Here is a 53,451-nt window from a genome sequence, read left to right as displayed (position 1 = left end):
CTAGGAGCAATGATGAAACTAATTTCCCACCTTTTTTTGTAATACTCCTTTTCGAACTTGCTTAAAATATAATCTGAACTAATAAAAAAAGCCTTACTCTCCAGAAATTTTGTTTTCTTATGATTCAATGAGCGAACTTCTCTAAGAACTTCAATATCATGCTTAAAACCCTGATAAGATTTCGGTTTTCTATGGCGAATGGCTTCATAAAAAGATTGATATTTTGCGATATCCTCCTCTAGATCAGCCGATTCATAAATTGATGATTTTGTTACATTATGTTCAATTAAGCCTAGATCTTTTATTATTAGGTCAACATGATCATACTTATCTAAAAATACGTCTGGATCAATACTTTGATTAACATTCTCTTTATGATAAAGTTCTTCTAATGGACTTAAACCATCTACTTCTAATGCTAGTCGACTAGTTTCCCGACTCCATTTAGTAGATTTTATGAAAAGTGCTTTTGCATCAAACGCTCTTTTGAATTCGGATAAAGTTTCGGGATGATAAGTAAGTTTGAATGGAAATTTGTTTTTCTTTATTTCCGAAAGAATTTCCCTCGCGGATGCGTCTTCAGTATTTTTATGTAGATCAAGAATTCCAAAAATGAAATTAGTATCTAAGAATAATACCAAGTTTTGAAGTCGATTATTTAAAAAATTAACCGTATCAGAATCAGAAGTCAATGCAAAACTTGTAAATGTTGCATCTACAAGTTGTGATATATATGTTGTACGTTCTTCATCCGCTTTTAAAATAAACTGATTGATAGCGATTACCAACGTTTCTTTTTCAAACTCATTTTTGTTCTCGGCGATAACTTTATCTAAAATTACTAAAAGACTTTTTTGATCGTCTGTTGAAACGTTATTTGATGGATTTAAGAGCGTCAAGGTTTCAATCCCATGTTGCTCAAAGACGTTGAACAAGTAGTCTGTAAGATTTTTCCACAATGCATCATATTTTATTGGTTCTATCGAACTCAAAACCTGGGAGATCTCCAAAAGCCATTTACCACGTACTTTGCTTTCAAGGTTATTACTGTCGGAAATTCTTTTTGCTATCTTTTCAATCACGGCGGCTGATAGCTCTATCTTTTTTGTAGTTCTATCTTTAGTAACTGAGCCGTTACTAAGTAATTTATCAACATTAGATTGAATGATGTGTAATCTTATAGAGATACCATAAATAGACTCTATGGCCTCAGAAACATCATTTTCCGATTGCAGTGGACTTGTGGAATTAAAAATTGCATAGGTTATTAAATTTTGTACTACTTGTTCGAACTTCTGGTCGTGAGATAGCGCTTTTATATGGCTAAGTTTTGAGAATACTTTTTTAAAGTCTATTTGCGTCATTTATTATGCTTTATTTTTTTAAAATTAAAAAAATATTTCAATGTGGGCTTCTAATTTGGTTTTCTTTAAGCACAAAAACAAAGTGTTTCTAGTTTTGATTACAAATTTACTGTGTAATTTTTATTTCTGCCACTCATACTTAAGGCTTCCACATCGGCATTTAACTTCTTTACTGTCCTCTGCATAGTAATTTACACTAATGAATCTATCACAGTCACCACATTTAAATAAAGCCTCAATATCTTTCACGTCTTTCCAAAATCCTTTACAATCTCCAAGACTCATTACATATTCATTATCATGCGAGTCCTTGTTTCCAATAAAATTTGAAGAGAGAGTACGGGTAATTAATGCGTCTGACTTTTTTAATAATCCATTATCTCCTTTACTTGATTTAGATAGTCTCACTTTAATTTCATTTAAAAGTTCTGGGGTCATCCGTTCTTCATTACGATCATTAAATCTAAAACTTACCTTGGCATCTACATTATTTGCTATATCTTTTAATAGATGCTCTAGAAAAATCCTGATATCACTACCAAGCTTTTCATCATCGCCATCAGCAAATTTCTTATTAATCCTCTCAAGGATTGTTTTCTTTGGCTCTGCGATATATGTGCCCTGTTCTTTACTATATTTGAAAGTATCAACTAACCATCCTTTAGCCTTAGCGACTGTTCTTGCATATTCAAAAAAATGGTGTTCATGAGTCAAAAGAAGAATTTGATAGCTAGAAAATTTTTCAGCAAGTAAATCCAAAAATCTCTTTCGATGGTTTGAATCAAAACTTGAAATTACATCATCTAATACAAAAAAACTGTTAACCTTATTAAAAGCAATTACAGAAGCTAAGAAAAAAGAAATGCCCAAGCAGTTTAAGTGAGATTCACTTAAATACTTATGTGGCGGAGATACTGAGTTATTGAAAAATTCATATTGGATTGTTAGTCCTTTTATTTCGTCCTCTGATTCTATTGGCATTAACTTAATGTTTTCAACAGATTCATCAGGATTCATATATACATAGTATTCATTGATATTACTAGAAAATAGTTTAAAGAACAAATCGAGCGCCTCCTTTTGCTTTTTCGAAAATGCGTTGCATAATATTTCGAATGTGTTTTTTTGCTGCTCAATCTTTTTTAAAGTACTTTTTTGTTTTTCGATTTCATTATAAGCATTCAGTGAAGCTTGTAACTTGACAATTAGCTCAGTATCGGAATCCTTTGGCAATAAATCTTTAATTCCCTTCATCTTTGCCTTTATATCCAACTGAAGTTGGATATAACTATTTTGTGCCTTATATGGAATTGCTGCAATGATTTTATTAGTAAAATTAGCGGCCTCTATCTGGTCAGTTAATGCCTTTAGATCCAATCCGATATTGATACAGCCTTGCTTTATTTCACTAAAATCCGCTTCTTTTAATATAGCATTAGTTAATGGAACTTTTAAATTTTGCCGTTCATCAGAACTTCTTTGTATTAAATTTTTTATTCCGCCCTCTAGAGTAGTCTTTTTTTTCTTAATCTCTGTTAGTGCATTTAATCTTTTTTGGACTTTTTCAAGTAGATTTCTTCCTCTTGCATCTGATTCACATAAAGGACAGCTAAATATATCTTCCGTATCAATCGATAGTACTGTTTCACCCGCAGAAAGTAAGTCGGTAAGCTTTAGATTGTTTATGGCGATAGTATCTTCCACTAAATCATTATATTTTAAAGCAAATTTTTCAAAATCCTGATTAATTTGTCCAAAACTAGCTTCAAAGCTTATTAACACATTAATTAATTGCTCCAATAAAGTTAGTATAGCCAATCTCTTTTGATCAGCAGGTTTTTTAAATTTGTTTATAAGCTTAGGGATATCATCCAAAGAGGTTACGATGTCTTTATATTTATATTCAATGACTAAATCATTGATTGCGGTTACAAACTGCTGTTCATTTACAATATTTTGATTTAGGTTTGTTATTAGTACCTGCTGATTATTTTGAATTATTTTCTCAGAACCAGAACTTTTAATTTCACGATCTAGTTTGTTATATACTTTATTAAATAACTTCTTCGTCTCAGTAACTTCGGAAAAACCGATAATCTCAGATAGCTGTGTCAGTCGTTCACCTTGTGTTGCCACAACAAAATTAGAAAGTTCTTTATACCTTATTAAGAGCTTTTCCTTAGAAGATTCTGCTAGATAGGCCCGGAATTTTTGATTGTCATTTGAGATATCACTTACAAAAGAATCTTTTTTTAGATATAAGTTTTTTTGACAGTCGAAAGCAGAATGTTTAAATTTAATTTCAAAGTTTCCTTCTTCTACTTCTGAAAGCGAAGTATGGCGCATTGCATCAATGCCGTTTCTACCAATTTCAATATCACTTAGATGGTTTACTCGATTAGTGTAAAACCATTCAATAATATCTGCAATACTACTCTTCCCTGTGCCGTTGTCACCGTATAAAACAATCGTCTTTTCTTCCAAAGGCAGCACAATTTCATTTTTAAAGCCTCTTAAGCCTTTCGCTTTAAATTCTTTGATTTTAATGTTTTTCATGAAGTCGTTCTGAGGTCGTTAAGAGCGTTAATGATATTCTTTTCAGATAGTTTATTGTCAATATAAAGGGCTTTTAGTGAATTAGCAACGCTTTCATCTACACCTTCAATAGTTTCTAAGTCTGCAAAGAATTCATCCATGATCTCTTTACCACTTTTTAGTTTGTTCTCCATATTTAGTTAAAATAATCCCATTGTATATCAATGCCCCTATTCAATATTAGATTTCGTATTTCAAAACCCGTTTTATTGTTACAGATTGGGTACACACCAAAGTGTTTAACAAAGTCTAAAAGAAAGTAACTTTCTAAATCTTCAACCCTAAACGCCCAAATATGGCTTAGCATTTCTATATTTAGGTACGTAAACCAAATTTTGTCTACTTGCTTATAATTTAGTATTCCTACATTTTTAGATTTCCCATCTAAATGACCAGATAATCTTACGCCAATACTATTGGTTATCTTTTCGCTCATTCCAATATAAATCAATTTCGATTGCCTAAAGGGATAATTAATAGTAATCGAATTCGAAAAAATAAAATAAAGACCAACAATGCCAGATAAAGGCTTCACATTTTTTAATTCAAATGCTTTTGGCTCGTCAAAATATATTTTAATATTATTCATTACGGCAAGTTACTGGAATTAATTGAATGTAAAACGCCAATAATTCCATCTTAAAACTTTGTCTTTCTGACAAAACATCATAAGAATCTTTACAGATAACTAGAATTGATCAGCTTTAAATTTAAAAGATTACAAGCAAAAAAATAAAGAAATTTTAAAACTACCAGAATTTAAATTTAGGTAGTACCCATCTAGTACCCATTTCTTTAAACATCATCAGCCGAGCTTTGCTAAAATAAATTTATCACTACTAGAGATGAACGCAAAATTAATACGTGGTAATTGCCCATGTAAAACTCTAAATCATAAAAATATGGCAGTAAGTAACAAGTAGATTATAGCGAAATACAGGAAGTCCAATTTTATTAAAAAAATTGAGCAAGCCGAAGTTGGGCAGAGCCCTACTTTCTTGCCCCTAAGCTTATCACCAAAGAGGTTTACCGTATACTCTGGGTATGTAGTGAGTCAGGCGAAGCCTTGCCAGTACCGTATTGAATATATAGTGTATATAGCAAACAGGTTATGCCTGAACATATAAGTTAACCAAGCTGTGACAGGCTGATCTATATCAAAAAAAAACCAATCTTTTATAGTATCGGCTACATTGGATTACGCAAAACACCTTTATAAAAGAGTGTCTGATAGCCTATGCAGCCTGGGATGAGATAATTACCTGCCTTAATAGCTTTTTGCAGTAATCCCAATTAGAACTGAACTCATTGCAGCAGACTTTGAACCATTCTTTATCCAGGAGATTTTAACTAGCTTTAAGTAATCATAATTTATAAGCCTATGATACCAGACGCTTTTAAGGAGACACTACTCCGTAAAATAGATTTGACTGAACTTGTTTCGGAATATGTTGACCTATATCCAATTGGAGGTCAAATGCGCGGCCTATGCCCTTTTCACACAGACAGCAAACCAACATTTAACGTTTCGACAGATAAACAAATCTTCAAGTGTTTTAAATGCGGAAAAGGCGGAAATTCAATTGGTTTTATAATGGAAATCAAGCAGCTCAATTACCCGCAGGCAATTAGACTTTTAGCGGACAAACTTGGATTGGAAGTTCCACAGGAGCCGGAATAAGCTTTCCTGAATGATTTATATCACCTTCTATTACAACGTTAATGAATTTAGTTGAAAATAGATTAATCAACTATTCACTCGTTATTCGCATCTTAACAAACGCCTAATGCCCGTTAGGGCCGTCCGCTTTTTTATGGACAACCCTACTGGCTAAATAAAGACATTACAAACAGCTTAAGAATAAATCCCCTGCTTATCCTTCCTCGCTATTAGGATTTAAATTAATGCCAATAACCTGAAGATTCCGGTCATTGATCACACGCCTGCAATACTCGCACCTGTATAAATACTCCCATTCGTTTCCCGGTTCGATCAGGTCACCATCTTCATCACAGGCATAAAAACCATTATAATTGGGCATATTACCACAAAGACACACCCAAGCCTCCCTGTCCTGCTGCTCATGAGTGATGTATTCGCCAGTTACAGGTTTAAAAATAGAGGGCAAAATACCATTTTTTCCCTCCACTCCTTTTAACAATTCCAACAGATCAATTAACCCAAAAAAGTTAATTTCCAGATCAGAAATACAACTCCGCAAGAATTTTTCCGACGCATCAGCAAATGACGTGTCCAAAATAATTTCAGCATTTTCATCCAGTCGTATAGCATCCATGTAAAAAATAACCTCATCGCAAAAAGGGCTATATTTTAGTTCTAGGAATTTAACTGTCCTGCCAATACGCTGTAATTCGCAGGTTAGGCTATATAAGATTTCTTCGGTAAAGTCCAAAAGCTTCGCTTTCAGTACATTGATTCCTTTAATCCTCTTCATACCGTTATTAAACTTCAATCAATAGCTTTACCGTTTCTGCAAACTTAGGAGAACAGTTTTCTGTCTCCGCATACCGCAATAAAGTATAAACGGTAAACAGACATACACTTCCTTTGAAAAGCTGTTTTGTAAATAATTTCCGGCAATAAAAGAAACTCTCACCATATTGTTTGATACGGTCAAAGGTTTTCATAGCAAGTAAAACCCAATAATCCTGCTGAACGACATTTAAACCCCATGTTTCGGCTGCTTTTTCTCTTTCGTCTATAGTTTCAATTGCACAGGCTTTTAAATAATCGGTAAATTCAACAATAGAGGCAGGATATAACTTATAAAGGATTTTGATTTTTTGATGTAGTTTTAATTTATGTATAGGTTTCATGATCATAATATTAAAGGGCAAAAATTGCCCTTGATTAACATTTAAGAATTAAAAACATTTATGAAAAACATAGGAACGGCCAGTTTAAACCTTTGGTTATAGCTTTCCGTCTCGGCGTATTTGGTTAACTGGTTCACGGTTATGGTTGCATAATCCAGGAAAAACAAATGGTTTGCAAATGCTTCCGCACTGGATTCCAGTTTTGAACGCTTACTTTCTAAAAGTTGCAGGATATAACCCGAAGTCACCCACCATCTTTCAAAATGCATCAACCGGGGATTCCATAATTTCTCATAACCTTCCTGCCGCTGGTGCAAGTGCTTACAGAATTTTTGCAGATGGTTTAAAAACTCCGGTATTTCATTTGGAAAAAGTACATGTAACAATTTGGCCTTTTCTTTAGTATTGAGTTTTGGTATTGGCTTCATCATTCTAAGAATTTAGGGGCGGAAGCCCGCCCCCGGTAAATGGATAACTATTTAATTAACTGGATTTTTATCAGCATCCTGTTTGAGTATTACCAGTTTGCTATATACATCCTTCCAGTAGCTTAAACGTTTTTGATGAAATGCTTCCTCCTCCCTTGTAGGATTCTTGATTTCGTAGCGGAGGTATATGGCCACCTGAAAAATTGCCACTTTTAAATCTGTAACTTCTAGCAGATTCCCCTCATTATCGACTATATATCTAATCATGATTCAAAATTTAGGGGGGATTACCCCCCATTAAATAATCGGGTTAATTCAAGGCGCTTGCCCCTGTTTTGGTAAAGTCCATGCACAAATCAAATGCAGTTTGTGTACGGGTTAATCCAGTACCCCACATAATAGATTTAAACTTGCTTTCGTCATCCTTGTAATTGCGCACATTCTGAAAATACCGTAGGATAAGTACCTGACGCCTTGCCAATATTGCTATCGGTAGGTTTTCCTGAACTCTCCCCCGAACCGTACGTACACCTCTCAATGTATACGGCTCTCCACTAATATTTGCAGTCTTACTTTCCATTGTGAATATTTCTATGGCAACCGTGACATATCGCCAAGGTCTTTCTTCTCCTTGCCATCATTATTAACTCCCAAGGTTGTTTCCCTTTGACATCCTTCATTTTTCTAACATGGTGCATTTCCAATTGCTCGGTTGCGCCACATAATTCGCATTTTTCAGCTTTCAGTCTGTCAATCAAACTGGTTATAGACCTTGTGTAATAGATGTCAGGAAGCTTGTCCATTGAATAACTTTCGATGGTTGCCTGGTTTCGTTTAAAGCCTTGATTATAAAGGACTGCTTTACGGGCTTGCCCTTTTTTGTTTTTATAGAATACAGTGAAATCCTTATTAGACATGTATTTGTCAAGGATTTTGGATACCGTCGATTTGTATTTTGCAGCAAACGTCTTGTACATGCTGTACTCCATGATGTAAGCAAAAGCCCCAATTGCACCGCAATTATTTGCTATTGAGTAATAGTTATAGAAGCCTCTTATTTCCAAGTTATGCCGACTCAATATTTCAAGGTCATCGTTATTGATGAGTTGTGGTCGTCGTTTGGGTTTCCATCGTTCTTTTCCATTGTGATATTTTACCTCTACCGTACGGTAATCCAGTAATTTTTTCAGAATGGTTGCACGGGACACCTTTAGCATCACTCTTTTGTTGAAGGCTCTTTTCAGGAAACCATTTTTATCTCGTCTGCGAAGGTTAGAGCTTTGTACAGTGATTTGATACCCGAGGAATGATGCGGATTTCTTTGTGTGGGTTATCAGTGTTTTTTCATCCGAAAGAGTTAGTTTAAGCGTGTCATTAAGGAAGTTTTTAATGTCTTCCTTGATTTGCTTGCTTTCCTCTTTACTACCGATAATCCCTATTAAGAAGTCGTCCGCATACCTGACATATTTTAATCGCCTGTAATTGGCATCCATTTCATCGCATCGTACGATTGATAACCTGTCCATCTCAACGGCTCTGATTTGCTGTTTTAGTGCAGTTCGTTGCTGTTCATCTTTTTCAAGTCTTAACTTTCCAAGCAAGTAGGATTTCCGATGTTCATTGCTTCGGGCTTCTTTCGTGATACTTCTTTTTACCCCTTTGTCAAATTTAGAAGTGTATTCCTGCATATATTTATCCAGCTTATCCAAATAGATGTTAGCCAATATAGGACTGACAATCCCACCTTGTGGTGTTCCACTGTATGTTCTGCGAAATGCCCAATCTTCAATATATCCAGCATTCAAAAACTTCCTAATCAATCGGATAAACCGTTCATCGGCTATCTTTTCTTTTAGTATGTTTATCATTACTTCATGATTGATATTATCGAAAAAGCCTTTAATGTCTCCTTCAATAAACCATGTCGTACCACTGAATGACTTTTTGATTTCAAGTAATGCGGTATGGCAACTTCGGTGAGGTCTGAAACCGTGAGAGCTGTCCTCGAACTGCTTCTCGAATATGGCTTCAAGTATCATTCTGATTACTTCCTGCAATAATTTGTCATCAAAAGAAGGAATACCCAAAGGGCGTTTCAAGCCGTTTTTCTTTGGGATATATACCCTTCTCGATGGATTGGGTTGATACGTTTCATTTTTAAGCGCATCAATTAACTTTTCAATCCGGGGTAGGCTCATTTCGTCGATGGTTGTACCATCTGAACCTTTGGTCATGTTACCTGCTTTCGCATAAATGCTTTGATAAGCGGTGTAATACATTTCCTCGTTAAAAAGCACTCGGTAAAGCCTTTCAAATTTGTAACCTGAAACTCTACTATGCTTCGATAGACTGTTTAATACACATGCTGGATTTCTCATAATGTCTCCCACATTTTCCGTTATAAGTATTAAAAATATTAGCTGCCTCCCTTCGCCATGTACAAGGCTTTCCCTTGCTCCGACTACTACGAAGGCTCCGTTGCCATGTCGGATATTCAAAAGCCTTACACTTTATAGCCACGCCAGTGGCATTCCGATTTAGGCAATCCCCGTTTAGTTGTGCAATAACATAGCTCAAACAGATTGTCGGATATGACTTACCTTTTTCTACTTACTGTAGTTGTGCCTTGTTCTGTTCTTGCTTCCTCTCCTCACTGGGTGGAAAAGAAGTAACTTGGTATGACGATTTCAGTTATCTTACGTCATAGCTACGCGGGCTGCCACTCAGGTCATCATTCAATCAGATTCGACTTTATCCTCATATCTGTTCATTTCATCTTTCCATTCAGTCGCAGTTTGATAACTAACTGACTTACAGATTTACCGACATGCTATACTCCCTGTCTGGTTTCCCTTTCAGATAAGTCGGTTGATGATAGGCTTCAAAGAACACTCGCCTAATACCTTGCTATAGGTATATTTATTGCACACCCCATACGGGCGCACCGGTTACCGAATTGTAAGCGCCAAATACTGTCCCCCTAGTGGTGTCCATTTGTTGGGTCGGACTAGCCATTGCATACTCGTACACATTTTCCACGATATTGTTAAACTGCGTAGAAAGTTCATCATCCTGAAAATTGCGCAGTTTTTCCAGCGTTTCCCGGTTTGGCACCATAGCCAGTTGAATGAGACGCTTTAATTCCGGGTCACTGATACGCACGTGTGACCAGCGGTTATAAATAGCCTCCATTTCTATAGAAAGACTGTTTGATATACCTAACATCATTTGCGCTTGTTTCAGTTTATCCGTAGCACTGGCCGTATGACGGATTTTAATACAACCCGAATTGTGTTTTAGTGCAGCGTTTAAGGTATTCATGCAGCAAATGCGCACAGGCGTAAAAGCAATACTGATACTACCCGAACCATCATGCGAAGAAGTCAAAAACAAATACTGCTGGATTAAATCCTCACGCCCCACCCGAATAAAATCCGGCAGTTTGGCCGTGATAAAAATAACCTGACCACGCCCAAGACATCCGGCTGTTTCATACTTGATACCAGTTCCCCCGCCTACTATACTATCAAAAAAACCGAATGCCTCTGTATTCTGAACCACTTGATAATCCCTGCCTACTAAGCCCAATACTTCATCTGTATCGGTTCGCATAGTAGAAAAGAAATCCGGCACTATAATATTCGGCTCGAAGATGTTCATATATTCGTCCGTCTCCATATCGTTAAAAACTGCAAAGTTTTCAGAATTACAAGTAAATAGCGGACGTTTCTCCACTTCAAAATTAAGTCCTGCATAAACAATAGCCTCGCTACTGGTCGGGTAATGCTCAATGATCTGCCCTAAATTGTGCCATGCTTTTTCTTTCACACTGAAAAAACTATGCTGATTGGTATTGCTGTTATAATTAAGATTATGTGACATGATTTTAAAAAATTAAGGGTGATTAAATCCAGTTACTAAAAGTTCCGTTTCTTAAATATTTTGTTGAATATTGATGCCCCCGCCTAAACAGGGGCGCTGGCATATTTAAGCAGGAATAAGGTTAACGATGTCAGTTTCGACCTCTTCGAGTTTTTCGCTGCACAGGCTGTTCACCTGCTCGGCCACCCCTTTAATAATGGTTGGGTTTTTAGTGGTAAAGGTTTTACCGTTGTCATCTTTGATGGTCAATAAACAGCCCTGATAATAATTCCCGTCAGTTTCGTCCGCATTATCCTTTAAAACCAATTCGAATTCTTCCAGCGTGGTAATGATGTTTTTTAAATTGTCCCTGTGTCTGATCTTACGTGCCAAATCATCCCCGAGTTTAATATGGCGTTCCAGTATCGCCCTTTGTTCAGCGATCTTCTCCGCAATACTGGCTTTGATCTCCATTTTAGACGGTTCAATCTTCGGCTTTTCAGCTTCCTGACCAGCATCAACAAAACCACTTTTTACACTTTCCGATTTTGGTTCTTTGTCCGTGTCCCCCTTTTGAGATACCGCATTTACCGGGTTACCTGCTACAAACTGAGGGGCTTTTTTGTCAGCCAGTGCGTTAGTTCCTTTAACCTCCGCACCTGTTTTTACTTTAGTTTCCATTTTCTATGGGTTTTAGATTTTCCAACCTGCCTACTACCCTTCGGCAGGAGCCTGTTCTGGCTTTTTGTTAAGCACCCTCACCTGATTTAGCAGGGATTACAGGCAAGGCTTTTGGAAAAAAAATACTACCCTGGGCGAAGCGCAGGTGTGGAGATTATTTTTTCAAAACCAGCGGAGCAAAGCGGAGCCGCCTTGACTAGGTAAGCCCTGCGAATCAGAAATTTCGACACAAACAGCCTAATACTTACCGACTAAATAATCTTAAAAAACCTTCGAAAAATGATGTAAAAAAGTAACAGACTAGCTATACTCAAAAAAATCTCCCGGCTCCTGTCCAGGTGGACGGTAGATGTATACAGGTTTATAGGTAGGCGCAGATTCCGGGGATAGCCGCGTTGCCAACTCCAATGCAGCCAGCACATTGCAGGATTTAGCGATCCCCATACCCTTGAACCTGCAAAGCTGCTCCAGCGTCATGCCTTTCAGATCAGGCAGGTCTGCCCCCTGCCCCGCCAGTATACGCTGGGCAAGTACAATTGAAGATTCATTTGGGGTACCCGAACCGATCAGTATCGCCAGTAGCTCTGCATCATCCAGATGAGCGGCACCCAAGGCCATCAGCCTTTCCCTAGGCCGGTCTTCAGGCGCCATCCCTTTGATCCCCTTTGCGGCTTTTGCCTCGGCATGGATCTCTTTCATCCCTTTATAATCTGCACCATACCAGGCTGCGCTTTGAAACAACGAAGAGAAAGCCTGAATAAATTCAGCAAACTGATTTTCAAAAACAATCACCTCCCAGCGCTTATAACTACCATCGGATTGCTGCTCACTACGGGTAATCTGTATATAATTACTATTGTTCTCTGCACGCTTAAAATCCAGGAAATAATGCCTGTTTCTAAGCGAAAATGATTCCGAGGCTAAAACTTGTCTTTTCATAACTTTAAGAATTGGTGTTCAGCAAAGTTGAATATGACAAGAGCAAATAGTCGGTACGAAAGTTGCTTATTCGTATTATCCGGATATAAACCGGATATTAGACTAGTTATCAACTTATTAAAATCAAATTTTATGTTTGAGGAAAAACCGGATGAGCTAAAAAAGCTTTGCCACTTTTGTGAAAAGCCGCTTGAAGGGCGAGCTGATCAGAGATATTGCAATGACGATTGCCGAAGTGCCGCCCGGAGATTTCGAAAAAAGAGAGAAAAGTGGGATGAACCAGATTATATACCTAAAATCCATCGGATTCTACAACGTAATTACCAAATCATCGAAAACCAGCTTAGACACGAAAACCCCGTAACCGTCAGTAAATCCTTACTGCTGGAGCTTGGGTTTGATTTCAGGTTTTTTACAAGTAACCTGCAAACCAAAAGCGGAATCTACTACTTCTGTTATGCCTTCGGCTGGAAATCTCTGGAAAATGGGAAGATTTTATTGGTAGAGAATTTCGATCAGGTTGATATTTAGTTGTTATAGCAAACTTCCGAAAATGTATTTCTTAGGTACAAAGATTGAGGATTAAAAAAACAAGAGTTGTAAATAAATCTACTTTAAATTTTCGTTTTTTAAAATAGTTATCCTACTGGAGATTCCGTGCCGTTTGATCACCTCATTCCGAAATTAATAAACAGACTATTCGCAAAAATTTGACCACTCGAAATGTGTGTTAAAGCATTAATAGTTCCGATTATTCTTATTCATCATAATACAGAGTTCTGATCTAAATGGCACGGAATCAAATGGTCTGAGGTAACGGAATCTCCAATTTATCGACATTTAACTTTGAAGGACCAGCATTTTTTAGCTTTTCAAGCTCATCCATAGCAGAGGAACAAAGCTTGTCAACATTCTCCGGGGCGCAGAATTTAAACGAACAGTAATGCTTTATGGCAACATAAGTCCTAAACGAACCTGAGAGTTCTGTTATTAAAAGGACTTTTATGATCATTAACATCACCATTCGCTGGGAGATCTTCTCAAGAAAAAAGCAGCGAATCTTTCAGCAGCAATGCCAATTAATGGACTAGACATAACACCTACAGAAAACTTATTACTAGCGTCCCCGACTATCCAGTAAACATCGGAATACCTTCTGAAAGACGAATTAATCTGAATGCGGAAGCTTGAACCAAAACGTCGTACCTACACCTTCAATACTATCCACGCCAATCTGTCCCCCGTGTCGCTGAATAATGTCTGCACTAATATATAAACCCAATCCTAAACCAGATACCTGTAACCCGGTTTCATCCGCCCTAAAATAACGGTCGAACAAATGGGGCAGTTTATTGACCGGAATTCCAGGACCGGTGTCTCTCAACGATAATTTTACCGAATCTCCCAGGTTTTCAATTGTCAGAAAGATCTCCTTGCTGTTTGGCGCATATTTAACTGCGTTTGTTATAAAATTATTAATCACCTGCTCGATACGGTGTTCGTCTGCTATGATTTGCAGCCCCTTCATACCTGCAACCACCAACTCATGCTTTCCAAGCTGCGATACATGCGAGCAGCAATCGTCAATCAACTGATCAATGCTGAATTTCTTTTTATTCAGTATGACCTGCCCTTCCTTGATTTTCGTCACGTTCAACAAATCATCGACCAGTTCTGTGATCTTCTCCATGCTCCTGCTACACTGCTCCACCAGTTTCGGTAATATGGCTGTCGGATTGGCCTTCATTCTTTCTAAAAGTTGTAAAGAGGCTTTCAAGCTAGTAATTGGAGTTTTAAGTTCATGACTGGCAATCGAAATAAAGTCATCTTTCTGCTGTTGAAGACGCTTAAACTCCGTAATATCGATCACTGTACCAAGTAATTTTTTAAGTTTACCCTCGCTATCATAATGCACATTCCCTTGCACACGTACCCATTTTAAGGAATTATCCGGAAGCAAAAGCCGCGTTTCATAAAACAGTTTACCGGTTTTACTCGCTACAGCATGTGCCTGTTCGCTCAGTCCGGCATCCAAGGGATGATATGTAGCCAAAACCTTTTCCCGGGAAACCGGACTCTCGACGCCAAAGATCTCGTTAAAACGCTCAGAGGTGGTAAGGCACTGGTCAATATAACTTAATTCATACGTACCAATCTCCGCCGCTTCAATTGCAAGACGGCTGCGCTCTTCCACATCTTCGATTTTCCGGCGGGCAATGACCTTATCTGTCACATCATTCCCAACTACCATAATCGAAGTCACCCGCCCTTTACTATCCGTAACCGGCTCGTATACGAAATCAACAAATACAGTTTCATCAATGCCATTACGAACCAATACCAATTCGTGCTCTCGGGCATGAAAAGCCACACCTGTAGCAATAACCTGTTGCATCACCGGCGCATACACCTCTGCAGCTTCGGCTACCGCCTCCCAGATCGTATGCGCTTCTAGCTGCTCACTGGTTTTGCCCACCAGTTTTAAATATTCATGATTAACTTCGGTGATCATCAAGTCCTCCGCGCGAATGATGCAAATGGCGACAGGAGCTTGTTTAATCAGGTTTCGAAACCTTGATTCACTGATAAACAATTCATCATAAGAGGCAGCAAGTTCCTCATTTGTCTTTGCCAGCTCCTCGTTAAGTGCAGTAAACTCCTCATTGGAAGCAGCCAGTTCTTCATTCATATCCTGGAGGTTCACCTCATCCAGCTTCCGCTGTGTGATATCTACGCAAGAGCTGATGTAACCGGCAAATGTCCCGTCTGAAAGAAATCTCGGAGTACCCTTTTTTAACAGCCAGTGGTAAGCTCCATCCGCTGCCAAGAGTCGCAGCTCATCGGTATAAGACACTCGCTTTTCAAATGCGTCCTGATGAAGCTCAAGAAATTTTGATCTATCCTGTTCATGAATCAGATCATACCATCCGTTTTCGTTGAGCTCATCTGATGCCCTTCCGCTGAGTATTGACCAGGCCTTGTTGAAATAAAACCGTTTGGCATTTTGATCGCTCACAGCCACCAGTATATCAGTGTTATCTGCCATCGACCTGAAACGCTCCTCGCTTTCAGTAAACGCTTTAACACGATCCTGAACTATCGATTCCAAATCCTGATTCAGCCGCGCCAGGTCTTCCCGGCTGGCCTGAAGTTCTTCGTTAATGGCATTGAGTTCTTCGTTTGATGCCGCAAGTTCCTCATTGAGGGCCTGTTCGCGAATGAGCAGATCACGGTTCTGGGCTGCCATTTCTAGTTCTCGCCTACTCAGATAACGCTCAGTCACATCCGTAGCCGTATGCAAAATCCCGGTAATCTTGCCCAGTTCATCCTTTACAGCTCTATATTCAAAGTCGAAATAAAAAGTTTTGAGCTCGCCATCAATGGAAAGTTCTGCGGGTGTATCATTTCCCGAAATCGTTATTCCCTCACGCCATACCCTGGCGAACATCTCCACGAAAGGCTGATCCGAAAGTTCAGGCATAGCTTCCACCAGACTTTTACCGATAACTTCCCCACCCCTGCCCCAAATCCTCAACATGGGTTCATTGGCAAATTCAATCCGGGCCTCTTCACCGTGATGTACAGCTGTTGCTATATTAGTAAAGGAAAGTACATGGTTTAATTGCTCAGCATTCAGACGTGTCACTGGATCATTCATAACTAAATTTGATTTCGGCTGGCTAAAATAATAAATTGGACTGAAATAAATATCACACCAAAAGACAAATGTAGACGTGGTCATAAGTCAATGCGTTCCCACGGTAACACCTGATTTACCGATCTCAGTCTGGAGATTCCGTGCCATTTGATCACCTCATTCCGGATTTACAAAACAGACTATTCCGCAAAAAATTGGCCACTCCAAATTTGTCTTAAAGCATTAATAGTTCCGATTATTCTATATTCTTCACAATACAGAGTTCTGATCTAAATGGCACGGAATCAAATGCTCTGAGGTAACGGAATCTCCACCTAATCCACAAATACCATTCATCTTCCATAAACACTTAAATAAAGTCTTTTTAAGAATGGTTCAAAAGAACTCTCGGGGAATCAATTCCACGAGGCTTATCCATTTCTAAATGAACCCTGAGACTTTCTTCTCCAATTTTATCCAACAGCTTAGTTATTAGGTAATAGTTAATTACCGGTATCACCACATCCGAATATTCCCGTCTCCTGATCTGGACCGGAAAGACAACAAAACCTATCGCCTTGCTGGTATACCTTCGGTTTTAACTTTTCTACAGCTTCAGCATACTGGCCATAATCCACATCTATTTGACCCTGAGAGTCTATTGAATCATTTTCCATCACTTTATATTTTTTACATAACTATCCCAGGAAAGATCAGTTGATCATCCGCTACAGTAAGTTACCTGGGTATCTGCCTGCCAATTTCCTGCACCACATCATCAGCCATCAGGATATCCTGATGACCAGAAGTTTCATCATATTCATAAACCGGAAACCCGCCCGGTTGCAACTCATCAGCAGTTAAAGCCCGCCACGTTTCACCATCATTGCCTAAAAAAATCTCACCGATCAGTGCACCATGGTGTACAATTTTGTAAGTACCGGATTCCTGTGGGTGAATGTTCAGGTCAATCTGCTCGCCGCCGGCATTGATAATGATATTAAAAGGATCCATAAGTATTAATTTAAACAGGTTTATTATTAAAATAATCTTCCAACTGCTCGCCAAGCTGCGTTAACAACGCTTTGGCAGCCACCCCCTCGGCACACCAGAACTTACCGGTCTTCCCAGACTCCTGCCAGATCGTGCCCAGACCGGTATGCTGATCAAAAATGGCATATTTAGGCTCCTCCCGGTCAGGAATGACCAACAAAGGTTTTACCTTGCCCTCGATAGTAACCTGAATTTCGAAAGGCTCCCAGTCGTCTGCTATATTTCCCATATCTAGTCCTCTTTATCATCAAAATCTTGCGAAGAACTTCCCGTGTGACTCTCATCATCTTCCGGATTTTCTTTCGGTTTCTCCGAAGAGCCTGTATAGGCATCATCACTCAGCGAATCATACCCTTGTGTTCCTGTATTGTCTAATCCATCCCTGGGACTTACCGGAGTGGATGGTGTTATTGGTTTCTTAGCCATGTCCATCTTTTTTAAGTTTAACTATCCATAGGATGATGATTAGAACCAGGATTCGTTCCCATCCAGTTCTCCAAGTCCCTTAGCTCCGCGCTCAGTACCTCGCCCATCCTGCCTTTCAGCTGATTCGTAATCTTGCCGCTGAGCATCAGCATCATCACTATCTTCCTGCTTTTCCCCTGATACAAATCCAGGATCTACAGCGCTATTTTCAAACTTGGCATCTTTATTAATGATCGCCGACTGATCCGGATCTTCCGGCAATTCTTCCTTACTACTGCTCATGATATCTCTATTAATTTTTATATAAATCCAACCATTATTCCTCATCCCCAGCTGGCTTCTGCTGCTCAGCTATCTGATGGGCAAGCGAACTGTCAGGCATAAGGTTGCCCATTGCCACCTGCACTTTATTTTTCAGTCCGGAAACCACTTTATCTTTACCTGCCATTAAGGCTTCATAACCATCTCTGGCCACATCGGCAGGATCCGCCATGGCCGACTTATCCTGAACAGCCTTACTTTCCAGCATGTCCGCTTTGTTGAAGAAATCTGTATCTGTCACCCCAGGCATTAGCGCAGTGACGCTGATACCAGTATCTTTCAGTTCCTCCCTGATGGCCTCTGTAAAAGAAAGTACGAAAGCTTTGGTGCCATGATAAACCGACTGCCATGGCCCCGGGCTTTTACTGGCAATGGATGCCACATTCAAAATCTTACCGGAATTTCTGGTCAACATCTCCTTTAAAAACAACTTAGTGAGGATCACCAGTGAAGAAACATTCAGATCGATGATGTCCAGTTCCCGGTCAATATCGGTTTCACTAAATAAGCCATACACGCCTTGTCCAGCATCATTCACCAGCACCTCTATGGGAATTTTTAAAGATTTTACTTCTTCATAAACAGCAAAAGCATTTCCCGGATCAAACAGATCCTGTGCGATATAGCGCACATCAATGCCATGGATTTTAAATTCAACTGCTTTTTTCTCCAGTTCCTGCTCGTCCCGGGCAACAATAACCAGGTTATACCCATCAGCTGCAAATAGCTTCGCCAGCTCATAACCAATCCCACTGGTTGCGCCAGTAATCAGTGCGTATTTACTTAAAATATTCATCACAAATCAATTAAGGTTTTAAAACAACTTTTACACAATCATCCGCTTTTTCATCAAAGAGTTTGTAACCCTGCGCCACCTCGCTTAAAGGAAGGCTATGGGTGATGATATCCTCCAGCACTACTTTTTCTTCCCTGACCAGCATGATCAAATGATCGATATAATTCAATACCGGAGCCTGTCCTTGTTTAATGGTAATGCCCTTATCAAAGATTCTGAACAGCGGGAAATTATCATAAGGACTTCCATAGACCCCCAGTATGGATACAGTTCCGCTACGACGAACCGCTTCGAAACACATCTCCAGGACCTTCATACTGCCTTTTTCAAAATTAATCGTTGCCTTTACTTTATCCATGAAACTGCGTTCAGGTTCAAATCCCACTGCATCAATGCAAACATCCGCACCTCTTCCCTGGGTCATTTCACGAATCGCTTCCACTACATCGACTTTATGCGGATTTAGGGTATCAACTTTGTTCACCGCCTTTGCTTTTTCCAGTCGATAATCTAATGGATCAATGGCAATTACCCGCCCCGCTCCATTTAACCAAGCCGCTTTCTGTGCCATCAATCCAACAGGGCCAGATCCAAATATGGCTACGACCTCCCCCCCCTTGAGTTGTGCCCAGTCTACACCCGACCATCCTGTAGGAAAAATATCGGTTAGGAAAAGTGCCTGCTCATCGGTTAAGTTATCCGGAATGATCCTCGGACTAACATCCGCATAGGGAACCCGGACATATTCCGCCTGTCCACCTGAATACCCACCATACAAATCTGTATAACCAAACAAAGCCGCTCCTTTCTGGTCCATCAAATCCCCATTGGGACCATAATGTTTGTAATTGGAGTTTTCGCAGGCTGGAGAAGCACCATGGTTACAGAAGAAACATTGCCCACAGGCAATAGGAAAAGGCACAATTACGCGGTCTCCCTTTTTCAGGTTCCGAACTTCTGCACCAACTTCTTCTACGATCCCCATAAACTCATGCCCCATCACCATATCTGTAGTTTGCGGAACCGCCCCGCTTAAGATATGCAGGTCAGAACCGCATATCGCTGTGCTGGTGACTTTTAAAATGACATCGGTGGCCAGCTCGATCCTGGGATCTGCGACTGTAGTGTAACTGATGTCTCCCGGTTTGTGAAATACTGCTGCTTTCATAGTAGATGTTCTTATTAGCGTAATTTCAACACACTGAAATACAGATTGTTTCATAAAAATCATTTTAATATTTTATGAAACAAAACCTTAAGCGCGGCTGTTATACCCCCTGTGACGGAACAACTATAGTGTCCGGAACACCTTAATTTTAACAAAAACACCATGCCAGAAGGAACAGTAAAATTTTTTAATGAGTCAAAAGGATTTGGCTTTATTATACCCAGCAACGGGGATCCAGAGTTATTCGTACACGTCAGCGCGCTAAGCGCTCCTATAAGAGAAAACGACCGGGTCAGTTATGAAATCGAAAACGGTAAGAAAGGCCTCAACGCCACTAAAGTAAAAAAGATCTGACTATGCTGACCGTTATTCAAAACCTACCCGACCATATACTGGGAGTCCGCGCAAGCGGAGAGGTCACCAAAGATGACCTTAAAAATGTATTACTGCCTGGGCTGGAATCCCTGAGCGAACGCTACAAGGAAATTTATTACCTGCTTGTACTGGAAACAGATGTACAGAATTTCACCGCCGGAGCCTGGATACAGGATCTGATTGCCGGAATCAAACATTTCACAGACTGGAAAAAAATGGCCATCGTAACCGATCAGAAAGCAGTTGAAAAATTCACCGATATTTTCAGTTACATCAGTCCCGGAGAAGCAAAAGGATTCGAGTTAAACGACCTTCAAGCAGCCATAGATTGGCTAAGCATTAAATCCTGAACAACATCATCAAGTTTAAAAATCTTTTGCTGGAGTAGCAGGCTCCATAACCCTGGTAAAAAATCCTAAATTCAAATACACACCTTACCGCAACTCTATTTTAGAACACCTGATAACGATCGAATCCTGTTTAAAGATCTTCAATAACCGCAACTTCAACTTGTCCCAAAATTCGGCATCTATTTCAGCGCACATCACTTCGAACACCAAAAGCTCATCTTGCTCAGTCTTACCCTGGTCAGGTTTCCAGAGACCCTTCACCGGGTTTCTGGAATACTCAGATAAGCCTCCAAACTTCGCCGTTAGCTCCCGGCGAAGTTCAGCATATATTTTTTCAGCAAACACCTCACCTTTAGCATCACGCAAAGGCAGAAAAATTTCCACAAGCCTGTTCATAGGCAAATCCACACGACTTTTTTCAATCAGCTGGAAAGCTTTGCCCGCACCATACTTTTCCAGCACACTGAACTTCTTACCAGCCTGCTGGTTGTAACTGGTAAAAAAAGCGATGGCCTGGTCCACAATCGTTTTGGAAAGATCACCCAGGGAAGTCACATCCGCGTAACGCTGGGAAACTTCTGGAACCGCGATCAGCCTATCGTTGCGCATACGTTTTCCATTACGTTCTTGCTGAACAACCTTAAACGCACCAATGATCCTGCAATCCATTACGCAACCCGAAAAAGCTGTAACTTCAGACACGATCAAGACATCCAGCGGATCACCATCTCCTCCAGCCGTCCCTGGAATAAAGCCGAAATCAAATGGAAATACCAGACCTAGCGGCATCACCTTTTTGAGCTTCATCTTTCCCGTCTGCGGATCATAGTCATACTTCTGACCGCTTCCCTTGGGCGTTTCAATGATTACGGTAACTGATTCCATGCTATTTCAATGCAGCATTGATCTGGGTTGCCATCTGATGGTGTTTTTCCAAAACCGGAAGCGTACGGGCAGCAAAATCCTTAATCTCCACTCTTAAACTACTTGCAGATCTAAACAAATCAAGGGTTTTTACATGGTCATTCACCATCATATCCATATAATGCTGATCAAACGCTTTTCCGCTTAGTTTCTTCATCTTATCCATATGCATTTTTACATCCGCTGGATAGCTCGCAGGCAACAAATGCTCCAGCTTGGCCGCCACAGCTTTCAAATCGGTCCCAGCTTTAGTATGATCAGCAACCATTTGAGCGGCAAATTTCTTAACCTGAGCATTGGAAGACTTTTCAAGTGCCAGTTTACCCAGATCAACTTCCATCATCCCACCAACAGCAGCGGTATCCATAAAAGCCGCACCATCACCATCCACCTTACTCATATGGGTTATATCCCTAGGGGCATCTGAACTGTCAGCCCTACGCAAAGAATCGCTCCCAACCGGAGCACTGTCCAGTTGCGCACTACCACTTCTGTCTGTATTCTGACAAGCCGTAAGCCCCGCAAGAATCACCAGGGCAGCAGAAAATTTTAACATACTTTTAGTTTTCATAGTCTTGAGGATTAGATATATAATAGACAAAAACATTAACCACTGTAGCAGCAAAAAGTTTTAAATCCCAACCTAAAAAGTAACAAACAAAAACAAAACAATCCTGTGCCACCAATGTTAATCACATACATTAGCATTACACGCAGCTATAGTTCTCAGCAAAAATTATCCTTTTTAAAAAAGTTTAAACAATTTTTTAAGATTGCTGGTTATTTCCCCGCAGTTAATTGTAATGCAGCACTGAAATCAAGAACATTTAACTATTGAAAAACTAAAATTATGGCAACTACAACAAAAACCGGCGCAAAGACCGCCACAAAATCGAACACAAAATCAAAAACAGGCAAAATGGAAAATTCAGAATTCCATGAATTCTTCGTGGACGAACTGAAAGACATCTACTGGGCAGAAAAACACCTTTCCAAAGCCCTTCCTAAAATGAAAAAAGCAGCAACCAGTCCGGAACTGGCAGCCGCCTTTGAAAAACATACAGAAGAAACCAATAACCACATCGCCACCCTGGAACAGGTTTTTCAGCTATTGGATGAAAAAGCTCAGGCCAAAAAATGCGATGCCATGGAAGGATTGCTGAAAGAAGCCGAAGGTGTAATCGAAGATACCGAAGCTGATACCATGATCCGTGACGCGGGACTTATACTTGCCGCTCAAAAGGTAGAGCACTACGAAATTGCAACCTACGGCACACTAGTAGTGTTCGCCCAAAACATGGGACATAACGATGTAGCCGAACTGCTTCAGTTTACGCTGGACAACGAAAAAGCAACCGACGTAGCCCTCACTGAAATTGCAGTCAGCTCAATCAACGAGCAGGCGGCAGCTGAGTAAACAAGCCTAAGCTTTCCTACCCCTTAGTCCAGTGCTATTGGGTAGGAAAGCCCTGCTTATATCAACCAAAATAGCACATGCCTATGGAATCCATTCAAATACTGGGACTTGCAGCGGGCATCTGTACCTCATCCTCGGTGATACCACAACTGGTTAAAACCATACAGGAGAAAAAAGCGTCCGATGTATCCTGGATCATGTTCATTGTATTGATCGTTGGAAACTCCCTATGGATTTACTACGGTTGTTCCAAATCGGATATTCCGATCATCTCCACCAACATATTTTCCTCGCTGCTCAATACAGCCATGCTGTTTTGCAAGTGGAAATACCGGAGAAAAAACAACTAAAACCTAAACAGCCACAAAATGTTATACGTTTCTAAAAACTACAAGTATGGAAAATCAAGATCAGTTACCAGAAGAAGAAATTATAAACCCTGAAGAGTTTGAGGTGGGGCGTAATCCTGAAGACCAGGACGATGAAGAAAAGCAAAACGGAACAGCCGATACTGAACAGGTCGGTTATACACCAGGCGAAACAGAATTTGCAGACGGAGAAGGCACACGTCTTGACCAGGAAAGTGAAGAACTGGAAAACGATGAAGAAACTGAAGATTTGGATGATCAGGAGAACGATCCTGAGATCGATCCGGATTCAGGTTCCTCAAGCGACCTGGAAGATGCAGATTATGAGAACCCCGAAGACGATCCTGCCTAAGACATTTTTCACTGTTTAACCAATACGCAGAAAGTTATAATCTAATTTAAAGCTTATGATGAATGCAGTATCACCATGGGCCGTGTCGGCATACGCTGAACTGGCCGGTAACTCATCCATACTATTTGAACATCATGCAGATCCTTGTAGTTTTAAAGTGATCGCCAGCAGCGATTCAATATGGATCCAAACTGAACTTTGCAGTGGCGGACGCGTTGCCTTCCGGGCAGCTTATAGTCCAGGAAAAGATCTGGAAGTTGTAAAAAGCAGAGACACGCATCAGCAAGGCATAACGCTAATACTGAATTCAGCTATCGGTAGACAACACATCACTATCTCCGTTGATCAGACGGAAAAATCACCGGTACTTCGCTATACCACAAGCTTAACCCCGGCTAAAGAAATGATCATGCCCAGCTGGCCAAAGGACATTTTGTTTAACGGAAACAACAACAACCCTAAACAAACCCAGGGAAAAATCCATGCCAGCCAGTTTGGTACCCGCACAGGATTTCTTTACCTGAGCCAGACCAGGCCGGAATCAGCTACACTACTTTACCTTCAAAACCTGACCGCCCTGTCAGCATATTGCGATCAAACTGAAACCTCCCTGGGAGATACGGTAGGCGGAGCATGGCCAGAACTTGGCTTTTCCCTCCCAGCGTCCAACAAACCATTGAAAGCAGGAAAGGAAATCATCCTTTCAGATGCCTTCATCGCTTTCAGTGAAGAAGTACCGGAAAAAGAGCCGGACATGATACGACTCTACCTGGATTTGCTGGCCAGGATATACCTGCTCCTCCCTAAACCCGAGACGGCATACAAACATTGGCCCGACATCCTTGACAAAGGTCTCAAAGACCTGATCGACAGCCCCGGCTGCTGGTCACAGGTAGCAGGACACAAATACTTCAACGCATACGTGAGCGACTATGAGACCCCACCCGAGATTATGGTACAGCTCGCCGTTTTGCTTCCTCTGCTGGACTATGTAGAATGGAGTAAAAAAGAGCTGGAAGTTATGAAAACCATAAAGGCAGGCCTGCCTTCATTTTATGACGAAAAACTAGGCACCATCATGCGCTGGCTACCTGCCGCAGAAGATAAACTTAAAGGCGAAGAAGAACAAAAAGTACCAAAGGTTATGGATTCCTGGTACCTGCACCATCCACTACTCAACCTTTCCAGACTTGCCTTAAAAGGCGATCAAACAGCGAAAAAACTATTCCTGGATTCAATTGACTTTGCCATTAAAGTAGCTCATCACTTTAAATACAAATGGCCCGTATTTTATAAAATGGACACCTTAGAGGTGATCAAAGCAGAAACCGCTGAAGGAAAAGGCGGAGAAAAAGATGTGGCAGGAATTTATGCGCATGTCATGCTTCAGGCCTGGGAACTGACTGGCGAACAGCGTTATATAAACGAAGCCGAGAAAGCCGCGAAAACACTCCAAGGCCTGGGTTTTGAAATCTTCTACCAGGCCAACAATACCGCATTCTCATCAGGAGCATTACTCCGGCTGTATAAAATCACCAAAAATGAATTGTACCTGCAATTGAGCTACATGTGTCTGGCCGCAATATTCCGGAACGTGCAACTCTGGGACTGCAACTATGGCTATGGCAAGAATTTTCCGAAATTCTTTTCCCTCTATCCATTGAACGATGCCCCTTACACGGCAGTTTATGAAGAACAGGAAGTTTTCTGTGCTTTCCACGATTACCTCAAGCATGCCCAGGACCTAGACATCCTGCCATCAGTAAAGCTACTCATTGCCGAATACATTCGCTACCTGGTAGATCGCGCAGTTTACTATTATCCTACCATGCTCCCGGCCGAAATGCTGGAAGAAAAACCCAAGATCGGAGAAGTTGATCCCAAGCTCTGGATTGCACTGGAAGACCTGCAGGACGGATGGCTGAAGTCCGGCACTGTCGGCCAGGAAGTATACGGAGCAGGTAACGCATTCGGAATCTTGCCACGACATTACCTCCAGATTCCCGGCGAACCTTTCATGATCTATACCGATTACCCTACCTCAGGATTTAACGCAAGAAAGGGCAAAAACATCAGCTTTAAAATATTGGGGGATGAAAGGATCAACTGCCGGATGATGCTGGTGAAAACAGCGCGAAAAAAAATCCCGCAGTTCGAGGTATTGATCAAAGGAAAAAAAGAACCGCTGAAAGCCAAACCGGTCAACAATGGTAACCTGGAATACATCATTCCCGGTGACAGTATCATCACCATTAACACGCATTCCTGACTAAAACGATAAAACTATGGACTCATTAACCGCATACCTTCCTAGATCCGTTAAAGGAAAAAGAATACTCATCACCGGCGGAACAACCGGCATCGGGCGCGCAACAGCGATCCTGCTTGCTTCACAAGGCGCCAGGATCATGATCTTCGGCCGTCACAGGCAGCCCCTTGATGAAACAATGGAAGCCATCAGAAGACTCGATCAAGAAACGGAATGCTTCGGTATGATTGCCGATGTGGCGGATCAACAAGACATCAGCAGGATATTTGATATGATAGACAGCCAGTTCAAAGGCCTGGATATCCTGATCAATAACGCCGCCTTACCCTATGAAAGCATCATGGATGGTACATACGCAGACTGGCAATACATCATCAACACCAACTTGCTGGGGTATATGGCCTGCTGTAATGAAGCTGTAAAACGCATGAAAAAAAACACTTCCAGCCACATTGTAAACATCGGCTCCATCAGTGCCGATGAGCGCGGCAAAGACAGCTCGGTATACGTCGCTACCAAAGCGGGGATCCAGGGCTTCAACGAAGCACTCAGAAAAGAAGTGAATACACTAGGCATCAAGGTGAGCCTGATCGAACCCGGACTGGTCGGATCGGATATGATCAAAGAAGATTCAGATGAACAGCGTAAAAAAATAGCAGCCATGGAAATGCTCAAAGCTGAAGACATCGCTATGAGCGTATTGTATTGCCTCTCCCAGCCTCAGCGATGCGATGTCATTACCTTACAGATCAGACCTCACCTGCAAATCATCTAATCATGAAACCAAACCAAAAAAAATACAGCTACTTATACAGGAATGGACTGACCATCGTTTTCCTCACGCTCTTTATCGCAACCCTAGCCGCACAGGCACTTACCGGCTGGAAAAAACACAACCAGGATCTACAGGAAGACCACGCAGCAGAAATCGGACTAGCCACTTACCTGCAAAGTGGGCACTTCATTTCCGCCACCTTCGAAAACTTCGAAAGCGAATTCCTACAAATGGCCTTGTACGTTTTACTGACTGTATCCTTACGCCAGATCGGTTCAGCAGAATCCAAAAGCCTGGATAAACCCGAAGAAGTAGACCGGGAACCCAAGCCATCAAAAGACGCACCCTGGGCAGTACAAAAAGGCGGATGGATCCTCAAACTGTACAGCAATTCACTTTCCATTTGTTTCGCGATCCTGTTCCTGCTGAGCTGGGCCATGCACCTGTATGGCAGCTGGCAGAACCACAACGTAGAGCAACTGGCCAAACACCTCCCAAAAGAAAGCGTAACCACTTACCTGGGGCAAGCAGAATTCTGGTTTGAAACCTTTCAAAACTGGCAAAGCGAATTCCTTTCGGTCGCTTCTATTGTGTTCCTAACCATTTACCTGCGACAAAAAGGCTCACCTGAATCCAAACCAGTTGATGCCCCGCATATGGAAACCGGGAAATAGCCCTTATAATGATTAACCCCAATTAAACTAATGAAAAAAGACATAGATGATACAGAGCTAAAACGATGCGGCAAGTTACTGATCAAACATCAGCTGACCATCGCCTTTGCCGAAAGTGCGACTGCTGGGCGTATCTCCGCTGCATTCGCCATGGTAGCTGATGCCGGTAAATTTCTCAAAGGAGGTATTGTCTGTTACGACGCAGATTTAAAATGCAGTCTCCTCGATGTTCCTAAACAACAGCTCAAAGAATTTACACCTGAATCCGAAACCGTCACCCTCGGCATTACCAAAGGACTCCAAAAACTCATCCCAGCCGACATACACATCGGCTGTACTGGCCTGACCGCACCCGGCGGAAGTGAAACCCCATGGAAACCCGTAGGCACCATATTCCTCCATGGACTCCACGGCCAGCAGCAAATACTTGAGGAAAGGATTGTTTTCCAGGGCGATCCTGAAGAGATCGTATCCCAGACTATCACCTTTCTTGCCAAACACCTGCATCAATACTTAAAAAACTTAAAATAAACTGCTTTACCCTCCATTTCACTACTCACAGCTACCTCAGGGCTGCTTATCATAGCTAATGATCACAGTTTCCAAATCAATAGTCGGAGGCCCGGTCAGCACTTTCCCTGAAATATCAAACCTTCCACCGTGACACGGACAGTCCCAGCTTTGCTCAGCCGCATTAAACTGAACGGTACAACCTGCATGTGTACAGGTAGGGTTTAGTGCGGTCACCTTTCCAGCAGCATCCTTATAAATCGTCAGCTTTTTCCCCTCAAAATCCACCAGCTTTCCCTCACCTGATTTAAGGTCTGTAAGCGCCTGCAAATTTGATGAAGAAAACCGGTCAGCAATAAAATGCCATGCTACATCCGCATTTTCCTTTACAAATTCAGTAAATCCAGCCACAGGCTTCACCCGCGAAGGCCTGAACAAACTGGCGTATTCATTTTCCTTACCCAAAACCAGATCTGAAATGATCTTTGCAGAAAGTGTTCCGAACATCATTCCATTACCATTAAAACCAGTAGCCACATAAGTCCCCTCAGCAGCACCTGGTAATTGTCCGATATAAGGCAATCCATCTATCGGCACATAGTACTGCGCCGACCACTCGTAAACCACCGATTCCACGGCATAGTATCGACCAGCATAATCCTTTAAACGTTGAAAGGCAGCTTCCGGATCATCGTGACCAGTTTTATGGTCTTCACCACCCGCAATTAAATAAGACTGTCCGTCAATTACATGGGTCCGGAAATAATGATAAGGTTCCTGCATATCGTAAGCCAGGCCATCAGGATAATTCCCATCTTTCAACTTCAGTCCTAATACATAACTGCGGTAAGGCGCATTCCTTAAACTCATTAGGTTTATCCCCGGCGGAATATGCGTAGCATAGACCATTTTTTTCGCGCGGATCGTCTCAGCATCAGATTTTGCTGCAAAGACCCCGTCTTCAAAACTGCTTTCCCTGATCCTAGTGTTTTCCAGCAATACACCACCCAGCTTAAGGAACTCTGCCAGCAGTCCATTAAGGTATTTCAGAGGATGAAACTGTCCCTGTCCCTTGAAACGGATCACCGAATCAAAAGGCACCAGCACCAGGTTTTCCTTTGCAGACTCCACAGCAATCCCTGCACGTTTAGCAGCTTCCAGGATTTTCTTCAACTGCTCGCTTTCTTTCTCATTCTCCGCATACAGCCAGGCCGCCTTAGATTCAAAATCACAATCTATGTTCAGCTCTTTCACAAAACCTTCGATCATACCCATCGCTTCTTTACCTCCTGCGGCCAGTAATTTAGCTGCCTGCTCCCCGAAATCACTTTCCACTTCCGGATAGGTCGCATCAAAAAAAGTATTCAAATGCGCAGAAGTGCCACCAGTTGTTCCAAAGCCGGCTTGCCGTGCCTCAGCAACAACACAGGAAAGTCCTGCACGCTGCAATAACAACGCTGTAGTAATCCCGGTAATACCCGCTCCTATGATCAGGCAATCGTACAACTTACCTGCCTGATTTCCAACTCCTCTTGATTGATTTCCAGTCCCCGTTGAGGCTTCCTCCCAGGGGCTCGTACTTATACTGTCTCTCAAAGCAGCATTCTGTTTACTATTTTCCATCTTTATCAGTTTAACATAAAAGTGATCAGTGCAAGTTAAGCAGAGCGGTAAGGGTTATCATGATTCAGCAGCCCTTTAACCAAAGCTTTCCACTGCGGATAAGAGAAGCCAACCTTAGCGCCCCAGCCCACAAAAGTATTGCGAATATTGTCCAGCGTAATGTCCGTATCGGTATTAGGAACCTCATTGCGGCCATGCTCTTCCGCATATATGGTACTGCCAATGCGCTTCACCTGGAAAGTAGATGTTGCCTGATCAGTAAGAAAATGTGCAGTGTCTTCATTGTCGGTCAGAGGATTTGCGGAAGGCCTGGCGGTCATGCTCAACACCTCTGCATCATCCATTACCTGCATTTTAATTTCTTCAATAATTACCCAGTCGTAACCACCGCCGTTTTGGCCACCAGGCCCCGGGATATCAATCCGAATATGATCACCACTTGTCGCTTTACGCTGCACCAGATTTCCTGCTGCATCTGTCAAAAAAAAGTCTGACATCGATCCTCCTGCAATTTCCCTCCAGCAGTTTACATCCAGCAAACGTTCCTTTACAGTTTTAAAAAAATGAATTGCTTCTGGCTCAGAAGCCAGCTGTATCTTTTCAACCGCATTCATTTCCGAGCCTGTGTACTGATGCGGCACATGTGACGCTCCCGGCTCATTATTTTCTTTATTTGTTTCCATAGTTTTATAGGTTAGATTTATCTTTATCACCGAGGCTACCAAAGCCCATAGTTCCCAAAATTTCATTGATTGAAAAATAAGCACCGCAGACAAATTCATCAGCAACGCCATAATAAATCGCCGGCCGATCTCCATCCATCACACATCCATTGCTGGAATACGACATAACCGAAAAATCCGCTAAACTCATAATTCTCCGTCGGTACCATAATAGGCTCAGTGGTTCTTTGCAATGATTACAGAAGCATCTTCCAACTTCATTAAAAATAGCTTCCGGAATACTGATGATAATCATTAACCACCCAGGTAAGAAAATGTTTCGTCTGTATGATATTTAAACACGAAGTTCCAGCAATTGGGAATTATTTTTAATACAGTAACGTAACCAGCGGACGGCTTTGAGAAAAAATGAATGGAGGCCTTTGAGTTGAAAATGGATTTGAGCGTTTTTCTGAATTTAATACTTGAAAATTATACGATCTGAGTAATCCTGGTTAATTCCCCCCTTCCAAATTCAATTGCTTAAACAATTCCTTAGTAATGACCTTTACATTACAACCCAGCTGCTCATAACTGCAGTGTCTTAACCCAAGTGGAAAAGGCACACCATTTTCCCTTTTTATCAAATCAATTGTAATCACAGCACTCGGAAATACCAAATCCTCTCCCTGCATCAACCCAAAGACAGACCTGGCAAAACCCTCATCATTCCCAAGCGAAAAACATCCGTAAGTCTCCATCCCTTTCAGCGTTCTGATATTCAGCGAAATCTCATACCTTGTTTCCATCCTCTATCACATAAAAGAGCCGCTCCCCAAAGAGCGGCCCGGTCAACCTAAATTTAAAACCCATTAATTACTTAATCTCAATCTGGCGGGATTGTACTTTCGCCTCTTCCCGTTTAGGGATATCAATACACAGCACCCCATCATTGTATTTGGCCGCAATTCCATTCTGATCAGCCGTTTCAGGCAAAGTAAAAGAACGTAGAAACGAACTATAGCTGTATTCCCTTTTCGCATAATTACGCTCTTGTTTTTGATCCTCATGCACCTGCTCGACCGAAATACTCAGCACATCCCTTTCCAGCTTCAACTTAAAATCCTCTTTTTTCAGACCAGGGGCAGCCAGCTCCACATGAAAATGATCTGCACTTTCCGAAATGTTCGCTGCAGGCACCTTAGCCATCATGCGGTCCGAGAAAAAAGTATCATTGAAAACAGAATCGAAAACATCATTAAAGCCTGGCATTAATGAGTTGTTAGTTTTTGGATTAAATTTAACCAGTGTCATAGGTTTTTCCTCCTTAATTTGATTTAATGATTAAAACATACAATTAATTAAACTCATGAACATTGCGTTCAATTACCTTATTACAAGCCAAATGCCAATGCCAAAAACACCCCCTCAGACTGAAAATTTTTCAGCAGAAATGAAAAAATTTCAGTTTCCAAATGTCAAAAATTCACCTCCAAGTCCCGAATGAAACCATTCCGCACCGAAACTATATTTATCCGCAATTGTTAACCTAGTCAAGTAACGAATCTTTAACAGGAGCATATACCCCTTCAGATGAAATCAATATTGAATATGAACAATACCGGAAAAAACATATTATATCTCAGCTTAGCACTCGGTGCCTGTGCAATACTCTTCAATGCCTGCAAAGTCAGCATACCAAAGGGAGCCAAAGCAATAAAACCATTTGACAGCAAACGTTACCTGGGCAAATGGTATGAAATCGCACGCCTTGATTTTAAATATGAAAAGAACCTCAATAATGTCACCGCAACCTATACCGAAAAAGATAAGGGTCAAATCCAGGTAGACAACCGGGGTTACAATACCGTAAAAAAAGAATGGAAACAAAGCATAGGCAAAGCCAAACTGGTAAAAGGACCAGACGAGGCCAGGTTAAAAGTTTCCTTTTTCGGCCCATTTTATGCAGGTTATAACGTGATCGCTATCGACAAAGATTACCAATATGCACTGGTGGCCGGCAATAACCTAAAATACCTGTGGATACTTTCCAGAACAAGCACAATACCCGAGTCCGTTAAAAAAGATTATCTCGCGCAAGCTGAAAAATTAGGTTACCGCACAGCCGATCTGGTTTGGACAGCCCATAACAGTCAATAAGCACCCAATGAAACAAATTATCTTTTTTGGCGATAGCCTTACCGCAGGATACGGCCTGCGCTCAGCCTCCACTGAATCCTTTCCGGCAATTTTACAGCAGAAAATCAACCAAAGCGGTTTTCCTTACCAAATCATTAATGCAGGAATCAGCGGCGATACCACTCAATCTGCTTTATACCGACTGGAAAACGTACTGCGATCGCCAGCAACTATATTTATCCTCGCCCTGGGTGCAAATGACATGCTCCGCAGTCATTCACCCGCTGCAACAGCCGCCAATCTGGAAAAGATTATCTTACGCGTAAAAGAAACCAACCCGGAAGTTAAGCTGGCTTTATTGGGAATGGAACTTCCTGGCTGGATCACCCAGGCAAGAGCCGAGCCTTACCGCAAACTTTATAGAAGCCTTTCCGAGAAATACGGAATGAGTTATCTTCCATTTTTACTCGAAGGCGTTGCCGGAAAGCCAGAGCTGAATATCCCTGATGGACTTCACCCCAATGCGGCAGGTTACCAGATCATCGCTGAGCGGGTATGGCCATTGTTACATAGTATGCTGGAAATTCCAGGTGAGCAGGTATAAGATCAGCGCTGCATGCGGTTTCTAAATCAGACCCTAATCATCAAACATAACGCCCCTCATAAAAAACCAAAGCCCGGTAAAACCGGGCCTCAGTAAAGATCAAAACTAAACATGGATCGCCTAAATATTTGACTGTAAACTTCTGAAACAATTAAAGTGAGCTGACAATCCGCTCGTAATCAAGCTACTCCTGCTCAATTTTAAACAATAATGCATTTACATTGTTAAATAAGATAAATACTACAAGTGATGGAACAATTTAAAATAGAAGTAGCAGATAACGGGCAAGGGAAGTTTTACGACATCAAACCTTTAGGTAACGCACGCTACCAGATTTACATTGAAGGAGAAACCATAGGAACGATTCAATTAGATGAAAAAGACCATGCCCGATGCGAAAGCCAGGGCTGCGAACTGGATATGCCACTGCTGAATTCCATCAGAGATCAAATTCAAGCACATGAAAACTGGAAACTTTAACCAAAACATCACACTATGCCCTGGCCCAAAGGAACCTATCCACCCTCCTATAAGAACCTTCCCGTTAAACTCAGGGAAAAAGCAGTAGAAATCGCCAACGCCATTTTAGAAGAAAGCGGCGATGAAGGACTGGCTATTGCAACAGGCCTGAAAAAAGCCAAAGAACTCCGGCAAAAAAAGAAAGGGAAAGATTAAAGCAGTAGCTCCCCTCAAACCATATAGTTTTAACCTACATTTTACCATCATGGCAACAACAAAAGAACTTATCCAGCAAATCAACCAGCTGTTTACCGAAAACAAAATGGAGTCTTTTATGGACTACTTCGCAGAAGACGTAGTCTGGGACATGTACAGCACCGCATCAGGTCATACCACCTTTAACGGAGTCGCAGAAATCAACCAGATGGATACCAGCAATATGCCCGAGCATAGTAATTTCCACTTCAGTACCATCGTTATTGAAGGCGATATGGCCTCGGTACAGGGCAGCAGTACTACTACAAAAAAAGACGGCACCCAGTATGAAAGTAACTTTTGCGACATCTACCATTTTAAAAACGATAAAATCGTAAAAATGAGTTCCTATGTAGTGGACAACATCAAATAGCAAAACAGCCCCTCCCGCAACCCTTTTTGATTAACCTCAAACAAAAATGAGGTCAGGCTTCAATGCAAGGGAATTTTGCAGACATTTATTTTATGCAATCAGGTTTACTTTATAGACAATACACCTTGGTTCAGCAGTCAAGGCAGGTCGTTTTTCAGTTCCTGAAAGAAAACCTCATGGATGATCTGGCAAAGCCACTCCCCGTCTTTATGGACAAAACCATATCCTATATGTATGTGCATATTGCCAATACCTATATCGCCTGGGCAGGGAATTTTGCAATGAATGGTTCCTCCACTTACTACGATCAGGACGAGCCTTTAAATATAGCCCAGATCGAAAACCTGTTTGCAGAGGTAGATGAAATCATGGCAGGTTTTATCGCACATTTCTCAGCCATCCCAACGCAGAATGTTAAAGGCCATAAATGGCCGGAAAAATATATTGAAACTGATGCTTACAGCATATTCACTCATGTCATTACCCACGAGTTTCATCATAAAGGCCATGCGATGACCATGGCCAGGCTGCTCGGTCACACCCCTCCGGATACGGATGTGATGCGCTTTTTTTGAAGGAATTTCATCATCAACAATCAATCAATATATCGAATAAATAAGATCAAGATTGTTCAAGAAATTCCTGTAAATTTGCAACAAAATAACGCCTGTGAAAAATAAATCAATTGAAGAACTTCAGCAGGAAATTGCTGCTGACAAAGTCCGTATCAAAGAATTGATGCAGATCAATGAAGAACTGACTGATTTTATCGAAAATGCAGCCCTTCCCCTTCACTGGGTGAATCACCTGGGAATCATCACCTGGGCCAATCAGGCTGAACTCAGTGCATTGGGTTATGAAAAAGATGAATATATCGGACAACCCATCAGTGCCTTCCATGCCGATGCTGAGATTATTGAAGACATTTTATGCAGGCTAAAAAATAATGAAACACTCCACAACTACCGCGCAAGACTCAAATGTAAAGATGGCTCCATCAAACATGTACTGATCAGCTCTAATGTATTAACCAGGGACGGAAAATTTATCCATACGCGCTGCTTCACCAGGGATGTCACCGCTATTGTTCAGCAAGAGCAGCGTAAAAATGATTTTGTCTCTATGGTTAGCCATGAACTTAAAACACCGCTGACTTCCATTTTAGCCTTCATTCAGGTCATGCTGTCCAGGTCTGCAAAATCCGGGGATGCATTCATCACCCAATCCCTCCGGAGAACCGAGAAACTGGCATTGGGCATGACAAAAATGATCAATGACTTCCTTCATATCTCCAGGCTTGAACAAGCTGAAGTCAACCTCAACACTGAGTCATTGGAACTTCACCTGCTCATTCAAGAGGTTGTTCAGGAATTACAGTTGACGCACCATTCCCATAACATCAAACTCATACATAGCGGACAGGTACGTATTGCTGCAGACCATGCAAAGATCAGTCAGGTGCTGATCAACCTGATCAGTAATGCCATTAAATACTCTCCTGAGTCAAGTACCATCACTGTAGGCTATGAGCCTGAAGGCTCAAGGGTGAAAATATTTGTCCAGGACATGGGCATTGGAATTGCAAAAGCAGATCAAAAAAAACTATTTCAACGCTTCCAAAGAATAGAGAATCTCGCGACCAAACACACCACAGGCTTTGGCATCGGTCTTTATCTTGTCGCTGAATTCCTGCGTTACCACAACAGCATAATTCAGGTTGACAGTAAACAAGGCGAAGGATCTACTTTTTATTTTTTCCTGGATATCGAGCCTCAAGATTAAGGATCAGCCAGACCATATCCAACAGTATAAAGCTAATGGAAAAAGCGGTGATGAAGTACTCTTCATAACCACAGTCCTGAAAAAGGCCAAAGAATTCCCGCAAAAAAAGAAAGTAAAAGACAAACATTAAAGCACTAGATCCATACCATCGCGCAGGCATTCTACCTTAACCTCATCTAAGCTATCCAACATCTGCTGGTCAAAATGCGTCAATAGCATCCTCTTACAGGAGAATTCAGGCAAACGGCTTTCCAGCTCCAGGTAATTCATATGCCCTTTCACCTTCAAATCAAAGAAATTGCACTCACAGATAAATACATCGGCCCGTTCACTTAAAGCAAACAAGACATCCGTCCAGGAAGTGTCACCCGAATAAGCCATCACTTTCCCTGCAACTTCAATTCGCAGACCATGAGGCAAAGCCCTTTCAGAATGAATCACATCAAAAGCCTGTACACGCCAGCTTCCTAAATCCATTATTTCGTTAACATTATATTCCAAGAACTCCATATCCAGCTTTCCCAGCACTTCACTCCCGGGATAAAGCAGATCCAGTAAAGCAGCAATCCGCCGTTGACCGCCCAACGGGCTGATGATCTGAAATTTCTTAGTTCTGCCATTGACTGCCGCATCCAGCAAAACGAAAGGTACGCCACCGTAATGATCCCCATGAAAGTGACTAATCACAATCGCATCAATTTCATCCACCCGAATACCTCGTTGTTTGAGCCCAGTTAAACTGCTCGCACCACAATCCACCAAAAACCGAGTTGAACCCGCATCTACATAAAAACAGGTATTTAACCTCCCGCCACTCCCGAAGGCATCACCACAACCAATTACTTTCAGCTTAACCTCACTCATTTCCAAATCTTTAAAAGTCCGTCCGCTGATTGAGCATATACTGGATCATGTTGAGGTAATCCCACCTGAGCTATCTTTCCCCTTACATCCTCTGGCCACTTATCCTCCAATCGGATCAGGTCGGGCTCCTTACCATCGGGATATGCCCCAACTACCGAAAAATCCTTACTGTGTTGAATGGACCTATGCCCCGTCCCTGCCGGAAGTATCAACACATCTCCTGCATGAAATTCCAGCTGTTGCCCCTGTTCACCACCCAGTTGCAGGGTTGCTGTACCGGAATATATACCCAATACTTCATGTGTATTACTGTGGTAATGATGATAATCATATACCCGCCAGCGAAACGCATTTGTCCAACCATTTTCCTCAAAATGATCTTCCAGCCAGTCCGCCGCATGCTCAGGCTCAAATTCAATTACCTTTCGGTAAACAACGACAGGAAGACTATTATTGGGTGTAACTCCGTCATCCATAAAATGATAAATTTCAGCAGTATTCATAAACCATTAAATTTTGCAAACGTAAATAAATTGGCCAGTCTCTTCAGCCAAAGATGCGGAGATCTGACCCAAGCCATTCCAGTAAATTTAAAGTTGAGGCTATTGTTTAAACTTTAGTTCTCTAAACTGTACGCTCCATATCGGAAGGATCATACTTTTTTGAGCATTCAATATCCGCTGATACAGTTTTTTAAAGTTTTGCCCATGTGGCTTCTTCTGCTTAACCGGGCTAAGGGTTTTATCTTTCATGATGCCAGCTCCTTTCTTAGTTACCTGTATTACAATTCCCGCTGCAATATTGTTCTAAGAAATATATAAATAACTGTATACTAAATCAATAACCGCCAGCTCATCAATCAAGTCGCCGCTGAAACACCAATAGATTTTCAGATCGTGCATGCTGTATTTTTAAACAAAACATTTGAATTGATTTTTAATTTGTTTAAATTGGATTGAGATCGAAAGCCCATGCAGATTACCCCTGACTCATTGAAAGCACACGATTATACCCGTAAAATGCGTGCCCTTTCCCGTAAAGGTGCCGCACTGAAAAAGAAGTCACGGGAATTAAATGAAGTACTGAATGCAACATTTAAAAAGTGCGCAGAACTGCTTAAGCCCAATAAGGACAAAGGAAAATAGAACTTTTATTCACAATTGCGCGGTAGCTTTGCCCTTATGATCCCAATGGTCTTTGACCAGCTTACCTTCAGCCTCAGTCAGCAAACGTCTTGCATACCGCTCACCATTAATTTTACCATTGGTATCCTTTTACCCCATAAATAACAAAATAGGCCAGCCCTGGTCATCTGTTTTAAACGCAAGATCATACCTGCCGGATCTAAGTTCAATCATGGAATCTGTTGCATACCGTTTACCGAGTACTTTTAAAATGGTTTCTTTTAACATCAGCGTTAGGTTTATATTTCACTGGTACAATTGCTGCTCGTCTGTATAATAAGATTTACGTCCCCCAATCTCCTCCACCAGTATCTTTTTACCGGTCGGACTTTCTTTGATCCGGGCGCCATGGATTTTTAAAAAGTCCTTAATCTCTCCACCCAGCTCATCGGGTAACATTTTACTGACCTGCTCAATTTCCTTACGCAATAACTTTCCGATCACCTGATGCAACTCCTTTACTTTCGATTTTGGAATCGCTTTAGCGGGCGAGAAGGGAGAAATCCTTGCCTCCCATAAAATTTCATCCGCATAAGTATTGCCGATACCCCGAATGATATGCTGATCCATCAATACCGTTTTTATCGGCGCTTTCTTTTTCGCCAAAACCTTTTCCAGATAGGCCACATTCATTTCTTTGGAAAGTGCATCCGGCACCTCCGAGACTGCAGGATTTAAGGTAGGGGTTGCAGCTTTTTGAAAGTCTGACAATGCAAAACCATCCCCTGCTTTAAAATAAAATGAAATAATGGAATATTTTATTTTATCATTCGCTTCAATCAGCTTTAGTTGTCCATGCAGCATCAGGTGTAATCCTAATACGCTATCAGCTCCAAAATGCAGCTGGATGGTTTTTCCTTCGCGTTTTACCGCAGTCAGCTGATGCCCTTCTAAAGTTTCCTTTAGCTCCTTTTCAGGCACATTCAACTTTTTAGCTACCTGCACTTCCAGGCGCTCCAGGGTCTTATGCTTAAACCGTTTTTCCAGGTTAACAGCGAAAACTTCAAGATCAGGTAATTCCGGCATATGTAGATGTATTAAAATTAAAGACTTAATCAGAACAATATTGAAAAGATAAAGTTTCAGAGATTGTGAACCTCCTTTATTTTTAGCTTCAAAGCGAAAAAGTCTGTATCTGGTTAAGTAGTCAGTATTACCTCAAACCGGTATCAGACTTTGAACTCTTTAAAACAAGCATATTCTCAATTCGCGAATTGAGAATCAAGCAAATTCAGTACTCAAATTTCATAGATCAAATCAACACTATTTAAAATTCCTCCCGCCATGAAATACCTCTTTTGGCACTTCTTCCCTAGTCTCCCTGCTTTTATTCTGAGCAGAAATTGGTGCAGATTTTTCATCACCCCTAGCTAATGTTAAAACCGGCAGATCATCAACTTCACGCTGTACAAGTTTACCCAGCATCTTAGTAAAATCAAAACACTTACTCACAATCACGTGTACCACATGGCCCTCCCGCTGCAATCTACCCTCGACCATCAGTAACCTGGAATGCAGAATTTCCTTACGATAGGTATCAAACAACTTCTCAAATACGACCAAATTTGAATAACCTGATTCATCTTCAATCGTAATAAAACAAACCCCACCAGCCGTTCCAGGCCGCTGACGAACCAACACCAATCCAGCTACCTTAACCAGCTGCCCATTAACCGAATCATTATTAATCGTATAACAGGACCGGATATTTAACATATCCAGCTGAGAACGCACGAAACTCACAGGATGTGCTTTTAGTGATAAACCAACGGTGGCATAATCTTGTACCACATGTTCCCCCTTACTCATCAGCGGCAATTCTACCTGCGTTTCCAACACACTTTCCGAAGCCTGCCCCTTAAACAATTCCACAGGCATATCCTGCAATGCCGATACTTCCCATAATGCTTTCCTTCGATCCATTCCCATAGACCGGAAGGCATCCGCATCAGCCAGTTTTTCCAATGCGCCTAAGGACACCCCAGCATCCCGCAAAGCAGTTATAGACTTATAGCCATCCCCCCTAGCCTCCACCAAAGCCTCCATTTCATCCTCGCGAACTCCCTTGATCTCCCTGAAACCTAAGCGAAGTGCGAAATACTTACCCGATTGCTCTTCCAACTTATTGTCCCATAAAGAATAATTCACATCTACCTCACGAACCTCAACACCATGTTTCTGTGCATCTATGACAATCTGCGCTGGCTGATAAAAGCCCATCGGCATACTATTCAACAGTGCCGCAGCAAAAACATCAGGATAATAATGTTTCACCCAGCAGGAAACATACACCAATAAAGCGAAACTTGCTGCATGAGATTCCGGAAAGCCATAACTTCCGAATCCCTCCAGCTGTTTAAAAATCCGCTTCGCAAATTCAACCGTATAACCTTTACCCACCATACCTTCAATCAGTTTCTGCTCATACTGATTGACAGCCCCCTGAAATTTAAATGTGGCCATACTCCTTCGCAGGCCATCCGCCTCAGCAGGCGTAAAACCAGCCGCAACAATCGCAATCTTCATCGCCTGCTCCTGAAACAGTGGTACCCCTAATGTTCTTCCCAGAATCTCTTTCAATTCTGGTGACGGATAAACAACAGGTTCTTCCCCATTGCGCCTTCTCAAATAAGGATGCACCATATCTCCCTGGATTGGACCTGGACGAACAATTGCAACCTCAATCACCAGGTCATAAAATTCTCGGGGTTTTAACCTCGGTAGCATAGACATCTGTGCCCGGCTTTCAATTTGGAATACACCCAGTGTATCAGCCAGACAAATCATATCATACACATCCGGATCGTCCTGAGGAATATTGGCCAGCGTAAATTGCTTCCCGTAATGATCCCGGCAAAGATCAAATCCCTTTCTTATACAAGTCAGCATACCCAAGGCCAGCACATCCACCTTTAAAAAACCCAAAGCATCAATATCATCCTTGTTCCATTCAATATTGGTACGATCTTCCATTCTGGCATTTAGGATCGGGCAAAGATCAGTAAGCTTACCTTGAGTAACCACAAACCCACCAGTATGTTGTCCCAACTGACGTGGGAAACCCATCATCTGCCCGGTCAGTTCCAGCGTCTTTTTCAAATGCGGATCATTCGGATTCAGCCCCGATTCAGTGATCCTTTTACCTTCAAACCATTCATTGGTATACTCCCATAGCGAACCTGAAAGCCTATTGATGGTATCTAGAGATAATCCCATAGCTTTACCCACATCCCGGATCGCACCCTTTTGATGTTGCTGGGTTACCGTTGCTACAATGGCTGCACGGTCACGGCCATACTTATTATAAATATATTGGATAATCTCCTCCCTGCGTTCATGCTCAAAATCCACATCAATATCAGGAGGCTCATTCCTCTCAGGAGAAATAAAGCGTTCAAAAAGCAAATCGAATTTCATGGGGTTAACCGAAGTAATACCCAAGACAAAGCAGATCGCAGAATTCGCTGCAGAGCCCCTCCCCTGGCAAAGAATCCCCCTGGACCTGGCCTCACGAACGATATCTTCCACAAACAAAAAGTAATTCGCATAGTCCATCTGCTTGACAAAAGCCATTTCATGATTGATCATATGCACAACCTTATCAGGAACTACCTCTCCATATAACTCATGTGCGCCTTTCCAGGTGAGGTATTCCAGCTCTTCCAATGGAGAACGTCCACTTTGATTGATTTCTTCCGGATAAACATATTTCAATTCATCCAGCGAAAAATTACAGGCTTCAGCAATGACATTGGTATTTTCAATAGCTTCTGGATATTTACGAAATAACCGCTGCATCTCCTCCACCTCCTTCATATAGCGCTCTGCATTCTGGTGCAAACGAAATCCAGCCTCCTGTATCGTGCATTTTTCCCGAACACAGCTCAGCACATCCTGTAATTCCCTGCGGGAGGGATCATGATAATGTACATCATTAGTCGCTACTACCGGAATGCCATAAAAATCAGAAAGCTGCCTGGTCCTAAAAATTAACTTATCATCATTACCCAGGTAAGTCCTGGTGGCAGCAAGATACAGCTGTCCACCCAGTGCCTCACGGTATTGCGCTACTGCTGAAATAAAACTGGCCTCATACTCAAACCTGCGGTTAAGCAGCCCAGGCATCACCAGCGTAAAAATCATTCCTTTGCTATGCGAATAGACATCCGAGCGGGAAATGTGACAGGAACCTTTTTCCGCCCGCATATTTCCCAACGTAAGTAAGGCAGACAACCTTCCATAAGCTTCCTTATCAGTTGGGTACGCCAGTAAACTCGGTCCATCCAGCAGGTCCAGCCTGCAAGCCGGGATCAGTTTTACATTCTTTCCCCGGCAAGCCGAATGCGCACGGACAATACCTGCCAATGTATTCCGATCTGTTATCGCAATCTTCTGATATCCAAAAACCTCCGCCTGATTCACCAGTTCATGCGCATGTGAAGCACCACGCAAAAAACTGAAATTCGAAGTCACCTGTAATTCACTATATCCCATAACACCCTTCCTTTACGCAAAAAATCCATGAATAAACCACTGGTATTTCTCATCACCACCATAATGGCCGGAGCGAAACAGCCAGTACCGCGCGCCCTGATCATCCTCCACCTGGTAATAATCCCTATGTTCACCCACATCCAGCCACCATTCCCGTTCAATCCGCTCAGGCCCGTCAGCCTTAACCACCAGATGTCTAACTCCTTTGTAAATAAAAAACTTAGGCGGGTGATCAGGAATCAGCGCCATGACCTCAATCGGATCTGGTCGCTTCAGCAATTCGGTTGGGCGTGGTTGCTCCATCCGCCAATCTCTTGCGGGTTTTTCTGTAATTGATCCCGCCGGTAAGACCGCACGTTCCGGCCAGTAACGAGCCGCCGGTAAATACCGATGGATTACCTCAGCACCGACCCTCCCGGTAACCCGGTCTAATAACCGAATGACACTCTGATCATCCAGTCCCGGCTTTGTTGTCCACATCGCTTCCTGCGGCACTTCCACATCATCTACCTTCGGTGCATCCAACACAAAAAGTTCAATCCCCAACCCAGGGCGGATCTGGTCAATCTTCAACTGAAAAAGCTTAAACAAATGACTCAGGCTATGGCTAGCACCACTGGTTCCAATCAGCACCTGAACGACCTTTCCATCCATACGGTAGCCCCTCAACACACCAGTCCGAAGTCCTTTTCCCTCAGCCTGCATGCGCTTACATAAACTTTCCAGCATTTTAGTGATCGCAATTTCAATTCCTGTCCGGGTTTTGATCGGCTCCAGACAAGGTAAGCGCTCCTGAAACGGAACAGGAACCTGCAAAGGCACCAGCACCTCATCTTCTGTTCCCAATGCCTGAGCCAGTCGCAACAGAAACCCTTCCCCAAAACGCCTGCGCAATACTGAACGCGGCATCCCTATAAAGCTTTTGATCTGGTAAAATCCCAGCTTACGAAGTTTAGCCAGTACTGAACCTTCTAATCGCAAAGCCTCCGGCACCAAAGAAAGTAAAGCCTCAGGATGTCCCCCAACAGGAATCAGTGGCGTCACTTTCCCGAAATGCGAAACCGCCCATGCAGCACCTGGAGTATCAGCGATCGCCACCCGAACAGCATAACCCTTGCTTTTTAACCGAAAAATGATCTCTTTTAAATACGCCCTTTCATCACCCCAAAGGTGCGTGCATCCCGAAACATCCAATAGCAGGCCATCCATACCAAACTCATCAATAGCAACAATGGGTGAATACCTCACGCACCATTCCCCAAGACCCCGAAGTAAATTCATTGGACGGCCTGGCTTATCTTCCAGAACTTCAAGTCCCGGACAAATTGCTTTGGCATCAGCTGCCCGCATACCTGGCTCCACACCGGATTCGGCTGCAAGTGAACTCACCGCAGTAATCATCATGCGCCCATGATCCGGCGCAGCAAATACAAAGGGCACATCAACAAGTTCAGGCCTGCGGATCAGCTGCCAGTCAGCCAGTAGCTGGCGGAACCATATGGAAACAAAACGCCTTTGCATCACACCTATCCAATTTGCCTCTTCTGTTTTTCAGTCCACAGGGATTGCTCAGCAAGCTTATCAACTGCTGCAAAATTTTCTCCCGCCCATTCCAGCACCCAGCTCCCAGGATTACCGTTACGTACCTTCAGCAGCTCCACCTGCCATCTGGGAAACCCCAAACCTGGAAGACCATTTTCAGTATCAGATGGCAAAGGACTGATCTTCCACCGCGCAGTAGCTACTGTACTCGCTGCTTTACTCGCATCCTTTCGAAGAATAAATCCAGTCACCCCACTTTGCTCAACCGCTAACTGCAACCTGCGGGATTCGATTAAACTCAAATTATTCAACTCAGCGACTACCGCTGCCAGTCCTTCACACTTCAAGGCTTCTTCAGTAATCCACAGTGCATCTTTCTCTGACTTGACATCCATAAAAATGATCCGTTCCGGCTCAACATTAAAGGTACTCAGTGAAGCAGGAAACAACCTGCGGGATGTACTCACCCAGACACAAGCGGCACCATCCTGCATCAAAACAGCCAGCAGACCAGCAATGAAACCATCACTGCATGCAGCATCCTCCGGCAAAACAGTGATAAACTCATGAATAGCTCTTTTGGGAAATACCCCGCCGGGAAATGCCTGTTCAATTTCACCAAGCCCAACCCTTTCAGCTTTAGCCCCAGCCTGAGGCTTAAAGCCCTGCCAAAGCAAGATATCCTGCTGCAGTTTGATTAATATTTCTTTTTTAGCATCCATAATTCATCCCCTTAATACGACAGTTATGCCAGCATCCGTCAAATACACAACAAACATAATACTAAAATTGTTAGCAAATATTTAAATGTTAACAATTTTATGAATTTTGTTAACAACAAGGCGATACAACCACTTAAAGTCATATACACACAATTATAAATACTAATATTTTTAGTTATTTATAAGAATTTTTATATTTGTACCATGAACCTGTTTTCAGCAACGGAATTATTTGATGGAGGTGTAAAACGATATACAGATTTCCGCCTGCCTGATACTGAGCTACGGTTATGGCAGCATCTTTTTGATAAACCAGACGCGGATGCTTACTACAACATCCTTTTAAAGGAATCTCCATGGCAGCAGCGCATGCGAAAAATGTATGATAAAACGATTCCCGATCCCAGGCTGACGGCTTACTATGGTGGAGAAAATGGACATGCTTGGACTCCGGTATTACTTGAAATTAAAGCATCGGTAGAAAAGATCACAAACATCCGCTTCGACCGAGTCCTGTTAAACCTCTATAGAAATGGGAAAGATTCAGTAGCCTGGCATAGTGATACGCTACCGGTCGACGGGAAACACCATCACATAGCTTCCCTCACTTTTGGAGACACCAGAATCTTTAAAGTTCGTCATAAGTTCACCAAAGATCAATCAGGATTGGATATTCCACTCACACACGGGAGTTTACTATTAATGGGTGATACCATGCAGGAATATTACGAACATCACATTCCTAAAACTACAAGAGCGGTTGGTCCCCGCATCAACCTTACTTTCCGGATTTCAGAATCCTCAAAACCAGTTTATTTTGATGAGACTACCAGAATTTTGCCTAAGGTTAAGGGCAGGATAGCTACCCAGGGATTTTAAGAAATCATTATCATACATTATATTTGACCTGATGAGTTTACCATTGAGGATTACATACCGAGGGAAAGATTATACCTATACCATACTAACAAAGCTGATTAGTAAAGACACCAAAGAGATCAAAATCAGCCTCAATAATGAAGAGTTGACCCTGGTACAGAACCAGAAAAAAGAATGGCAAATCATAGAGCGTACTATCGCTGATGAAGGCGGCTTGATTGAAGCAATTGCCAGAACTGTATCCTTACGATATCGCCTGTAAATTAATTACTGAACTCAGAAATTTCAATCCATTTGAAGGAGCATACATTGCAAAACTTCAGATTTCACAAGCGCAAATCTGCTCGCCGATTTCTTCTACAAACCATAAAGGGAGCTGACCAAAGCCATTCCAGAAAATTCCTACCGCAGTAATCTCCGGATAAAGATCAGCTAAAATCTTATTTCTATCGCACACGCGGTAAACACCATTATCCATAGGTAAAACGGTCAGCTGCATGCCGGATGCTTTAATTTTATAAGGTTCTATCTCATTATAAAAAGCTTTCATAGCATATGGTGTTCTGTGATTAACTCTCCAATCTGTTGAATAAAATCATCATCAAGTTCACTTTCAGTCGCCCATTTAACCCATTTGAGCTGATCACCCCCAGCTTCCTGAAAAATCACGCCTAGCTTATGATCACCTTCCATGATCCGGTAAAGACCATTTTCAAGTGGTTCAATTTTAAAGCGGTCTTCCAAAAGTTGTATTTCAAATGATTCCATATCTATAGATAACAACAAGGTCAGCGTTAGGTTTTTGCAGCAATAACAAAGGCCTTCAATTTGTGCAGTTTCCCATCAAGAAACTGCCATACATCGCAATAAGCATAATCCACCATTTTACCCTCTTCATCCTTCAGGCTGATCTGACCGAGTGCAGTTACAAAATCATCCTCAGCAATCAAGCGCTCAACCCTAAATTTCGGTGGCTCAACATAAACCTTTGCCATATATTCCCGAACAGCCTGTTTGCCCTGCAAAGTCTGTTCACCGACAAAAGTCCAACGCGTGTCTGCTGTACAGAAAGAAAGAAACCCTTCATAGTCACCTTTGGTAATGGCAGCATTTGCCTGTTCCAATATTTGCTTATTGTTTTCCGTCATTTGCTCAGGCTTTATTTAAATATACTTTTACCGCCTCAATCACATTTCCAACTTCCCGAACCGCTTCTTTCAGTTCATCATTGGTCACCTTCAACTGACTGGTCCAATATTGAATTTCATAATCGTTTTCCATATTGATATAAGCTGCATCAGCAAATTGATCCTGTTCTTTCATACATTTCCCCTTTAATATCCCTCTTCTATTACTTTGATTAGCGCTCTTGCGGCCGGACCAGCAGATAAAGGATTCTGCCCTGTCACCAGCAATCCGTCTATTTCCACGTGACTTACAAAAGGTATCATTGCGCTGAATAGGTTGGCTCCAAGTTCTTTTAACCTGGTTTCCAATTGATAAGGAACATTCCCTGCTCTCCCCACCATAGTTTCTTCCACATTGGTAAAAGCAGAAATATTTTTCCCATCCAAAAAACCCGGTTGTAACTCCTCCACTTTAATCAAAGCAGCCGGACCATGGCAAACTGCCGCCACAGGCTTTCCGGAATTATAAAAATCAAGAATCAATCTTCCACTGTTTCCATCAGTTGCCAAGTCCCAGATCGGACCATGCCCACCAGGATAAAACACCGCATCATAATCTGAAGCATCCATCAGCGCCAATTCATAAGTTCGAGCAAAAGCAATCTTCGCGCTTTCATCATCCTGGAATCTGCGATTAGCACCCGTAATGTTTTCAGTCAGCTCACTCATCGGATCAACCGGCGGCCTGCCACCCTTAGGACTAGCCAGCGTAACGCGGTAACCCGCATCAATAAATTCATAATAAGGATCCGTAAACTCACCCAACCATACTCCCGTCTTACTATCAGTATGCTCCATCTCCGCATGAGAAGTCAGCACCATCAAAATGTGTTTCTTAAGATTCTCCATATTTTATTTCTTTTCCAAGTATCGATTACCCTTTTATAAAAGGATCTACAACCTATACCCAACATCCTGAAATATAGAATGTTTCAAAAAAATCAATTAAAAATTTCTATAAACAATGCGCTAAACTGAATGTTATAAGAGTCTAATCACCAGCCGTATTTGGCCCTTAATGATATGACTATGAACAATCCAAAGAAAACTCCCAAACCCGGATCAGCAGAATACAACGTTGAAAAAACAGAAGAACTGACCACACCAAAATTTCATAGCAGCACCGATCACAGGAGCAGTCAGGAATTACCAGCTACAGAAAATCTGAATGACGAGCTTAAAAAAGTAAAAACCAACCCGGAACGCAGCACACCAAAACCAGACTTAGGCAATAAAAGAGCAGATGACGAAGACCAAAAGGAAAAGTTAATCACTCCCTGATCACACACAGCTGTTTATCACATAAAAATTAATCACTAATCCCCTTTATTATGAACTATAGAAAAATCATCCAAAATACCTTACAAACACAAAAAGACCATAGCCTAACCGCCTTTGCACTCCTCGCCGGACTTGCAGCAGGCGCCGCATTAGCTGTAATATTCGCGCCAAAATCCGGACGTGAATCCAGAAAGCTATTGGCCGAAAAACTCTGCTCTGGACAACCAACCCATCAGGATGAATTGGAAGAACATTTGTTTGATGATTTGCGGGAAACCACGCGTGAACATGCGGATCAACTTCAGGGGCCGGAAGGTAAGCGAAAAGATCCAACACAAATTAAAATACCCTCAGCAGGTACCACAGCTTGGAAAGCTAATTCCCTGGCAGAATAAAAATATACCTCTGGTTATTGAGTAACCAGAGGTAGCCATTAACTCATAAACCCTATGTGCCTGCGTATTTAAGCTCGTATGTTTTAAGTCTTGCATCCAATCCGTTTTCCTTTTAGACATTATCATTCAATGATGAGCCATTTGTAATTAAACTGTTAAGTATTACTTGTGAAGCAGCTTCACTAAAATCAATACCAGAATAATCTGGATTATATCCACCTATATAAGGGACTGCCATGATATATATCCTTGGGTTAGCAAATCCGTTACGATCAATGACCTGAAAACTGTCATTGATCCTGACCCCGGGGACAATCATAAAATATTGTCCCTTTTGATCTCTATCCACCATTTCATTTCCTTTTCCCAACTCCTCAGCCCCAATCTTCCGCGAACGAAACCTGAGTCTGGCCGGACTTACCACCCCCTTATCGATTAGCGACTGGAATGGAAAATCTTTAAAAGCAAGCGGCGGCTGACCAACACAGTCAATAAAGGTTTTATAATATTCTTTAACCTCTTGATGACGTTCATCAGTATACACATAGTTTATCCCACCGCTATCAACAGGCAAAACCTCACTATCATCCCCTACAGCTACCAGCGAAAGTACCCCCGCATCATGAAGTGCCATTAAATCTCTACAGGAACTTTGCGGAACAAAAGCGATGATAATAGAAATCAGCGGCATCAACACTTTCTGAAGGCGCTGCATATCCTCCGCTGAAAGATACTTAGCCGGATAATTCATCGCAAAACTTAGTACAGCGAGCATTTCTTTCCAATGAATAGATTCCTGGTTCCTGATCGACTTTTCTGCTTCAATGTATTCTTGCTTTAACAATTCAAAGGGATCCAGGTTTTCCCGTCTACCCATCATATCCTCCACGAATTCCTCTATACTCATGTGCTTAATGTGTTTATAGAACTCGGGATTCTTTTCAATAAAAATTTCTTTAAAGTTCTTTTCAAATACGAAGTCCAAAGCAACAAATCCATCATTTTCTAAGAGGTGTTGCTTAAGTTCAGCCTTACTCAGTAACCCCTCGCCATTGAGTTGGGAATCCTCCAAATGAAACCTAACAGCCGGCAATAAACCATTGCGCGAATGCATTACTATCCGAAAATTAGCAGAAGAGTCATCCAGATTAAATATCAACTTATTATCCGCTCCCGTAGTAAATGTTCCATTTGCCCTGGCTAAGGTCCGGATTGCATCGATAGCAGTTAGCGATGAACCCTTGATGGCCACTGGATGATTTAACTGCTGTTTTAATTTTGCCGGAGGATATGGAGAATCATAATAACCTGGAATTTTATCTTCAAACTTCCTGGGCCAGTTATGTCCAATACAGACAATAACATGATCAAATTCCATCCATTCATCTCCGTTTATCTGGATACTAGCCAGCCCCGTCTCCTCATCGTCGAACATTGCGGTCACATTAGCCTCCAGATGAACATTGGTAGTGATACCATCTCCCTTTGCACGCTCACGCAATAAATCAAACTGGGAACTTAAATAAGCTCCGAAAAAAAGTCTGGGTAGCACTTTGTACTCATTAAATTTTTCCGCAATGATGTCAAAACGACTGAGCAGGTCAGCAGGTGCACTAACTACCCATTCTGCGATAGAATTATATATGGTAGGGATTTCATTATCAGAAACATTGGTAATGTGCTCCTCATTGGCCCCCTCAGGACTATAAGGCATTCCCGCACCCAGATATTTTTTCCGCTCAAAAATATGGATATCAAAGCTTTGATTACCTGATTCGACCAATCGTTTGTACATAAAAAGGCCACTGGGCCCACCACCCAGTATAGCAATTTTTTTATTCCTTGTTTTGTTATCCATGTAATAATTATCAAATAGATGACCTACGAAACGAAGCTAAGCAAAGACAGAACGTTTCATTAAATCAATACAGTAATGCAATTCAACGATAAATTGTTTTACCCTAAGCCAGATAATTCTTTTTTACTAAACAATCACCTGATCAAAACAGTTAATTGATATAAAAATATCACCCTTGCTTAATCGTATGCTATGAATCAGAAATCTGAAACCCTTCCAAATAAAAAGTTGTTTATGGTATTGCTTGGTTCAAAAGCACCTGAACGTAATGTTGAACAACACGATTATTTTTTTGGAATTGCAGATTCATTAGCAGAACTGGTGCCGCAGCTCAAAGCATTCTGGCCAGAAGCCGGCTCAAGTCTCCATATAGACGGCTGGCGTGAGGTGAACCTGGTAGATAGTTATCAGATTACGGTGATTGAAAAAACTCAAAATACTGCCAGTTCTCTAAATAAACTATTTTTCATAAACCTGGGCGGATACCAGCGCGGCAAATTGGAAGAACAGCACTATACCGTGCTTTGTGTGAAACCAGATAAAGCTCAAGCTATTCAGGATTCAAAAAAGACTATATTTTTTAAGTCCAATAGCATTAAAGGAGCAAATTCCCATATCGATGAAAAGTACGGAATAGATGTAGACGATGTTTATCGGCTTGAAGACATCCTGAATGCCGATTTAAAAGCCAGGTATCAAATTCAGATTTCTCCCGCCGGAAATGATGTAACTGAAGATCATGTTCACTTAGGCTATTTCAGACTGGATAAAATTTAAATGATTTGCCAGATAAGAAAGTCCCCTCTATCAGTCCTTTAAGGACGTTTTGTTTTTATCTGAGAAAACTCTAAACCATTCTCTACCGCGAATGTTAAAGTAGGACATCAACGAAAATAGAAATGGAAAACAACACAGTAAACACAGAAATCTTAAACGATCTGATACAGATCAACAACGACAGAATTACAGGTTATGAAAGAGCAGTTGAAGAATTAAAGGAACAAGACAGCGACCTGAAACCCTTATTTCTACAAATGATCCGTCAAAGTGGCCAGCACAAGGCAACGCTGACACAGGAAGTTCAGGTACTGGGTGCCCCCGCAGAGACAGGGACAACCACATCGGGAAAAATATATCGTGCCTGGATGGACGTAAAAGCAATATTTACAGGCCATGACCGTGAAACTGTTTTAAACAATTGTGAATTTGGTGAAGACGCCGCCCAAAAAGCCTACAAAATGGCTTTAGAGACCGAAGGACTTTCCGGAAACTTAAGAAGTATTATTACTGAGCAGAAAACTGATCTGAGAACCTCACACGATCAAATTAAGGCGCTAAGAGATAGCGTATCTTCATAAGTAGAATAAATGCATTGAGGTAGAAATCGTCATCTGCAAAACCAGGGACTAAAGGCAGATTAATGATCACTGAAGTCCCTGGTTATTATCGCGGATTCTATTTCTCCTACACAAAAACCTTACTCAAATGCCCTCTTCTGTCATCAAAAGCTATAGTTATGACCCTACAAAATGTTTATTGTACATTACTTTTGTATCAGGAATCACTTATGTATACAAATCAGTTCCAGCCGATATTGCTAATATGTTAAAGGCCGCGGGATCAAAAGGCAGGTATTTTAATCATTTCATTAAAGGCAGTTTTAAATACCGCAAACTAAGGAGTAAAATTTAAGCGCTATCAGCAAAGACTTGGCCTCCCTTCAATGATCGCCTGTATCAAAAGGCTCCCACTCTTCTTCAATTTTTCCCACAAAATCGATGCCTTAAATTAAGGCTGTCCATCACCACCTGCCACTCCATAAACCTGACCTGTGGTATAACTGGAATCGCTTGCTGCCAGCTGAACGTAGATAGAACACAATTCAGCAGGTTGACCTGGTCGGCCTAAAGGTGTATGGCCACCGAAATTTTTCAGCTTTTCCATTGTAGCACCACCACTCACCTGTAAAGGCGTCCATATCGGACCCGGAGCCACCCCGTTTACCCGAATCCCTTTTGGTCCCAATTGCTTGGCAAGCGACCTTACATAACTGGTATTGGCAGCCTTAGTCTGCGCGTAATCAAATAACTCAGGCGAAGGATCAGTAGCCTGCACAGAGGTTGTAGCAATAATTACAGAACCAGGCTTCAAATGTGGCAAAGCAGCCTTTGTAATCCAAAAGGGCGCATAAACATTGGTTTTCATCGTCGAATCAAAATCCTCCGCGCTAATATCCAAAATAGACGGCCGGGTTTGCTGATGTGCGGCATTATTGATCAGAATATCCAATCCACCTAAAGCTTTCACTGCCTTTTCAACCAGCTGCTTGCAGAAAGCTTCCTCGCGTAAATCACCTGGAATAGCTACCGCTTTACGTCCTTCTTTTTCTATAAGTTCAATAACTTCTTTCGCATCAGGTTCTTCCGCCGGCAGGTAATTAATCGCCACATCCGCTCCTTCCCGTGCATAGGCAATCGCAGCCGCACGGCCCATCCCGGAATCCCCACCAGTAATCAGCGCCTTACGACCAATCAAACGGCCTGAGCCTACATAACTAGTCTCGCCATGATCAGGTACGGGATCCATTTTACCGGCCAGTCCCGGCCAGGGTTGTTTTTGTGCTTTAAAAGGTGGTTTAGGATATTTCTTTTTCGGATCCTCCAGCTTAGCAGAAACCGATTGACCACCAGCATTACTTTCCTTCTTTTTCATCGCTTTATCAGTTAAGGTTTCAAAACTACATTTACACCATCATCTATTCTCTTAAACAACTCATATCCAACGGTTTGTGAAATAATGATATTTTCATCATAACATTCCCTGTGAATTATTGGAACAACCTAAAATTGAGATTGTTTAATAATTTTTCAGTTTAATTTTATTCAAACATTCTTAAACAAAATATAAAACACAATGTTAATACCAACCGAGAACCTGCAATTAACTATTAAAAACATTTACTTATGAAAAACCAATTGAGCAATCAAATTTTAGAACCCCTGGACACCTTCGGTTTAAGGACCACAG

General features: G+C 41.8%; 70 protein-coding genes (2 of these 70 running past the window's edge). 27 read left to right on the top strand and 43 right to left on the bottom strand.

Annotation, left to right across the window (positions count from 1 at the left end):
• The 4 genes from ABDJ41_RS19160 to ABDJ41_RS19145 form a co-directional block, all read right to left on the bottom strand.
• Positions 1-1,364, bottom strand: partial view of a hypothetical protein gene (locus tag ABDJ41_RS19160; RefSeq protein WP_349787714.1) — the 5' portion only. The gene continues 880 nt to the left of window position 1, outside the view; 1,364 of the gene's 2,244 nt are visible here — the first part of the coding sequence; it begins with the start codon at positions 1,362-1,364; the stop codon falls past the left edge of the window.
• 120 nt (positions 1,365-1,484) lie between these two features.
• Positions 1,485-3,920, bottom strand: a complete 2,436-nt coding sequence (locus ABDJ41_RS19155) for an AAA family ATPase (RefSeq protein ID WP_349787713.1) — start codon at positions 3,918-3,920, stop codon at positions 1,485-1,487.
• On the bottom strand, positions 3,917-4,093 hold the full coding sequence (locus ABDJ41_RS19150) for a hypothetical protein (protein ID WP_349787712.1): 177 nt from the start codon (positions 4,091-4,093) through the stop codon (positions 3,917-3,919). The genes ABDJ41_RS19155 and ABDJ41_RS19150 overlap by 4 nt, the downstream gene beginning before the upstream one ends.
• A gap of 2 nt (positions 4,094-4,095) precedes the next feature.
• Positions 4,096-4,548 (bottom strand): hypothetical protein, encoded by a 453-nt coding sequence (locus tag ABDJ41_RS19145; RefSeq protein WP_349787711.1) that lies wholly within the window; start codon positions 4,546-4,548, stop codon positions 4,096-4,098.
• Between the two features lie 792 nt (positions 4,549-5,340).
• Here ABDJ41_RS19145 and ABDJ41_RS19140 point away from each other — a divergent pair.
• Positions 5,341-5,640, top strand: coding sequence for a CHC2 zinc finger domain-containing protein (locus ABDJ41_RS19140; RefSeq protein WP_349787710.1), 300 nt, complete (start codon positions 5,341-5,343; stop codon positions 5,638-5,640).
• 193 nt (positions 5,641-5,833) lie between these two features.
• Here ABDJ41_RS19140 and ABDJ41_RS19135 read toward each other — a convergent pair whose 3' ends face one another.
• From ABDJ41_RS19135 to ABDJ41_RS19095, 9 genes are all read right to left on the bottom strand, one after another.
• The gene (locus ABDJ41_RS19135) at positions 5,834-6,415 is read right to left on the bottom strand and encodes a hypothetical protein (protein ID WP_349787709.1); all 582 of its coding nucleotides are present in this window, start codon (positions 6,413-6,415) and stop codon (positions 5,834-5,836) included.
• Positions 6,416-6,422: 7 nt separating this feature from the next.
• A complete protein-coding gene (locus tag ABDJ41_RS19130; protein WP_349787707.1) occupies positions 6,423-6,797 on the bottom strand; it encodes a hypothetical protein in 375 nt (124 codons plus the stop codon).
• Positions 6,798-6,838: 41 nt separating this feature from the next.
• Positions 6,839-7,228, bottom strand: a complete 390-nt coding sequence (locus ABDJ41_RS19125) for a hypothetical protein (RefSeq protein WP_349787706.1) — start codon at positions 7,226-7,228, stop codon at positions 6,839-6,841.
• A gap of 48 nt (positions 7,229-7,276) precedes the next feature.
• Positions 7,277-7,492, bottom strand: a complete 216-nt coding sequence (locus tag ABDJ41_RS19120; RefSeq protein ID WP_349787704.1) for a 3-isopropylmalate dehydratase — start codon at positions 7,490-7,492, stop codon at positions 7,277-7,279.
• Between the two features lie 43 nt (positions 7,493-7,535).
• Positions 7,536-7,805: a hypothetical protein gene (locus ABDJ41_RS23025; protein ID WP_502930348.1), complete on the bottom strand. Its 270-nt coding sequence runs from the start codon at positions 7,803-7,805 to the stop codon at positions 7,536-7,538.
• Positions 7,795-9,504: a reverse transcriptase/maturase family protein gene (locus ABDJ41_RS19110; RefSeq protein ID WP_502930347.1), complete on the bottom strand. Its 1,710-nt coding sequence runs from the start codon at positions 9,502-9,504 to the stop codon at positions 7,795-7,797. The genes ABDJ41_RS23025 and ABDJ41_RS19110 overlap by 11 nt, the downstream gene beginning before the upstream one ends.
• A 640-nt stretch (positions 9,505-10,144) precedes the next feature.
• The gene (locus ABDJ41_RS19105) at positions 10,145-11,107 is read right to left on the bottom strand and encodes a DUF932 domain-containing protein (protein ID WP_349787702.1); all 963 of its coding nucleotides are present in this window, start codon (positions 11,105-11,107) and stop codon (positions 10,145-10,147) included.
• A gap of 105 nt (positions 11,108-11,212) precedes the next feature.
• Positions 11,213-11,767, bottom strand: a complete 555-nt coding sequence (locus ABDJ41_RS19100) for a hypothetical protein (RefSeq protein ID WP_349787700.1) — start codon at positions 11,765-11,767, stop codon at positions 11,213-11,215.
• 300 nt (positions 11,768-12,067) lie between these two features.
• On the bottom strand, positions 12,068-12,706 hold the full coding sequence (locus ABDJ41_RS19095) for a UPF0758 domain-containing protein (protein ID WP_349787699.1): 639 nt from the start codon (positions 12,704-12,706) through the stop codon (positions 12,068-12,070).
• 132 nt (positions 12,707-12,838) lie between these two features.
• Between ABDJ41_RS19095 and ABDJ41_RS19090 the strand changes: the two genes are divergently transcribed.
• Positions 12,839-13,237, top strand: a complete 399-nt coding sequence (locus ABDJ41_RS19090; RefSeq protein WP_349787698.1) for a hypothetical protein — start codon at positions 12,839-12,841, stop codon at positions 13,235-13,237.
• 637 nt (positions 13,238-13,874) lie between these two features.
• Here ABDJ41_RS19090 and ABDJ41_RS19085 read toward each other — a convergent pair.
• From ABDJ41_RS19085 to ABDJ41_RS19050, 8 genes are all read right to left on the bottom strand, one after another.
• Positions 13,875-16,448, bottom strand: coding sequence for a PAS domain S-box protein (locus ABDJ41_RS19085; RefSeq protein ID WP_349787697.1), 2,574 nt, complete (start codon positions 16,446-16,448; stop codon positions 13,875-13,877).
• Between the two features lie 398 nt (positions 16,449-16,846).
• On the bottom strand, positions 16,847-17,020 hold the full coding sequence (locus ABDJ41_RS19080) for a hypothetical protein (protein WP_349787695.1): 174 nt from the start codon (positions 17,018-17,020) through the stop codon (positions 16,847-16,849).
• 61 nt (positions 17,021-17,081) lie between these two features.
• Positions 17,082-17,357, bottom strand: a complete 276-nt coding sequence (locus ABDJ41_RS19075) for a hypothetical protein (RefSeq protein ID WP_349787694.1) — start codon at positions 17,355-17,357, stop codon at positions 17,082-17,084.
• A gap of 10 nt (positions 17,358-17,367) precedes the next feature.
• On the bottom strand, positions 17,368-17,625 hold the full coding sequence (locus ABDJ41_RS19070; RefSeq protein WP_349787693.1) for a hypothetical protein: 258 nt from the start codon (positions 17,623-17,625) through the stop codon (positions 17,368-17,370).
• A 2-nt stretch (positions 17,626-17,627) separates the two neighbouring features.
• Positions 17,628-17,822 (bottom strand): hypothetical protein, encoded by a 195-nt coding sequence (locus tag ABDJ41_RS19065; RefSeq protein ID WP_349787692.1) that lies wholly within the window; start codon positions 17,820-17,822, stop codon positions 17,628-17,630.
• Between the two features lie 39 nt (positions 17,823-17,861).
• Positions 17,862-18,104: a hypothetical protein gene (locus ABDJ41_RS19060; RefSeq protein WP_349787691.1), complete on the bottom strand. Its 243-nt coding sequence runs from the start codon at positions 18,102-18,104 to the stop codon at positions 17,862-17,864.
• Between the two features lie 34 nt (positions 18,105-18,138).
• Positions 18,139-18,939: an SDR family NAD(P)-dependent oxidoreductase gene (locus ABDJ41_RS19055; protein WP_349787690.1), complete on the bottom strand. Its 801-nt coding sequence runs from the start codon at positions 18,937-18,939 to the stop codon at positions 18,139-18,141.
• A 10-nt stretch (positions 18,940-18,949) separates the two neighbouring features.
• Positions 18,950-20,161, bottom strand: a complete 1,212-nt coding sequence (locus ABDJ41_RS19050; RefSeq protein ID WP_349787689.1) for a zinc-dependent alcohol dehydrogenase — start codon at positions 20,159-20,161, stop codon at positions 18,950-18,952.
• Positions 20,162-20,269: 108 nt separating this feature from the next.
• On the opposite strand from ABDJ41_RS19050, the gene ABDJ41_RS19045 reads away from it, so the two are divergent.
• Complete coding sequence (locus tag ABDJ41_RS19045; protein ID WP_349787688.1) at positions 20,270-20,461, top strand: cold-shock protein; 192 nt, start codon at positions 20,270-20,272, stop codon at positions 20,459-20,461.
• 2 nt (positions 20,462-20,463) lie between these two features.
• A complete protein-coding gene (locus ABDJ41_RS19040) occupies positions 20,464-20,832 on the top strand; it encodes a SpoIIAA family protein (RefSeq protein ID WP_349787687.1) in 369 nt (122 codons plus the stop codon).
• An 84-nt stretch (positions 20,833-20,916) separates the two neighbouring features.
• On the opposite strand, the gene ABDJ41_RS19035 is transcribed toward ABDJ41_RS19040, so the two are convergent.
• Both ABDJ41_RS19035 and ABDJ41_RS19030 read right to left on the bottom strand, forming a co-directional pair.
• Positions 20,917-21,717 (bottom strand): inorganic diphosphatase, encoded by an 801-nt coding sequence (locus ABDJ41_RS19035; RefSeq protein ID WP_349787686.1) that lies wholly within the window; start codon positions 21,715-21,717, stop codon positions 20,917-20,919.
• A gap of 1 nt (position 21,718) precedes the next feature.
• Positions 21,719-22,327, bottom strand: coding sequence for a DUF4142 domain-containing protein (locus tag ABDJ41_RS19030; protein WP_349787684.1), 609 nt, complete (start codon positions 22,325-22,327; stop codon positions 21,719-21,721).
• A gap of 279 nt (positions 22,328-22,606) precedes the next feature.
• Between ABDJ41_RS19030 and ABDJ41_RS19025 the strand changes: the two genes are divergently transcribed.
• From ABDJ41_RS19025 to ABDJ41_RS19000, 7 genes are all read left to right on the top strand, one after another.
• On the top strand, positions 22,607-23,173 hold the full coding sequence (locus ABDJ41_RS19025; RefSeq protein WP_349787683.1) for a YciE/YciF ferroxidase family protein: 567 nt from the start codon (positions 22,607-22,609) through the stop codon (positions 23,171-23,173).
• A 77-nt stretch (positions 23,174-23,250) separates the two neighbouring features.
• A complete protein-coding gene (locus ABDJ41_RS23020) occupies positions 23,251-23,523 on the top strand; it encodes a SemiSWEET family sugar transporter (protein WP_502930346.1) in 273 nt (90 codons plus the stop codon).
• 46 nt (positions 23,524-23,569) lie between these two features.
• Complete coding sequence (locus ABDJ41_RS19020; protein ID WP_349787682.1) at positions 23,570-23,893, top strand: hypothetical protein; 324 nt, start codon at positions 23,570-23,572, stop codon at positions 23,891-23,893.
• A 55-nt stretch (positions 23,894-23,948) separates the two neighbouring features.
• Positions 23,949-26,162, top strand: a complete 2,214-nt coding sequence (locus ABDJ41_RS19015; RefSeq protein ID WP_349787681.1) for a glycoside hydrolase family 88 protein — start codon at positions 23,949-23,951, stop codon at positions 26,160-26,162.
• 16 nt (positions 26,163-26,178) lie between these two features.
• Positions 26,179-26,937, top strand: a complete 759-nt coding sequence (locus ABDJ41_RS19010) for an SDR family oxidoreductase (RefSeq protein ID WP_349787680.1) — start codon at positions 26,179-26,181, stop codon at positions 26,935-26,937.
• Between the two features lie 2 nt (positions 26,938-26,939).
• Positions 26,940-27,611 (top strand): DUF6766 family protein, encoded by a 672-nt coding sequence (locus ABDJ41_RS19005; RefSeq protein ID WP_349787679.1) that lies wholly within the window; start codon positions 26,940-26,942, stop codon positions 27,609-27,611.
• Positions 27,612-27,641: 30 nt separating this feature from the next.
• Entirely contained in the window at positions 27,642-28,142 is a 501-nt protein-coding gene (locus ABDJ41_RS19000) for a CinA family protein (protein WP_349787678.1), read from the top strand.
• 36 nt (positions 28,143-28,178) lie between these two features.
• Here ABDJ41_RS19000 and ABDJ41_RS18995 read toward each other — a convergent pair whose 3' ends face one another.
• From ABDJ41_RS18995 to ABDJ41_RS18975, 5 genes are all read right to left on the bottom strand, one after another.
• Entirely contained in the window at positions 28,179-29,744 is a 1,566-nt protein-coding gene (locus ABDJ41_RS18995; RefSeq protein ID WP_349787677.1) for an FAD-dependent oxidoreductase, read from the bottom strand.
• Between the two features lie 35 nt (positions 29,745-29,779).
• Positions 29,780-30,427: a hypothetical protein gene (locus tag ABDJ41_RS18990; RefSeq protein ID WP_349787676.1), complete on the bottom strand. Its 648-nt coding sequence runs from the start codon at positions 30,425-30,427 to the stop codon at positions 29,780-29,782.
• Between the two features lie 4 nt (positions 30,428-30,431).
• The gene (locus tag ABDJ41_RS18985; RefSeq protein WP_349787675.1) at positions 30,432-30,617 is read right to left on the bottom strand and encodes a hypothetical protein; all 186 of its coding nucleotides are present in this window, start codon (positions 30,615-30,617) and stop codon (positions 30,432-30,434) included.
• A gap of 304 nt (positions 30,618-30,921) precedes the next feature.
• Positions 30,922-31,215 (bottom strand): hypothetical protein, encoded by a 294-nt coding sequence (locus tag ABDJ41_RS18980; RefSeq protein WP_349787673.1) that lies wholly within the window; start codon positions 31,213-31,215, stop codon positions 30,922-30,924.
• Between the two features lie 67 nt (positions 31,216-31,282).
• The gene (locus ABDJ41_RS18975) at positions 31,283-31,720 is read right to left on the bottom strand and encodes an Hsp20/alpha crystallin family protein (protein WP_349787672.1); all 438 of its coding nucleotides are present in this window, start codon (positions 31,718-31,720) and stop codon (positions 31,283-31,285) included.
• A gap of 279 nt (positions 31,721-31,999) precedes the next feature.
• On the opposite strand from ABDJ41_RS18975, the gene ABDJ41_RS18970 reads away from it, so the two are divergent.
• The 7 genes from ABDJ41_RS18970 to ABDJ41_RS18940 all read left to right on the top strand — a co-directional run bounded on the left by ABDJ41_RS18970 (position 32,000) and on the right by ABDJ41_RS18940 (position 36,018).
• Complete coding sequence (locus tag ABDJ41_RS18970) at positions 32,000-32,566, top strand: lipocalin family protein (RefSeq protein ID WP_349787670.1); 567 nt, start codon at positions 32,000-32,002, stop codon at positions 32,564-32,566.
• Between the two features lie 7 nt (positions 32,567-32,573).
• The gene (locus tag ABDJ41_RS18965) at positions 32,574-33,149 is read left to right on the top strand and encodes an arylesterase (protein WP_349787669.1); all 576 of its coding nucleotides are present in this window, start codon (positions 32,574-32,576) and stop codon (positions 33,147-33,149) included.
• A gap of 249 nt (positions 33,150-33,398) precedes the next feature.
• Complete coding sequence (locus ABDJ41_RS18960; RefSeq protein WP_349787846.1) at positions 33,399-33,629, top strand: hypothetical protein; 231 nt, start codon at positions 33,399-33,401, stop codon at positions 33,627-33,629.
• A 15-nt stretch (positions 33,630-33,644) separates the two neighbouring features.
• The gene (locus ABDJ41_RS18955; RefSeq protein ID WP_349787668.1) at positions 33,645-33,824 is read left to right on the top strand and encodes a DUF2188 domain-containing protein; all 180 of its coding nucleotides are present in this window, start codon (positions 33,645-33,647) and stop codon (positions 33,822-33,824) included.
• Between the two features lie 49 nt (positions 33,825-33,873).
• The gene (locus ABDJ41_RS18950; RefSeq protein WP_349787667.1) at positions 33,874-34,236 is read left to right on the top strand and encodes a nuclear transport factor 2 family protein; all 363 of its coding nucleotides are present in this window, start codon (positions 33,874-33,876) and stop codon (positions 34,234-34,236) included.
• Between the two features lie 62 nt (positions 34,237-34,298).
• Entirely contained in the window at positions 34,299-34,811 is a 513-nt protein-coding gene (locus tag ABDJ41_RS18945) for a DinB family protein (protein WP_349787666.1), read from the top strand.
• Between the two features lie 94 nt (positions 34,812-34,905).
• Positions 34,906-36,018: a PAS domain-containing sensor histidine kinase gene (locus ABDJ41_RS18940; protein WP_349787664.1), complete on the top strand. Its 1,113-nt coding sequence runs from the start codon at positions 34,906-34,908 to the stop codon at positions 36,016-36,018.
• 126 nt (positions 36,019-36,144) lie between these two features.
• On the opposite strand, the gene ABDJ41_RS18935 is transcribed toward ABDJ41_RS18940, so the two are convergent.
• From ABDJ41_RS18935 to ABDJ41_RS18925, 3 genes are all read right to left on the bottom strand, one after another.
• Positions 36,145-36,882 carry an MBL fold metallo-hydrolase gene (locus ABDJ41_RS18935; RefSeq protein ID WP_349787663.1) on the bottom strand — a complete coding sequence of 246 codons (738 nt, stop codon included), beginning with the start codon at positions 36,880-36,882 and terminating at the stop codon, positions 36,145-36,147.
• Entirely contained in the window at positions 36,879-37,385 is a 507-nt protein-coding gene (locus ABDJ41_RS18930; protein ID WP_349787662.1) for a cupin domain-containing protein, read from the bottom strand. The genes ABDJ41_RS18935 and ABDJ41_RS18930 overlap by 4 nt, the downstream gene beginning before the upstream one ends.
• Positions 37,386-37,484: 99 nt before the next feature.
• A complete protein-coding gene (locus ABDJ41_RS18925) occupies positions 37,485-37,634 on the bottom strand; it encodes a hypothetical protein (protein WP_349787661.1) in 150 nt (49 codons plus the stop codon).
• A gap of 219 nt (positions 37,635-37,853) precedes the next feature.
• On the opposite strand from ABDJ41_RS18925, the gene ABDJ41_RS18920 reads away from it, so the two are divergent.
• Positions 37,854-38,027, top strand: coding sequence for a hypothetical protein (locus ABDJ41_RS18920; protein ID WP_349787659.1), 174 nt, complete (start codon positions 37,854-37,856; stop codon positions 38,025-38,027).
• 129 nt (positions 38,028-38,156) lie between these two features.
• On the opposite strand, the gene ABDJ41_RS18915 is transcribed toward ABDJ41_RS18920, so the two are convergent.
• The 5 genes from ABDJ41_RS18915 to ABDJ41_RS18895 form a co-directional block, all read right to left on the bottom strand.
• Positions 38,157-38,294, bottom strand: coding sequence for a hypothetical protein (locus tag ABDJ41_RS18915; RefSeq protein WP_349787658.1), 138 nt, complete (start codon positions 38,292-38,294; stop codon positions 38,157-38,159).
• 18 nt (positions 38,295-38,312) lie between these two features.
• Entirely contained in the window at positions 38,313-39,092 is a 780-nt protein-coding gene (locus ABDJ41_RS18910; protein WP_349787657.1) for an Fpg/Nei family DNA glycosylase, read from the bottom strand.
• 237 nt (positions 39,093-39,329) lie between these two features.
• Positions 39,330-42,560 carry an error-prone DNA polymerase gene (locus ABDJ41_RS18905; protein WP_349787656.1) on the bottom strand — a complete coding sequence of 1,077 codons (3,231 nt, stop codon included), beginning with the start codon at positions 42,558-42,560 and terminating at the stop codon, positions 39,330-39,332.
• A 12-nt stretch (positions 42,561-42,572) separates the two neighbouring features.
• Positions 42,573-44,081: a Y-family DNA polymerase gene (locus tag ABDJ41_RS18900; RefSeq protein WP_349787845.1), complete on the bottom strand. Its 1,509-nt coding sequence runs from the start codon at positions 44,079-44,081 to the stop codon at positions 42,573-42,575.
• A gap of 5 nt (positions 44,082-44,086) precedes the next feature.
• Positions 44,087-44,779: an ImuA family protein gene (locus tag ABDJ41_RS18895; RefSeq protein WP_349787655.1), complete on the bottom strand. Its 693-nt coding sequence runs from the start codon at positions 44,777-44,779 to the stop codon at positions 44,087-44,089.
• Positions 44,780-45,028: 249 nt separating this feature from the next.
• On the opposite strand from ABDJ41_RS18895, the gene ABDJ41_RS18890 reads away from it, so the two are divergent.
• Positions 45,029-45,703: an alpha-ketoglutarate-dependent dioxygenase AlkB family protein gene (locus ABDJ41_RS18890; protein ID WP_349787654.1), complete on the top strand. Its 675-nt coding sequence runs from the start codon at positions 45,029-45,031 to the stop codon at positions 45,701-45,703.
• A gap of 31 nt (positions 45,704-45,734) precedes the next feature.
• A complete protein-coding gene (locus tag ABDJ41_RS18885) occupies positions 45,735-45,965 on the top strand; it encodes a hypothetical protein (protein WP_349787653.1) in 231 nt (76 codons plus the stop codon).
• Between the two features lie 57 nt (positions 45,966-46,022).
• Here ABDJ41_RS18885 and ABDJ41_RS18880 read toward each other — a convergent pair whose 3' ends face one another.
• From ABDJ41_RS18880 to ABDJ41_RS18860, 5 genes are read right to left on the bottom strand one after another with little or no spacing between them, the layout of a single operon-like run.
• On the bottom strand, positions 46,023-46,253 hold the full coding sequence (locus ABDJ41_RS18880; RefSeq protein WP_349787652.1) for a hypothetical protein: 231 nt from the start codon (positions 46,251-46,253) through the stop codon (positions 46,023-46,025).
• Positions 46,250-46,471: a hypothetical protein gene (locus ABDJ41_RS18875; RefSeq protein WP_349787651.1), complete on the bottom strand. Its 222-nt coding sequence runs from the start codon at positions 46,469-46,471 to the stop codon at positions 46,250-46,252. The genes ABDJ41_RS18880 and ABDJ41_RS18875 overlap by 4 nt, the downstream gene beginning before the upstream one ends.
• A gap of 26 nt (positions 46,472-46,497) precedes the next feature.
• Entirely contained in the window at positions 46,498-46,851 is a 354-nt protein-coding gene (locus ABDJ41_RS18870; RefSeq protein WP_349787650.1) for a nuclear transport factor 2 family protein, read from the bottom strand.
• Between the two features lie 4 nt (positions 46,852-46,855).
• Positions 46,856-47,026: a DUF3606 domain-containing protein gene (locus tag ABDJ41_RS18865; RefSeq protein ID WP_349787649.1), complete on the bottom strand. Its 171-nt coding sequence runs from the start codon at positions 47,024-47,026 to the stop codon at positions 46,856-46,858.
• An 11-nt stretch (positions 47,027-47,037) separates the two neighbouring features.
• Positions 47,038-47,739 (bottom strand): type 1 glutamine amidotransferase domain-containing protein, encoded by a 702-nt coding sequence (locus tag ABDJ41_RS18860; protein ID WP_349787647.1) that lies wholly within the window; start codon positions 47,737-47,739, stop codon positions 47,038-47,040.
• A gap of 180 nt (positions 47,740-47,919) precedes the next feature.
• On the opposite strand from ABDJ41_RS18860, the gene ABDJ41_RS18855 reads away from it, so the two are divergent.
• Positions 47,920-48,171: a hypothetical protein gene (locus tag ABDJ41_RS18855; RefSeq protein WP_349787646.1), complete on the top strand. Its 252-nt coding sequence runs from the start codon at positions 47,920-47,922 to the stop codon at positions 48,169-48,171.
• A 50-nt stretch (positions 48,172-48,221) separates the two neighbouring features.
• The gene (locus ABDJ41_RS18850) at positions 48,222-48,566 is read left to right on the top strand and encodes a YtxH domain-containing protein (RefSeq protein WP_349787645.1); all 345 of its coding nucleotides are present in this window, start codon (positions 48,222-48,224) and stop codon (positions 48,564-48,566) included.
• Between the two features lie 112 nt (positions 48,567-48,678).
• Here the strand turns inward: ABDJ41_RS18850 and ABDJ41_RS18845 are convergent, their stop codons facing one another.
• Positions 48,679-50,424 carry an FAD/NAD(P)-binding protein gene (locus ABDJ41_RS18845; protein ID WP_349787644.1) on the bottom strand — a complete coding sequence of 582 codons (1,746 nt, stop codon included), beginning with the start codon at positions 50,422-50,424 and terminating at the stop codon, positions 48,679-48,681.
• 192 nt (positions 50,425-50,616) lie between these two features.
• Here ABDJ41_RS18845 and ABDJ41_RS18840 point away from each other — a divergent pair, with 192 nt between their 5' ends.
• The 3 genes from ABDJ41_RS18840 (at position 50,617) to ABDJ41_RS18830 (ending at position 52,116) form a co-directional block, all read left to right on the top strand.
• A complete protein-coding gene (locus ABDJ41_RS18840; RefSeq protein WP_349787643.1) occupies positions 50,617-51,201 on the top strand; it encodes a DUF1543 domain-containing protein in 585 nt (194 codons plus the stop codon).
• Between the two features lie 122 nt (positions 51,202-51,323).
• Positions 51,324-51,782, top strand: a complete 459-nt coding sequence (locus ABDJ41_RS18835; RefSeq protein WP_349787642.1) for a ferritin-like domain-containing protein — start codon at positions 51,324-51,326, stop codon at positions 51,780-51,782.
• 127 nt (positions 51,783-51,909) lie between these two features.
• Positions 51,910-52,116 (top strand): KTSC domain-containing protein, encoded by a 207-nt coding sequence (locus tag ABDJ41_RS18830; protein ID WP_349787641.1) that lies wholly within the window; start codon positions 51,910-51,912, stop codon positions 52,114-52,116.
• Between the two features lie 96 nt (positions 52,117-52,212).
• Here the strand turns inward: ABDJ41_RS18830 and ABDJ41_RS18825 are convergent, their stop codons facing one another.
• Complete coding sequence (locus ABDJ41_RS18825) at positions 52,213-53,136, bottom strand: SDR family oxidoreductase (protein ID WP_349787640.1); 924 nt, start codon at positions 53,134-53,136, stop codon at positions 52,213-52,215.
• 251 nt (positions 53,137-53,387) lie between these two features.
• Here ABDJ41_RS18825 and ABDJ41_RS18820 point away from each other — a divergent pair, with 251 nt between their 5' ends.
• On the top strand, positions 53,388-53,451 hold the 5' end (the start) of the coding sequence (locus ABDJ41_RS18820; protein ID WP_349787639.1) for an SRPBCC family protein. It continues 671 nt past the right edge of the window; the window shows 64 of its 735 coding nt (coding positions 1-64); its start codon is at positions 53,388-53,390; the stop codon falls past the right edge of the window.

This window comes from Pedobacter sp. ASV1-7, from assembly GCF_040203335.1.
Classification (GTDB): Bacteria; Bacteroidota; Bacteroidia; order Sphingobacteriales; family Sphingobacteriaceae; genus Pedobacter.
The sequence above is the reverse complement of the archived record's forward strand: the minus strand, read 5'-3'. Positions and strand labels throughout refer to the sequence as shown.

Bases quoted from the DNA above. Each gene is read 5' to 3' on its own strand.
- ABDJ41_RS19155 (WP_349787713.1), bottom strand. From the start codon at position 3,920: ATGAAAAACATTAAAATCAAAGAATTTAAAGCGAAAGGCTTAAGAGGC.
- ABDJ41_RS19150 (WP_349787712.1), bottom strand. From the start codon at position 4,093: ATGGAGAACAAACTAAAAAGTGGTAAAGAGATCATGGATGAATTCTTT.
- ABDJ41_RS19145 (WP_349787711.1), bottom strand. From the start codon at position 4,548: ATGAATAATATTAAAATATATTTTGACGAGCCAAAAGCATTTGAATTA.
- ABDJ41_RS19140 (WP_349787710.1), top strand. From the start codon at position 5,341: ATGATACCAGACGCTTTTAAGGAGACACTACTCCGTAAAATAGATTTG.
- ABDJ41_RS19135 (WP_349787709.1), bottom strand. From the start codon at position 6,415: ATGAAGAGGATTAAAGGAATCAATGTACTGAAAGCGAAGCTTTTGGAC.
- ABDJ41_RS19130 (WP_349787707.1), bottom strand. From the start codon at position 6,797: ATGAAACCTATACATAAATTAAAACTACATCAAAAAATCAAAATCCTT.
- ABDJ41_RS19125 (WP_349787706.1), bottom strand. From the start codon at position 7,228: ATGATGAAGCCAATACCAAAACTCAATACTAAAGAAAAGGCCAAATTG.
- ABDJ41_RS19120 (WP_349787704.1), bottom strand. From the start codon at position 7,492: ATGATTAGATATATAGTCGATAATGAGGGGAATCTGCTAGAAGTTACA.
- ABDJ41_RS23025 (WP_502930348.1), bottom strand. From the start codon at position 7,805: ATGGAAAGTAAGACTGCAAATATTAGTGGAGAGCCGTATACATTGAGA.
- ABDJ41_RS19110 (WP_502930347.1), bottom strand. From the start codon at position 9,504: ATGTATTACACCGCTTATCAAAGCATTTATGCGAAAGCAGGTAACATG.
- ABDJ41_RS19105 (WP_349787702.1), bottom strand. From the start codon at position 11,107: ATGTCACATAATCTTAATTATAACAGCAATACCAATCAGCATAGTTTT.
- ABDJ41_RS19100 (WP_349787700.1), bottom strand. From the start codon at position 11,767: ATGGAAACTAAAGTAAAAACAGGTGCGGAGGTTAAAGGAACTAACGCA.
- ABDJ41_RS19095 (WP_349787699.1), bottom strand. From the start codon at position 12,706: ATGAAAAGACAAGTTTTAGCCTCGGAATCATTTTCGCTTAGAAACAGG.
- ABDJ41_RS19090 (WP_349787698.1), top strand. From the start codon at position 12,839: ATGTTTGAGGAAAAACCGGATGAGCTAAAAAAGCTTTGCCACTTTTGT.
- ABDJ41_RS19085 (WP_349787697.1), bottom strand. From the start codon at position 16,448: ATGACCACGTCTACATTTGTCTTTTGGTGTGATATTTATTTCAGTCCA.
- ABDJ41_RS19080 (WP_349787695.1), bottom strand. From the start codon at position 17,020: ATGGAAAATGATTCAATAGACTCTCAGGGTCAAATAGATGTGGATTAT.
- ABDJ41_RS19075 (WP_349787694.1), bottom strand. From the start codon at position 17,357: ATGGATCCTTTTAATATCATTATCAATGCCGGCGGCGAGCAGATTGAC.
- ABDJ41_RS19070 (WP_349787693.1), bottom strand. From the start codon at position 17,625: ATGGGAAATATAGCAGACGACTGGGAGCCTTTCGAAATTCAGGTTACT.
- ABDJ41_RS19065 (WP_349787692.1), bottom strand. From the start codon at position 17,822: ATGGCTAAGAAACCAATAACACCATCCACTCCGGTAAGTCCCAGGGAT.
- ABDJ41_RS19060 (WP_349787691.1), bottom strand. From the start codon at position 18,104: ATGAGCAGTAGTAAGGAAGAATTGCCGGAAGATCCGGATCAGTCGGCG.
- ABDJ41_RS19055 (WP_349787690.1), bottom strand. From the start codon at position 18,939: ATGAATATTTTAAGTAAATACGCACTGATTACTGGCGCAACCAGTGGG.
- ABDJ41_RS19050 (WP_349787689.1), bottom strand. From the start codon at position 20,161: ATGAAACAATCTGTATTTCAGTGTGTTGAAATTACGCTAATAAGAACA.
- ABDJ41_RS19045 (WP_349787688.1), top strand. From the start codon at position 20,270: ATGCCAGAAGGAACAGTAAAATTTTTTAATGAGTCAAAAGGATTTGGC.
- ABDJ41_RS19040 (WP_349787687.1), top strand. From the start codon at position 20,464: ATGCTGACCGTTATTCAAAACCTACCCGACCATATACTGGGAGTCCGC.
- ABDJ41_RS19035 (WP_349787686.1), bottom strand. From the start codon at position 21,717: ATGGAATCAGTTACCGTAATCATTGAAACGCCCAAGGGAAGCGGTCAG.
- ABDJ41_RS19030 (WP_349787684.1), bottom strand. From the start codon at position 22,327: ATGAAAACTAAAAGTATGTTAAAATTTTCTGCTGCCCTGGTGATTCTT.
- ABDJ41_RS19025 (WP_349787683.1), top strand. From the start codon at position 22,607: ATGGCAACTACAACAAAAACCGGCGCAAAGACCGCCACAAAATCGAAC.
- ABDJ41_RS23020 (WP_502930346.1), top strand. From the start codon at position 23,251: ATGCCTATGGAATCCATTCAAATACTGGGACTTGCAGCGGGCATCTGT.
- ABDJ41_RS19020 (WP_349787682.1), top strand. From the start codon at position 23,570: ATGGAAAATCAAGATCAGTTACCAGAAGAAGAAATTATAAACCCTGAA.
- ABDJ41_RS19015 (WP_349787681.1), top strand. From the start codon at position 23,949: ATGATGAATGCAGTATCACCATGGGCCGTGTCGGCATACGCTGAACTG.
- ABDJ41_RS19010 (WP_349787680.1), top strand. From the start codon at position 26,179: ATGGACTCATTAACCGCATACCTTCCTAGATCCGTTAAAGGAAAAAGA.
- ABDJ41_RS19005 (WP_349787679.1), top strand. From the start codon at position 26,940: ATGAAACCAAACCAAAAAAAATACAGCTACTTATACAGGAATGGACTG.
- ABDJ41_RS19000 (WP_349787678.1), top strand. From the start codon at position 27,642: ATGAAAAAAGACATAGATGATACAGAGCTAAAACGATGCGGCAAGTTA.
- ABDJ41_RS18995 (WP_349787677.1), bottom strand. From the start codon at position 29,744: ATGGAAAATAGTAAACAGAATGCTGCTTTGAGAGACAGTATAAGTACG.
- ABDJ41_RS18990 (WP_349787676.1), bottom strand. From the start codon at position 30,427: ATGGAAACAAATAAAGAAAATAATGAGCCGGGAGCGTCACATGTGCCG.
- ABDJ41_RS18985 (WP_349787675.1), bottom strand. From the start codon at position 30,617: ATGAGTTTAGCGGATTTTTCGGTTATGTCGTATTCCAGCAATGGATGT.
- ABDJ41_RS18980 (WP_349787673.1), bottom strand. From the start codon at position 31,215: ATGGAAACAAGGTATGAGATTTCGCTGAATATCAGAACGCTGAAAGGG.
- ABDJ41_RS18975 (WP_349787672.1), bottom strand. From the start codon at position 31,720: ATGACACTGGTTAAATTTAATCCAAAAACTAACAACTCATTAATGCCA.
- ABDJ41_RS18970 (WP_349787670.1), top strand. From the start codon at position 32,000: ATGAAATCAATATTGAATATGAACAATACCGGAAAAAACATATTATAT.
- ABDJ41_RS18965 (WP_349787669.1), top strand. From the start codon at position 32,574: ATGAAACAAATTATCTTTTTTGGCGATAGCCTTACCGCAGGATACGGC.
- ABDJ41_RS18960 (WP_349787846.1), top strand. From the start codon at position 33,399: ATGGAACAATTTAAAATAGAAGTAGCAGATAACGGGCAAGGGAAGTTT.
- ABDJ41_RS18955 (WP_349787668.1), top strand. From the start codon at position 33,645: ATGCCCTGGCCCAAAGGAACCTATCCACCCTCCTATAAGAACCTTCCC.
- ABDJ41_RS18950 (WP_349787667.1), top strand. From the start codon at position 33,874: ATGGCAACAACAAAAGAACTTATCCAGCAAATCAACCAGCTGTTTACC.
- ABDJ41_RS18945 (WP_349787666.1), top strand. From the start codon at position 34,299: ATGCAAGGGAATTTTGCAGACATTTATTTTATGCAATCAGGTTTACTT.
- ABDJ41_RS18935 (WP_349787663.1), bottom strand. From the start codon at position 36,882: ATGAGTGAGGTTAAGCTGAAAGTAATTGGTTGTGGTGATGCCTTCGGG.
- ABDJ41_RS18930 (WP_349787662.1), bottom strand. From the start codon at position 37,385: ATGAATACTGCTGAAATTTATCATTTTATGGATGACGGAGTTACACCC.
- ABDJ41_RS18925 (WP_349787661.1), bottom strand. From the start codon at position 37,634: ATGAAAGATAAAACCCTTAGCCCGGTTAAGCAGAAGAAGCCACATGGG.
- ABDJ41_RS18920 (WP_349787659.1), top strand. From the start codon at position 37,854: ATGCAGATTACCCCTGACTCATTGAAAGCACACGATTATACCCGTAAA.
- ABDJ41_RS18915 (WP_349787658.1), bottom strand. From the start codon at position 38,294: ATGTTAAAAGAAACCATTTTAAAAGTACTCGGTAAACGGTATGCAACA.
- ABDJ41_RS18910 (WP_349787657.1), bottom strand. From the start codon at position 39,092: ATGCCGGAATTACCTGATCTTGAAGTTTTCGCTGTTAACCTGGAAAAA.
- ABDJ41_RS18905 (WP_349787656.1), bottom strand. From the start codon at position 42,560: ATGGGATATAGTGAATTACAGGTGACTTCGAATTTCAGTTTTTTGCGT.
- ABDJ41_RS18900 (WP_349787845.1), bottom strand. From the start codon at position 44,081: ATGCAAAGGCGTTTTGTTTCCATATGGTTCCGCCAGCTACTGGCTGAC.
- ABDJ41_RS18890 (WP_349787654.1), top strand. From the start codon at position 45,029: ATGAACCTGTTTTCAGCAACGGAATTATTTGATGGAGGTGTAAAACGA.
- ABDJ41_RS18885 (WP_349787653.1), top strand. From the start codon at position 45,735: ATGAGTTTACCATTGAGGATTACATACCGAGGGAAAGATTATACCTAT.
- ABDJ41_RS18880 (WP_349787652.1), bottom strand. From the start codon at position 46,253: ATGAAAGCTTTTTATAATGAGATAGAACCTTATAAAATTAAAGCATCC.
- ABDJ41_RS18875 (WP_349787651.1), bottom strand. From the start codon at position 46,471: ATGGAATCATTTGAAATACAACTTTTGGAAGACCGCTTTAAAATTGAA.
- ABDJ41_RS18870 (WP_349787650.1), bottom strand. From the start codon at position 46,851: ATGACGGAAAACAATAAGCAAATATTGGAACAGGCAAATGCTGCCATT.
- ABDJ41_RS18865 (WP_349787649.1), bottom strand. From the start codon at position 47,026: ATGAAAGAACAGGATCAATTTGCTGATGCAGCTTATATCAATATGGAA.
- ABDJ41_RS18860 (WP_349787647.1), bottom strand. From the start codon at position 47,739: ATGGAGAATCTTAAGAAACACATTTTGATGGTGCTGACTTCTCATGCG.
- ABDJ41_RS18855 (WP_349787646.1), top strand. From the start codon at position 47,920: ATGAACAATCCAAAGAAAACTCCCAAACCCGGATCAGCAGAATACAAC.
- ABDJ41_RS18850 (WP_349787645.1), top strand. From the start codon at position 48,222: ATGAACTATAGAAAAATCATCCAAAATACCTTACAAACACAAAAAGAC.
- ABDJ41_RS18845 (WP_349787644.1), bottom strand. From the start codon at position 50,424: ATGGATAACAAAACAAGGAATAAAAAAATTGCTATACTGGGTGGTGGG.
- ABDJ41_RS18840 (WP_349787643.1), top strand. From the start codon at position 50,617: ATGAATCAGAAATCTGAAACCCTTCCAAATAAAAAGTTGTTTATGGTA.
- ABDJ41_RS18835 (WP_349787642.1), top strand. From the start codon at position 51,324: ATGGAAAACAACACAGTAAACACAGAAATCTTAAACGATCTGATACAG.
- ABDJ41_RS18830 (WP_349787641.1), top strand. From the start codon at position 51,910: ATGCCCTCTTCTGTCATCAAAAGCTATAGTTATGACCCTACAAAATGT.
- ABDJ41_RS18825 (WP_349787640.1), bottom strand. From the start codon at position 53,136: ATGAAAAAGAAGGAAAGTAATGCTGGTGGTCAATCGGTTTCTGCTAAG.